General features: G+C 62.0%; 54 protein-coding genes, 1 tRNA gene and 2 pseudogenes (1 of these 57 running past the window's edge). 30 read left to right on the forward strand and 27 right to left on the reverse strand.

What is annotated here, in order from left to right:
- Positions 1-173 precede the first annotated feature (173 nt).
- Positions 174-272: pseudogene (locus tag BW967_RS17280) on the reverse strand (multicopper oxidase domain-containing protein); the annotation flags it as partial.
- A 97-nt stretch (positions 273-369) separates the two neighbouring features.
- The gene (locus tag BW967_RS17285; RefSeq protein WP_108188661.1) at positions 370-684 is read right to left on the reverse strand and encodes a hypothetical protein; all 315 of its coding nucleotides are present in this window, start codon (positions 682-684) and stop codon (positions 370-372) included.
- 15 nt (positions 685-699) lie between these two features.
- On the opposite strand from BW967_RS17285, the gene BW967_RS17290 reads away from it, so the two are divergent.
- From BW967_RS17290 to BW967_RS17315, 5 genes are all read left to right on the forward strand, one after another.
- Complete coding sequence (locus BW967_RS17290; protein ID WP_076486351.1) at positions 700-897, forward strand: hypothetical protein; 198 nt, start codon at positions 700-702, stop codon at positions 895-897.
- A complete protein-coding gene (locus BW967_RS17295) occupies positions 894-1,244 on the forward strand; it encodes a hypothetical protein (RefSeq protein WP_076486352.1) in 351 nt (116 codons plus the stop codon). Before BW967_RS17290 ends, BW967_RS17295 begins: the two co-directional genes overlap by 4 nt.
- Entirely contained in the window at positions 1,241-1,438 is a 198-nt protein-coding gene (locus tag BW967_RS17300) for a hypothetical protein (RefSeq protein ID WP_076486353.1), read from the forward strand. The genes BW967_RS17295 and BW967_RS17300 overlap by 4 nt, the downstream gene beginning before the upstream one ends.
- A gap of 12 nt (positions 1,439-1,450) precedes the next feature.
- The gene (locus BW967_RS17305; RefSeq protein WP_076486354.1) at positions 1,451-2,185 is read left to right on the forward strand and encodes a hypothetical protein; all 735 of its coding nucleotides are present in this window, start codon (positions 1,451-1,453) and stop codon (positions 2,183-2,185) included.
- 561 nt (positions 2,186-2,746) lie between these two features.
- A complete protein-coding gene (locus BW967_RS17315; protein ID WP_245826610.1) occupies positions 2,747-3,433 on the forward strand; it encodes a tyrosine-type recombinase/integrase in 687 nt (228 codons plus the stop codon).
- Between the two features lie 26 nt (positions 3,434-3,459).
- Here the strand turns inward: BW967_RS17315 and BW967_RS17320 are convergent.
- Together BW967_RS17320 and BW967_RS17325 are read right to left on the reverse strand one after the other, a co-directional pair.
- A tRNA-Ile gene (locus tag BW967_RS17320) sits at positions 3,460-3,535 on the reverse strand.
- An 87-nt stretch (positions 3,536-3,622) separates the two neighbouring features.
- Positions 3,623-3,958 carry a cysteine-rich small domain-containing protein gene (locus BW967_RS17325; protein WP_076486356.1) on the reverse strand — a complete coding sequence of 112 codons (336 nt, stop codon included), beginning with the start codon at positions 3,956-3,958 and terminating at the stop codon, positions 3,623-3,625.
- A 143-nt stretch (positions 3,959-4,101) separates the two neighbouring features.
- Between BW967_RS17325 and BW967_RS17330 the strand changes: the two genes are divergently transcribed.
- From BW967_RS17330 to BW967_RS17350, 5 genes are all read left to right on the forward strand, one after another.
- Entirely contained in the window at positions 4,102-5,067 is a 966-nt protein-coding gene (locus BW967_RS17330; RefSeq protein WP_076486357.1) for an NAD(P)H-binding protein, read from the forward strand.
- Positions 5,068-5,168: 101 nt separating this feature from the next.
- Positions 5,169-5,645: a peptide-methionine (R)-S-oxide reductase MsrB gene (msrB, locus tag BW967_RS17335; protein ID WP_076486358.1), complete on the forward strand. Its 477-nt coding sequence runs from the start codon at positions 5,169-5,171 to the stop codon at positions 5,643-5,645.
- 3 nt (positions 5,646-5,648) lie between these two features.
- Entirely contained in the window at positions 5,649-7,517 is a 1,869-nt protein-coding gene (locus BW967_RS17340) for a redoxin domain-containing protein (protein WP_076486359.1), read from the forward strand.
- Positions 7,518-7,528: 11 nt separating this feature from the next.
- Positions 7,529-8,200, forward strand: a complete 672-nt coding sequence (msrA, locus tag BW967_RS17345) for a peptide-methionine (S)-S-oxide reductase MsrA (RefSeq protein WP_076486360.1) — start codon at positions 7,529-7,531, stop codon at positions 8,198-8,200.
- A gap of 93 nt (positions 8,201-8,293) precedes the next feature.
- The gene (locus BW967_RS17350; protein ID WP_076486361.1) at positions 8,294-9,760 is read left to right on the forward strand and encodes a cytochrome P450; all 1,467 of its coding nucleotides are present in this window, start codon (positions 8,294-8,296) and stop codon (positions 9,758-9,760) included.
- 6 nt (positions 9,761-9,766) lie between these two features.
- Here the strand turns inward: BW967_RS17350 and BW967_RS17355 are convergent, their stop codons facing one another.
- From BW967_RS17355 to BW967_RS17400, 10 genes are all read right to left on the reverse strand, one after another.
- Positions 9,767-11,530 (reverse strand): hypothetical protein, encoded by a 1,764-nt coding sequence (locus BW967_RS17355; RefSeq protein WP_076486362.1) that lies wholly within the window; start codon positions 11,528-11,530, stop codon positions 9,767-9,769.
- On the reverse strand, positions 11,527-12,630 hold the full coding sequence (locus BW967_RS18800; protein WP_076486363.1) for a protein-glutamate methylesterase/protein-glutamine glutaminase: 1,104 nt from the start codon (positions 12,628-12,630) through the stop codon (positions 11,527-11,529). Before BW967_RS18800 ends, BW967_RS17355 begins: the two co-directional genes overlap by 4 nt.
- 3 nt (positions 12,631-12,633) lie before the next feature.
- Positions 12,634-13,467, reverse strand: a complete 834-nt coding sequence (locus BW967_RS18805; protein ID WP_245826612.1) for a CheR family methyltransferase — start codon at positions 13,465-13,467, stop codon at positions 12,634-12,636.
- Entirely contained in the window at positions 13,464-13,937 is a 474-nt protein-coding gene (locus BW967_RS17370) for a chemotaxis protein CheW (protein ID WP_076486364.1), read from the reverse strand. Before BW967_RS17370 ends, BW967_RS18805 begins: the two co-directional genes overlap by 4 nt.
- The gene (locus BW967_RS17375; RefSeq protein WP_076486365.1) at positions 13,934-15,646 is read right to left on the reverse strand and encodes a methyl-accepting chemotaxis protein; all 1,713 of its coding nucleotides are present in this window, start codon (positions 15,644-15,646) and stop codon (positions 13,934-13,936) included. Before BW967_RS17375 ends, BW967_RS17370 begins: the two co-directional genes overlap by 4 nt.
- Positions 15,643-16,125 (reverse strand): chemotaxis protein CheW, encoded by a 483-nt coding sequence (locus BW967_RS17380; RefSeq protein WP_076486366.1) that lies wholly within the window; start codon positions 16,123-16,125, stop codon positions 15,643-15,645. Before BW967_RS17380 ends, BW967_RS17375 begins: the two co-directional genes overlap by 4 nt.
- Positions 16,122-18,101: a chemotaxis protein CheA gene (locus BW967_RS17385; protein ID WP_076486367.1), complete on the reverse strand. Its 1,980-nt coding sequence runs from the start codon at positions 18,099-18,101 to the stop codon at positions 16,122-16,124. The genes BW967_RS17380 and BW967_RS17385 overlap by 4 nt, the downstream gene beginning before the upstream one ends.
- A complete protein-coding gene (locus BW967_RS17390) occupies positions 18,098-18,466 on the reverse strand; it encodes a response regulator (RefSeq protein WP_076486368.1) in 369 nt (122 codons plus the stop codon). Before BW967_RS17390 ends, BW967_RS17385 begins: the two co-directional genes overlap by 4 nt.
- A 9-nt stretch (positions 18,467-18,475) precedes the next feature.
- Positions 18,476-18,781: an STAS domain-containing protein gene (locus BW967_RS17395; protein ID WP_076486369.1), complete on the reverse strand. Its 306-nt coding sequence runs from the start codon at positions 18,779-18,781 to the stop codon at positions 18,476-18,478.
- Between the two features lie 128 nt (positions 18,782-18,909).
- Complete coding sequence (locus BW967_RS17400; RefSeq protein WP_245826614.1) at positions 18,910-19,575, reverse strand: Crp/Fnr family transcriptional regulator; 666 nt, start codon at positions 19,573-19,575, stop codon at positions 18,910-18,912.
- Between the two features lie 262 nt (positions 19,576-19,837).
- On the opposite strand from BW967_RS17400, the gene BW967_RS17405 reads away from it, so the two are divergent.
- Positions 19,838-21,235: a cytochrome P450 gene (locus BW967_RS17405; protein WP_083952307.1), complete on the forward strand. Its 1,398-nt coding sequence runs from the start codon at positions 19,838-19,840 to the stop codon at positions 21,233-21,235.
- Positions 21,236-21,238: 3 nt separating this feature from the next.
- Here BW967_RS17405 and cydC read toward each other — a convergent pair whose 3' ends face one another.
- Together cydC and BW967_RS17415 are read right to left on the reverse strand one after the other, a co-directional pair.
- Positions 21,239-22,903: a thiol reductant ABC exporter subunit CydC gene (cydC, locus tag BW967_RS17410; RefSeq protein ID WP_076486371.1), complete on the reverse strand. Its 1,665-nt coding sequence runs from the start codon at positions 22,901-22,903 to the stop codon at positions 21,239-21,241.
- Positions 22,900-24,588, reverse strand: a complete 1,689-nt coding sequence (locus BW967_RS17415) for an ABC transporter ATP-binding protein/permease (protein WP_076486372.1) — start codon at positions 24,586-24,588, stop codon at positions 22,900-22,902. Before BW967_RS17415 ends, cydC begins: the two co-directional genes overlap by 4 nt.
- 130 nt (positions 24,589-24,718) lie before the next feature.
- Here BW967_RS17415 and BW967_RS17420 point away from each other — a divergent pair, with 130 nt between their 5' ends.
- The 6 genes from BW967_RS17420 to BW967_RS17445 all read left to right on the forward strand — a co-directional run bounded on the left by BW967_RS17420 (position 24,719) and on the right by BW967_RS17445 (position 29,398).
- On the forward strand, positions 24,719-25,426 hold the full coding sequence (locus BW967_RS17420) for an energy-coupling factor ABC transporter ATP-binding protein (protein ID WP_076486373.1): 708 nt from the start codon (positions 24,719-24,721) through the stop codon (positions 25,424-25,426).
- Complete coding sequence (locus tag BW967_RS17425) at positions 25,420-26,052, forward strand: energy-coupling factor transporter transmembrane component T family protein (RefSeq protein WP_076486374.1); 633 nt, start codon at positions 25,420-25,422, stop codon at positions 26,050-26,052. The genes BW967_RS17420 and BW967_RS17425 overlap by 7 nt, the downstream gene beginning before the upstream one ends.
- Positions 26,042-26,614 (forward strand): biotin transporter BioY, encoded by a 573-nt coding sequence (locus BW967_RS17430; protein WP_076486375.1) that lies wholly within the window; start codon positions 26,042-26,044, stop codon positions 26,612-26,614. Before BW967_RS17425 ends, BW967_RS17430 begins: the two co-directional genes overlap by 11 nt.
- 185 nt (positions 26,615-26,799) lie before the next feature.
- Positions 26,800-27,597 carry a UDP-2,3-diacylglucosamine diphosphatase gene (locus tag BW967_RS17435; protein WP_076486376.1) on the forward strand — a complete coding sequence of 266 codons (798 nt, stop codon included), beginning with the start codon at positions 26,800-26,802 and terminating at the stop codon, positions 27,595-27,597.
- Positions 27,594-28,715 carry a ceramide glucosyltransferase gene (locus tag BW967_RS17440; RefSeq protein ID WP_076486377.1) on the forward strand — a complete coding sequence of 374 codons (1,122 nt, stop codon included), beginning with the start codon at positions 27,594-27,596 and terminating at the stop codon, positions 28,713-28,715. Before BW967_RS17435 ends, BW967_RS17440 begins: the two co-directional genes overlap by 4 nt.
- Positions 28,712-29,398 carry a glycosyltransferase gene (locus BW967_RS17445; RefSeq protein WP_219907874.1) on the forward strand — a complete coding sequence of 229 codons (687 nt, stop codon included), beginning with the start codon at positions 28,712-28,714 and terminating at the stop codon, positions 29,396-29,398. The genes BW967_RS17440 and BW967_RS17445 overlap by 4 nt, the downstream gene beginning before the upstream one ends.
- Here the strand turns inward: BW967_RS17445 and BW967_RS17450 are convergent.
- From BW967_RS17450 to BW967_RS17460, 3 genes are all read right to left on the reverse strand, one after another.
- Positions 29,392-30,630: an ROK family transcriptional regulator gene (locus tag BW967_RS17450; RefSeq protein WP_076486378.1), complete on the reverse strand. Its 1,239-nt coding sequence runs from the start codon at positions 30,628-30,630 to the stop codon at positions 29,392-29,394. The genes BW967_RS17445 and BW967_RS17450 overlap by 7 nt on opposite strands.
- A 160-nt stretch (positions 30,631-30,790) precedes the next feature.
- Positions 30,791-32,083 (reverse strand): crotonyl-CoA carboxylase/reductase, encoded by a 1,293-nt coding sequence (gene ccrA / locus BW967_RS17455; protein ID WP_076486379.1) that lies wholly within the window; start codon positions 32,081-32,083, stop codon positions 30,791-30,793.
- A 175-nt stretch (positions 32,084-32,258) separates the two neighbouring features.
- Positions 32,259-32,591 (reverse strand): hypothetical protein, encoded by a 333-nt coding sequence (locus tag BW967_RS17460; protein ID WP_076486380.1) that lies wholly within the window; start codon positions 32,589-32,591, stop codon positions 32,259-32,261.
- Between the two features lie 227 nt (positions 32,592-32,818).
- Here BW967_RS17460 and BW967_RS17470 point away from each other — a divergent pair, with 227 nt between their 5' ends.
- Complete coding sequence (locus BW967_RS17470) at positions 32,819-34,801, forward strand: protein meaA (RefSeq protein ID WP_076486382.1); 1,983 nt, start codon at positions 32,819-32,821, stop codon at positions 34,799-34,801.
- An 80-nt stretch (positions 34,802-34,881) separates the two neighbouring features.
- Here BW967_RS17470 and BW967_RS17475 read toward each other — a convergent pair whose 3' ends face one another.
- The 3 genes from BW967_RS17475 to BW967_RS17485 all read right to left on the reverse strand — a co-directional run bounded on the left by BW967_RS17475 (position 34,882) and on the right by BW967_RS17485 (position 37,957).
- The gene (locus tag BW967_RS17475; RefSeq protein ID WP_076486383.1) at positions 34,882-36,204 is read right to left on the reverse strand and encodes a TRAP transporter large permease; all 1,323 of its coding nucleotides are present in this window, start codon (positions 36,202-36,204) and stop codon (positions 34,882-34,884) included.
- Position 36,205: 1 nt separating this feature from the next.
- Complete coding sequence (locus BW967_RS17480) at positions 36,206-36,889, reverse strand: TRAP transporter small permease (RefSeq protein WP_076486384.1); 684 nt, start codon at positions 36,887-36,889, stop codon at positions 36,206-36,208.
- A 66-nt stretch (positions 36,890-36,955) separates the two neighbouring features.
- Positions 36,956-37,957, reverse strand: coding sequence for a TRAP transporter substrate-binding protein (locus BW967_RS17485; RefSeq protein WP_076486385.1), 1,002 nt, complete (start codon positions 37,955-37,957; stop codon positions 36,956-36,958).
- Positions 37,958-38,083: 126 nt separating this feature from the next.
- On the opposite strand from BW967_RS17485, the gene BW967_RS17490 reads away from it, so the two are divergent.
- Both BW967_RS17490 and BW967_RS17495 read left to right on the forward strand, forming a co-directional pair.
- On the forward strand, positions 38,084-40,072 hold the full coding sequence (locus tag BW967_RS17490) for a sensor histidine kinase (RefSeq protein WP_245826616.1): 1,989 nt from the start codon (positions 38,084-38,086) through the stop codon (positions 40,070-40,072).
- Positions 40,069-40,668: a response regulator transcription factor gene (locus BW967_RS17495; protein ID WP_076486387.1), complete on the forward strand. Its 600-nt coding sequence runs from the start codon at positions 40,069-40,071 to the stop codon at positions 40,666-40,668. Before BW967_RS17490 ends, BW967_RS17495 begins: the two co-directional genes overlap by 4 nt.
- A gap of 31 nt (positions 40,669-40,699) precedes the next feature.
- Here the strand turns inward: BW967_RS17495 and BW967_RS17500 are convergent, their stop codons facing one another.
- On the reverse strand, positions 40,700-41,443 hold the full coding sequence (locus BW967_RS17500) for a TIM barrel protein (protein WP_076486388.1): 744 nt from the start codon (positions 41,441-41,443) through the stop codon (positions 40,700-40,702).
- Positions 41,444-42,031, reverse strand: coding sequence for a DUF1285 domain-containing protein (locus tag BW967_RS17505; protein ID WP_076486389.1), 588 nt, complete (start codon positions 42,029-42,031; stop codon positions 41,444-41,446).
- Positions 42,032-42,101: 70 nt separating this feature from the next.
- Between BW967_RS17505 and BW967_RS17510 the strand changes: the two genes are divergently transcribed.
- Genes BW967_RS17510 through BW967_RS17525 form a run of 4 tightly spaced genes read left to right on the forward strand, consistent with a single transcriptional unit; the run spans position 42,102 to position 48,845 of the window.
- A complete protein-coding gene (locus BW967_RS17510; RefSeq protein ID WP_076486390.1) occupies positions 42,102-43,115 on the forward strand; it encodes an AAA family ATPase in 1,014 nt (337 codons plus the stop codon).
- Positions 43,112-44,020 carry a DUF58 domain-containing protein gene (locus BW967_RS17515; RefSeq protein ID WP_083952308.1) on the forward strand — a complete coding sequence of 303 codons (909 nt, stop codon included), beginning with the start codon at positions 43,112-43,114 and terminating at the stop codon, positions 44,018-44,020. Before BW967_RS17510 ends, BW967_RS17515 begins: the two co-directional genes overlap by 4 nt.
- Positions 44,017-46,752 carry a DUF4159 domain-containing protein gene (locus BW967_RS17520; protein WP_076486391.1) on the forward strand — a complete coding sequence of 912 codons (2,736 nt, stop codon included), beginning with the start codon at positions 44,017-44,019 and terminating at the stop codon, positions 46,750-46,752. The genes BW967_RS17515 and BW967_RS17520 overlap by 4 nt, the downstream gene beginning before the upstream one ends.
- On the forward strand, positions 46,752-48,845 hold the full coding sequence (locus tag BW967_RS17525; protein WP_076486403.1) for a hypothetical protein: 2,094 nt from the start codon (positions 46,752-46,754) through the stop codon (positions 48,843-48,845). The genes BW967_RS17520 and BW967_RS17525 overlap by 1 nt, the downstream gene beginning before the upstream one ends.
- On the opposite strand, the gene BW967_RS17530 is transcribed toward BW967_RS17525, so the two are convergent.
- Entirely contained in the window at positions 48,842-49,276 is a 435-nt protein-coding gene (locus BW967_RS17530; RefSeq protein WP_076486392.1) for a DUF1489 family protein, read from the reverse strand. The two genes, BW967_RS17525 and BW967_RS17530, sit on opposite strands and share 4 nt — an antisense overlap.
- Before the next feature lie 120 nt (positions 49,277-49,396).
- On the opposite strand from BW967_RS17530, the gene BW967_RS17535 reads away from it, so the two are divergent.
- The 4 genes and pseudogenes from BW967_RS17535 to BW967_RS17550 all read left to right on the forward strand — a co-directional run bounded on the left by BW967_RS17535 (position 49,397) and on the right by BW967_RS17550 (position 53,423).
- Entirely contained in the window at positions 49,397-51,661 is a 2,265-nt protein-coding gene (locus BW967_RS17535; protein ID WP_076486393.1) for an adenosylcobalamin-dependent ribonucleoside-diphosphate reductase, read from the forward strand.
- A gap of 316 nt (positions 51,662-51,977) precedes the next feature.
- Entirely contained in the window at positions 51,978-52,226 is a 249-nt protein-coding gene (locus BW967_RS17540; protein WP_076486394.1) for a hypothetical protein, read from the forward strand.
- 34 nt (positions 52,227-52,260) lie between these two features.
- Positions 52,261-52,677: pseudogene (locus BW967_RS17545) on the forward strand (RNA ligase family protein); the annotation flags it as partial.
- Positions 52,678-52,688: 11 nt separating this feature from the next.
- Positions 52,689-53,423 (forward strand): hypothetical protein, encoded by a 735-nt coding sequence (locus BW967_RS17550; protein ID WP_245826617.1) that lies wholly within the window; start codon positions 52,689-52,691, stop codon positions 53,421-53,423.
- Positions 53,424-53,434: 11 nt separating this feature from the next.
- Here BW967_RS17550 and BW967_RS17555 read toward each other — a convergent pair whose 3' ends face one another.
- Together BW967_RS17555 and BW967_RS17560 are read right to left on the reverse strand one after the other, a co-directional pair.
- Positions 53,435-53,782 (reverse strand): hypothetical protein, encoded by a 348-nt coding sequence (locus tag BW967_RS17555; RefSeq protein ID WP_245826618.1) that lies wholly within the window; start codon positions 53,780-53,782, stop codon positions 53,435-53,437.
- Between the two features lie 127 nt (positions 53,783-53,909).
- The gene (locus tag BW967_RS17560; protein ID WP_076486396.1) at positions 53,910-54,719 is read right to left on the reverse strand and encodes an ATP-grasp domain-containing protein; all 810 of its coding nucleotides are present in this window, start codon (positions 54,717-54,719) and stop codon (positions 53,910-53,912) included.
- 111 nt (positions 54,720-54,830) lie between these two features.
- On the opposite strand from BW967_RS17560, the gene BW967_RS19110 reads away from it, so the two are divergent.
- Both BW967_RS19110 and BW967_RS17570 read left to right on the forward strand, forming a co-directional pair.
- Positions 54,831-55,196 carry a DUF3732 domain-containing protein gene (locus tag BW967_RS19110; protein ID WP_076486397.1) on the forward strand — a complete coding sequence of 122 codons (366 nt, stop codon included), beginning with the start codon at positions 54,831-54,833 and terminating at the stop codon, positions 55,194-55,196.
- Positions 55,166-55,265: the beginning of a hypothetical protein gene (locus tag BW967_RS17570; protein ID WP_139327860.1), read on the forward strand. 224 nt of this gene lie beyond the right edge of the window; the window shows 100 of its 324 coding nt (coding positions 1-100); it begins with the start codon at positions 55,166-55,168; its stop codon lies off the right edge, out of view. The genes BW967_RS19110 and BW967_RS17570 overlap by 31 nt, the downstream gene beginning before the upstream one ends.

Consider the following 55,265-nt stretch of genomic DNA (forward strand, 5'->3'; position numbering starts at 1 on the left):
CTGGTGACGATGAACGCGCTGCGGCTTTTGCTGTTCCGCCCGGGCGCGCAGACGCAACGCCCCTGAATGGACCGCAGCTGCCTCATCGCCGCGGTATGGGCGGGCAACGGTTCAGGCAGCAAGGGCGAGACGCGCGCGGCGCGACCGGGTTTGTCGGGGCATCGCGGCGCCTGTCACCCGCGCACGGCGAATTCGGTCATCATGCCCGAGGCCAGATGCCTCATGTGGTGACAATGCAGCATCCAGGGCGCGGCCTCGCCGGCATCAAGCGCAAAACCTTCACCAGAGCTGACGTTCACGCGTTGGGCAACGAAGGTCCGGGTTTCAACGGTCCCGTCGCAGCAGGTCAAGATCGCGCGCCCGAAACCACTAGGGGATCCGGCCAAGGCGCTCGCGCGGGCGGGCAAGGCCGCACGTCAGCGCACGCAATTCGCGCCGGGTAAGGCCGAACACCGCCTCGACCGACACCCGACCGTGTAGCGCGAGGGGCAGTTCGGGGCAGGCGCGGCCGATCTCGGCGCAGGTCTCGGGGCCAAGCGCGGCGGCGGTGATCGGCCCGGACCAGAGGCTCTCCACCACCGCACCCTCGGCCACAAGCAGTTTGCCTTGCCGTGCCAAAGTCCGCCACGACAACAGATGGTTGCCCGCCGAGATCCGCAGCAGCTGGCCGCATCTGAATGCCAAAGCGGAGGCCGCCGAATGAGCCGCAATCCGATCACCGCAAAGATCAGCGAAACCCCCACCGCCCAGGTACAGCGCGAACTAGCCTTTGCCAAACTGCACTCGCCCTTTGACCTGCTGCTCAAAGTGCGCGCGGCCATCTTGCAGCGTTGCGCCGAGCAACACGGGCGAACCCTCGCCGTGCTCGAGAAAGCACTGGAAGGCGGTGCGGCATGAGCGGGAAGTGGCACTGCCGGTTATTTTGGGGCAATCCCTACACATCCCCGCCCCATAATATGCCGCGCATAGCCCTGTCTGTGCTGTGCGATCTACCTTATCCGATCCCGGATGAGATCGTGCGGATGTCGGCCCCGGGAACCAAATACGCGCCGGGCACTGGCTGGACCATCGGCTGGGAGTGTATCGAGCAGCGCCCAGTTCGCCGATGGAGCACCGAGGCCAAGGGGCGGGTCAGACACCAAAACCTACGCCGCCGGATCGAGAAACGGTTTCCGCTCTTTGCGGAAATGTTCATCGCGGACGAGCTGGCGCGCCGTCCCCAGTATTTCAGAGGTGAAGCATGACCCTCGCCATTGGCATTGCCCTTATCACGCTTGGCGCCCTCGGGCTCGCCTTCATCTTCCACTTAGCCGAAGCCGCCAAAGAAGAGGAAACCAACGGCCTCGGCCTCGCCATCGCCGCCACGATCCTGCCGATCCTCTACGCCTCAAGCGCGATCATCTGCGTTGGCGTGGCGCTGGCGTTCAACCTGATCTGAGGGGGGCGCGCTATGGCTGACAAACAGATCCCCTTTTCTGCGCCAATGGTGCGGGCGCTGCTTGAGGGGCACAAGACGCAGACGCGGCGCCTTCTTAGGCCACAGCCATCGAAACCATGGGGCTCGGCTTGCATGGACGGGCCACGCTGGTGGACCTGCGACAGCCTCACCCTCGAGGTGATCGAAGAATGGCGGCTGCCTTGGTCGAAGGGCGACCGCCTCTATGTGCGCGAGGCGTGGCGGACAATGGACGGCTTAGATCCTCTCAGCGGCAAACAGATTGCCGAGAAATGCGCCGAGGCTGGCTATCGTCGGGCGTGGGCGCCGATCCAGTATGAAGCTGACGGCGGTCGCGACAACTGGATTAGGGAGCCGCATGGCTGGGGCACAGAGCCGGGCCGCTATCGTCACGCTCGGTTTATGCCCCGCTGGGCCTTACGCCTCACCCTGATCGTGACCGATGTGCGGGTGCAACAGCTGCAGGAGATCAGCGAGGCGGATGCTATGGCAGAGGGCGGCACTTCTGAAAACGGTGAAGTCCCTTTCGGAGAGGGTTACGCCGATGCATATTGGTTCAATCACGGGCAAAATCACGGAAACAGCTTCGACACGCCGCGCGAAAGTTTCCGCGACCTCTGGAACAGCTTGCACGGCCGCGACGCATGGGGTGCCAACCCGTTGGTGGTGGCAATCAGCTTTGACGTGATCCGGGCGAATATCGACAGCGTGGGCTCTCGCAATGGGTAAACACGATCCCCACTTTACCCCCCGACTGATGCCAGCCCCGGAGGCCGCGCACTATTTGGGCGTGTCCGAATCCATGCTGCGGCAGCTCGATCTGCCCCGGCGCATGCTGGGCGCGAAACGCCTTTACGATCGCTTTGATCTTGACGCCTATGCTTCCTCCTTGCCCATTGAAGGCGAGAGCTAGGGGGAATCGGCATGCGATCACCTGTTTGGGGTGTCCAGTTGAAGGGGATCAGGCGCCAGCGTCGTGGTGACCGCGTGGTGAAATATCATCGCGCCACGGGCATCCGCTTGCCGGATTTGCCCGAAACGCACCCGGATTTTGTGGCCGCATGGGCAACAGCCGAGGCGAGCCTGAAAGACCCAATCGCCATTGCGCGCCGAAAAGGCCAGCCGCGCCTTTGCCGAGCTGTCAAAGCTCTATCAATCCATCTTGCGCCGCGACTTTGATGCGATTGAAACCGCTTACGGTACCGCCCCCCTCAAAGGGCTCAAGCCGCGCCATATCGAGGCGGACCTCGACAAGCTCAGCGCCGATGCCGCCAACAAGCGCCTAAAAGCATGGCGGCGCGTGCTTGGCGGGCCAAGCGCCGGGGCGAGATCGAAGTCGACCCATCACTTGGCGTCAAGCGCTCCAAGCCGAAAACAGATGGCTATCCAGCGTGGACCCATGCCGAGGTCGCAGCCTTTCGCGCGCACTGGCCCATCGGAACAGTGGCCCGCGCCTGCTTTGAACTCGTTTGCTGGACCGGCGCGCGCACCAAAGACGCGATAACCCTTGGCCCGCGCAATATCGACCACGATGGCGTACTGACATATCGGCAGACAAAAACCGGCAACCCGGCACTTGTGCCATGGTCCAGCCCGCTGCCACCCTATGCGATTGGCTGGGCCGATGAGCGCGAAACCGTCAAGGCCGCACTCTCTTGCCTCGCCGGGGGCTTTACCTTTCTTGAAGCGCAAGGCCGAGTGCGATCGGTCAAAGGGCTGGGCAATGTGATCCGCGATGCCGCAGCGGCTGCCGGCATCGAGAAGTCAGCGCACGGCCTGCGCAAATACCGGCTCACCGCCATCGCGGAATCGGGCTGGCAGGCGTATGCGATCATGGCGTGGGGCGGCCACCAGACGCTTGCAGAGGCCGAGCATTACACGCGCTCAGCGGACCGAAAACGCCTTGTGATGGGGCAGGGACAAACGGGGAACGTTGTGTCACCCGCACGCCTTGATACAAAAACGGCGAAAAACTAAGCATTCTCAATGCCATTTCGCCGCTCTGGTAGGCCCGGAGGGACTCGAACCCCCAACCAAGGCGTTATGAGCGCCCTGCTCTAACCATTGAGCTACAGGCCCCCAGAGTGCGCAAAGGCTTACGGATGGCAGCCGCCTCGGTCAAGACGACATGCACGCCAAAATCCGTCAAAACGCCTCAGCCGGCGATCAGGCTTTGCTGGGCGGTTGCGGGCGGCGGGTGGGGGGCTCGGTTTGCGGCGCACCCGACCAGACGACCGGATATTCCAGCCAGCGCTGCACAAAGTTCCACGAATGCGAAAACCCGTCATGCGGCAAGGTGCAGGCGGAGCAATCCTTGCGCTTCACGCCATTGGCGCTGTCGAGCACCTTATAGGGGCCGGGGCATTCATAGGCGATGAGCGGGCAGTAGCAAAACAGGCAGTTGAACTCGCGCTGCACGCCCTCGTGGCACGGCAAAAAGGGGCAATTGGTATTGGTGAAGCCTTTGAACCCTTCGTTCGTCGTGCTGTCTTTGGGTTGCATGATCTGGCCCTCTCTCCCGCTTGGCGGCTTTATGAAGGGCGCGGCCTGCGCAGGTCAAGCATTGCGCTGCAAGCTGCGCGCAATTGCGCGTGGTGGGGCGCGCCAAGGCTGTTAGGATGGCGGCGAAACGGAAGGACCCTGCCATGACATCTTTGCGCTATCGCACCCTGCTTTTGGGCGGAACCGGCACGATTGGCCGCGCCACAGCACAGGCTTTGCTTGAAGCCGGGCACGGGGTGACGGCGCTGGTGCGGCCGGGGACCGACCCTGCACTTTTGCCCGGCTGCACGCTGGTCGAAGGCGATGTGACCGCGCCCGATACTGTGGAAAACCTGCTCAAAGCGCAGCCCCATGCCGCGATTGTGTCCTGCCTTGCCAGCCGTACTGGCGCACCCGAGGATGCTTGGGAGATTGACCACCGCGCGCATTCTTTGGCGTTGGAGGCGGCGCTCGAAACGCGGGTGCAGCGCTTCGTGCTGTTGTCTGCGATTTGTGTGCAAAAACCGCATCTTGCGTTTCAAAAAGCCAAGATCGCCTTTGAATCGCAACTGCGCGCCTCGCCGCTCATCTGGTCAATCGTGCGGCCCACGGCGTTTTTCAAATCGCTTTCCGGCCAAGTGCCGCGGGTGCAAGCGGGCAAGCCGTTTTTGGTGTTTGGCGATGGCACCCGCACGGCCTGTAAACCGATTTCGGATGCCGATCTGGGGCGGTTCATCGCCTCTTGCCTGACCGATGCGGATAAAGAGCGTAAGATCCTGCCGATTGGTGGCCCCGGCCCGGCGATCACCCCGCTGGATCAAGCGGCAATGCTTGAACGGCTCACCGGCCAACCGGTCAAAATCAAGCATGTCCCCTTTGCGCTGATGGATGTGATCGTCGGTGTGCTTGGTGCGCTCGGGAAGGTGGCCCCCAAGTTCAAAGCCAAAGCAGAATTGGCCAAAATCGGGCGCTATTATGCGACTGAGAGCATGTTGTTGTGGAACCCGCAAACCGGGTGCTACGACCCCGAGGCCACACCCGAATATGGCACCGACCGGTTGGAGGACCATTACGCCGCGATGTTGCGCGGCGAGGTGGGCGATGATCGCGGCGCGCATGCAATCTTTTGACTTCACGCATTGGTGCGCGGAAGTGACGTGACAGCTTGCCGCACCGTGCTACCTTCGCAAAACCGCCCCCCCAATTGGGGTGGTGCGCAGCGGAGGACCCTATGCAACGACGCCAATTCCTGATGACGTCCTGCCTTGCCGCCCTGTTTGGGGGCGTGCGTTTGGCACAGGCCGAGGAAAGCTTTCCCGTCAGCTATAGTGATGCGGAATGGCAAGAGCGGTTGAGCCCGGATCAATATGCGATTTTGCGCAAGCATGGGACGGAATACCCCTTCACCAGCCCGCTCTTGAAAGAGCATCGCAAGGGCGTTTTTGCCTGTGCGGGCTGCGAACAGGAGCTGTTTTCTTCGGACACGAAATATGAAAGCGGCACTGGCTGGCCTAGCTTTTGGCAACCGATTGAAACCGGGGCCGTGGGCGAAACGGTGGACCGCAGCATGGGGATGGTCCGGACCGAGGTGCATTGCGCGCGCTGTGGCGGGCATTTGGGTCATGTGTTCAACGATGGCCCTCGGCCTACGGGATTGCGCTATTGCATGAACGGGGTGGCGATGACCTTTCAACCCGCTGAGGCCTAAGCCATGACGCTGGCCTTGCTCGCTTATCTTGGGGGCGTTCTAACCATTCTGAGCCCCTGCATTTTGCCGGTTCTGCCTTTTGTCTTTGCCCGCGCCGGGCTTTCCTTCTGGCGCGGTCCTGCGCCGATGCTCGTCGGGATGGCTTTGGCTTTCGCGGCGGTGGCAACGCTCGCCGCCGTGGGCGGTGGTTGGGCCGTGGCGGCAAACCAATGGGGCCGTTGGATTGCGCTTGCACTCTTGGCCGCCTTTGGGCTGATGCTGCTTCTTCCGGGGCTGTCGGATCGGCTCTCGCGCCCCGTGGTTGCGCTTGGCAACCGTCTTTCCACGCAGGCAGAGGCACAACCCTCGATTGGTGGCTCTGTGCTTTTGGGCATTGCCACCGGGCTGTTGTGGGCGCCCTGCGCGGGGCCAATTTTGGGGCTAATCCTTACAGGGGCGGCGCTGAATGGTGCCAGCCTTGGCACCACCGCGCTGCTTTTGGCCTATGCGCTGGGTGCAGCGACGGCGCTGGGGGTGGCCGCTTTTGCAGGCGGGCGGCTCTTTGCGGCTTTGAAGCGCAGCCTTGGCTTTGGCGAAGGGCTGCGACGGGTGCTAGGCGTCGCCGTTTTGGCAGGCGTGGCCGGGATTGCGCTTGGCCTAGATACGGGCATTTTGACGAAACTCTCCACCGCTTCCACCAATCGGCTGGAAGCGGGCCTGATCGAGAAACTTGGACCGCAGGAAACCGCCTCTGTCGTGATGCCGGAAGCGGGCGGCGCAATGATGATGCAGGGCGGTCCGGCGATGATGGCAGGCGGGGCGGCGATGACTGGCCCTGCGATGACTGGCGGCCCCGCCATGACGGGCAACCCAGCATTGATGATGGCGGCCGATCCGGCCATGGTCGGCACGGGCGCGGCCGCTTTGCCGATTGAAGGGCAAATGCCGCCGCTTGAGGGCGCGGTGCAATGGCTGAACTCCGATCCGCTCACGGCAGAAGAATTGCGCGGCAAGGTCGTGCTGATCGACTTTTGGACCTATTCCTGCATCAACTGCCTGCGTGCGATCCCCTATGTCAAAGCTTGGGCCGAGACTTATGGCCCGCAGGGGCTCGTGGTGATTGGTGTTCATGCGCCGGAATTCGCCTTTGAGAAAGACCCGCGCAATGTCACCCGTGCAGCCAATGACCTTGGCATCACCTACCCTGTCGCGCTTGATAATGACTATGCAATTTGGCGCGCCTTCCAAAACCGCTTTTGGCCCGCGCATTACTTTATCGATGCCGAGGGGCGCATTCGTCACCACCACTTTGGTGAGGGTGGCTATGAAGAATCAGAACAGGTGATCCAGCAGCTTTTGGCCGAAGCGGGGCTAAGCAAAGTTGCCCTGCCGCCAACCGAGGTGACCGGGAGCGGGGTATCCGCCGCAGCAAATATGGCTGAGGTTCTCTCGCCCGAGACCTATTTGGGCCATGCCCGCGCCGCCAATAACTTCAATGCCGAAGGTTTGGTGGCTAATGAGGCGCATGATTATGCCGCGGCCACGGACCTTCGGCTGAATGAATGGAGCTTTGATGGTCGTTGGGCCGTGGGGGAAGAGGCCGCGCGGTTGGCTGGCCCAGAGGGTGCGATCAACTTCCGTTTCCATGCGCGAGATGTGCATTTGGTGCTTTCGCCCGGCGTTGCGGCAAAGCCCGTGCCTTTCACCGTCACCATTGATGGCCAGCCCCCCGGCGCAGATGCGGGGCTTGATGTCGATGCCGAGGGGCGCGGCACTGTCACCACTGACCGGCTTTATCAGCTTTACCGCGCCAAGGGGGCGGTGGGCGAGCACCTGTTCGAAATCCGCTTTGACCACCCCGGTGTCGAAGCTTTTGCCTTCACCTTCGGATAAAGGAGTGCGTGATGAAACGCCCGATCCTCGCCCTTGCTTTGATCCTGTCGCTTGGCCAGCCGGTGCTGGCAAAAGAGGGGGTAGCAATCCCCGCCCCCACCGCCAGCATTGCGGAAGCTGGGCCGCAAACCGCCGTGTTCGCAGGTGGATGCTTTTGGGGTGTGCAGGGAGTGTTCCAACACACCAAGGGGGTGATTTCCGCGACCTCAGGTTATGCGGGCGGGGCGGCGGGCACGGCCAATTACAAACAGGTAAGCCGGGGCACCACCGCCCATGCCGAGGCGGTGCAGGTGGTCTATGACCCCGCGCAGGTCAGCTATGGCGATTTGTTGCAAATCTTCTTTTCCGTTGCCCATGACCCAACGCAGTTGAACCGCCAAGGGCCGGATTGGGGCACGCAATATCGCTCTGCCCTGTTCCCGATGACCGAGGAACAAGAGCAACTGGCAAAAGACTATATCGGCCAGCTCAATCGCGCCCGCGTTTATGACGCGGCGATTGTGACCAAGCTCGAAGGTGCGCAGCCGTTTTACCCGGCGGAGGATTATCATCAAAACTTCCTCGCCCGAAACCCGATGCATCCTTACATCGTGCAAGAAGACCTACCCAAGATTGAGGCACTCAAACGTCTGTTCCCGCAAGAGTTTCAGGCCACGCCCGTGCTTTTGGATCTGACCAACTAAGCGGGTTCGAATTGCGTGGCGGGTTTGACTATGGTCAACCTCGTTCCTGTCGGTTCATGCGAGTAAGGGCCGAAAGACAGACCGAGAGGACCGATGGAACCCGCTGCCAAGACCGATGCTGCCCAATGCCCCTTCGCGCACCGCCGCCCGGTCAAGCCGCCGCCACGCCCCGAAAAAGTGGGTGTCCGTGATTTCTTCCGGTTGGTGCGGCAAGACATTCTGGCGGTGCAACCAAAGCGGCTGTTTCATGCGTGGATGGCAGAGTTCCGCTCGCCCTTCTTCACCTCTTATCTGTGCAATGATCCCGACCTTGTGGATTTGGTGCTGACCCGGCGGCCCAATGATTTTCCCAAATCTTTGCGGTTGTTTGAGGGGCTGACACCGCTTTTGGGGCATTCGATCTTCATCACCAATGGGCCGGAATGGGAACGCCAGCGCCGGATCATTGACCCCGCTTTTGATGGGGGTCGCACCAAAGAAGTGCTGCCCGCAATGTGGGATGCGGCGGTGTCTTGCGTGGAGCGGCTGCGCCCGCTGGCCGACGGTCGCCCGGTCGATGTGGAAGGCCAAGCAAGCCATGTGGCTTTGGACGTGATCTTCCGCACCATGTTCTCGATCCCGGTGGAACATGCCACCGCGAATGCGGTCTTTGATGCCTTCCGCGCGCACCAAGCCTCGCGCCCGATGGTGAACACGGGCACCCTGTTCAGCCTGCCGCGCTGGTTGCCGAAACTGCGCTTTGGCGCGACCAACCGCACCGCCAAGCAAATCCGGGGTTTCATTTCGAGCCTTGTCGAGACGCGAGCGGCAGAAATTGCGGCAGGCACCGCGCCCGATGATTTGGCGACGCGGATCATGACCACGCCCGACCCGGAAGATGGCAAATGCTTCACGCCGGGTGAGATGGTGGATCAGGTTGGGATCTTCTTGCTGGCAGGCCATGAAACGGGGGCGGCGGCGCTTGCTTGGTCGCTTTACCTGATGGCGCTTTATCCTGAATGGCAGGAGCAACTTGCCGCCGAGGCGCAAGAGGTGATCGACCCTGAAAAGATCTATGCCTCTTCCGTCTCGCGCCTGAAGCTAAGCCGCGCGGTATTCCGGGAATCGATGCGGCTTTACCCGCCGGTGCCGATGTATCTGCGCGAAACCGTACAGGAAGAAGAATTCCGGGGCCGCAAGGTGGAGAAAGGCTCGCTTGTCGTGGTCAGCCCGTGGCACCTGCACCGCCATGAACGGATTTGGAAGAACCCGGATGATTTCGACCCAACCCGGTGGGACACGCCCGAGGGGCGCGAAAGCTCGCGGCTGTCTTACATCCCGTTCTCGGCGGGGCCGCGGGTCTGCCCCGGCGCGGGCTTTGCAATGGCGGAAGGCCCGCTGCTGCTGGGTATGATCTTGCGCAACTACAAGGTGCATATGATCGAGGGGCGCGAGCCGATGCCGGTCGCGCAGCTGACCGTGCGGGGCCGCGATGGGATATGGCTGGGCCTCACCCTGCGGGAAGCCCCCAAGGTTGCCGAAAAGACAACCGAAAAAGCCCCGATGGCTGAGCCGGTTTAACCCGGCTCAGATCGCCTCATCGAAGAAGAGGAAATCGTCATCCGACCCGGAACTGGGGGGCGGGCTGTCGAAATCATCGAACAAGGTCACCTCATCATCGCTGGTGCCCGTCGGCGTGCCGATGATCGTTTCCGGATCGACCCCGATCGTGCCGAGCCAAGTATCAAGCACATTGCGTTCGATTTCGATCGACAGAATATCACGCAGATGCGCGATCAGCGCGACCTCGTCTTTGGTCAGGATAAACTTGCGGGTGCGCGGCTCACGCGAAATAGCCATCGCCACCTCATCCACCAATTGGCGCAATTCTTTTTGATGGTCTTCCATCGCCTTCACGCCCGCAGCAATGCCGCCCGATAGCTGCGATTGGTTTGCATTGATCGCATCTCGCGCATCCGCCAAGGCGGAGCGCAGCTTTTCAAGCCCCTGCGTGACTTCCAATTCCAGCCCGCCACGGATTTTCTGCGTTTCTTGTGCTTGCTGATCCAGCATCTCGGCCACGGTGCTTGCCGATTTGCGCATCGCATCCAGATCACGATGCATATGCACAACGCAGGTGCTGCTTTGCTCGACAAGATCACGCAATTGATGCGCGATCACTTTGAGCGGCAAGCCATCCTGCCCAAGGCTTGAACAGGCGATCACCGCATTGATGCCAATCAGGTTCATGCGCGCCTCAAGCGCGCCGATTTCCTGCACCAAGCCTTGAACCCGCTCGACGCCAGCGCTGAGTCGCAAAGCGTCATCGCCAAGGTCTTGTTGCAGGGCCGAAACATCGGCCAGAACGGTCTCGATCTGGGTGAAAGATCGCAAAAGCTCCACCACCCCGGTTCGCCCGGGGCTGAACAGATCATCGACTTCCGCCAAGAAAGTGGTGGTTTGGTTGGTGGCGAGCCGTAGCTGGCGTTCCAGCAAGGAAACCTGCGGTGCGTGGCGCTCGGTCGCGTCAAACATCTGCCGTTGCACCAGCGCCAAAAGCGCCGCTTGCAAGCCAAGCCCCGGCGCGCGGTCACAGACCGCCTCAAACATTTCTTCGATATGCTCAAGCCGCTGCCGCATCGCATCGCCCGATTGCAGCGCAAAAACGGATTTGGACACGGCATCGCGGATCGTCAGCGCCCCGCGCGACAGCTTGCCGCCCTGTGTGGTCAGTGCGCCGATATGGTCTTCCAACTGACCAAGCCCGGTGAAGATGTCGCCCAGCACCACGGCGGCACGTTCGTCCAATTGCCGCCCCAAATCGGCGGAACGGCCGCGGGCCACCTCGACCGCCTCATCCAGATGCGCCAGGGCATCGTTGATTTCCACCAACTTGCCAAAGGCTTGTTGCACCAATTCGGCGGCATCGCGGGTAAAGACTGTCATCGAGTCTTTCACATCGACCATCGGCGCCACGGTCACGCGCGCATTCAACGCGACAATGTTCATGGTGCGGATCGTGCGCGACAATTGCGCCACGGCCGAATGCATGGTGCGCGCTGTTTCCAGCGTGTTCGAAAGCGGCGTGCGCGCCTCCTGTACGCTTGCCAAAAGCGCATGCAGCATCGTTTCAAAGCGGCGGATCGTGGCGGCCAGCCCCTGCACTTCGCCCGCAGAGGCAAGCTCAGAAATAGCACCGATGGGCCGTTCCACGGTTTCAAAACGGTCACAGACCGACATGAGTGCGCTGCCAGTGGTCAAAAAATGCGCCTCGGTGCGTTCGCGCACCTCACGCACCTTTTCACGCCCGGTTTCGGCGGTCCGGCAGAGGGAGGATTTGGCTGAGGTCATGCGGCTCCATCCCGGTGTTTCGGGCGCGTGGCCCCCGTGAAGCTGGTGATTTGGTTCGGGATCGCGTGAAGCGGCAACTCACGCTCTGCCCCGCCCATTTCGACGGCCTCGCGCGGCATGCCGTAGACGACGCAGGTTGCTTCATCTTGGGCAATCGTGCGGGCACCGTTTTGGTACATCTCCAGCATCCCCGCAGCGCCATCCGAGCCCATGCCGGTGAGGATGATCCCGAGCGCATTGGCCCCCGCTTGCTGCGCGGTGGAGCGGAACAGCACGTCGACCGAAGGACGGTGGCGGGTGACATAAGGCCCATCCAGAAGGCTCACCTGATAACCGCGCCCGACGCGCCGCAACACCATATGGCGGTTGCCCGGTGCGATCAGTGCCAGCCCGGGGGCGACGGTATCGCCCGTTTCAGCTTCCTTCACGGTGATTTGGCACAGCCCATCAAGGCGGCGCGCAAAGGCCCCGGTAAAGGCTTCGGGCATATGCTGCACAATCACGATACCCGGCGCATCCGCTGGCAAGGCGGTCAGCACCTCGCGCAAAGCCTCGGTGCCACCGGTCGAGGCACCAATCGCGATGAGCGGGGCGGTTTGCGGCACAGCCACCGGTTCACGATAGGGCAAGATCACATCGGCGGTGAATTTCTCTCCGGGGCTTAGCGCATCGGGGCGCATCTTGCGGCCCTTGCGCGCGGCCACAGCGGCGCGCAAGGCATCGCCCAGACGGATCGCGGCTTCGCGCCGCGCCTCGGGGCTGTCAAAGCGCGGCTTTGCCAGAACCTCGGCGGCACCGCTTTCAAGCGCCTTGATCATCGCCTGCGAGCCGCTTTCGGTATGGCTCGAGCAGACGACGACCGGCAGCGGACGCTGCGACATGATTTTGCGCAGGAAGGTCAGCCCATCCATTTTCGGCAATTCAAGATCCAGCAGCATCACGTCAGGCAGCGTGTCGCGCATCATTTTCGCGGCTTCATAAGGGTCGGCGGCCGCGCCCATCAGGCTCAGCCCCGGATCTTCGCGCACGATCGAGGCGAAGGCCGAACGGATCGCGGCGGAATCATCAACAATCAGAACATTTAACGGCGCTGCGCTCATGGGTCAGATCCTGTTGTAAACGGCGGGTGCAATCTGTTCGAGCGCGGGATGGCGCACGACCATCGATTCCGAATGGCCAACGAACAGGCTGCCGGTTGGGGCAAGATGGTGGACAAGCCGATCAATCAACGCGGCCTGATCTTCCGGCGTGAAATAGATCAGGACGTTGCGCAGAAAGATCACATCGACATCGCGGTCGATCGGAAAGCTCTGATCCATCAGATTGAGCCGGGTAAAGTTCACACGGGCCCGCAATTCGGGCACAACCCGAAAGGCTTTTGCATAGTTGCCCGTGCCTTGCAGGAAATAGCGATTACGCTCGGCCGGTGTGAGCGGGCGAAGCTGGTCTTCGGGATAGATCGCGAGGCGCGCGGTCTCAAGCACCCGGTTGTTGATATCCGTGCCAAGGATCACCCAATCAAAGGGCGACACCCGCGCCTGTTCGGCGAGCACCATCGCCAGCGTATAGGCCTCTGCCCCGGTGGACGCTGCGGCACTCCACGCTTTGAAGCGGTTGCGCCCGGTTTCGCGGAAACGCGGAATGCAGACCTCTTGCAAGATATCGAAATGCTCGGATTCACGAAAGAAATCCGTCTTGTTGGTCGTCACCGCATCAAAGATGTGGTGACGTTCCGAGTCGAAGGATTTCGTTTCATAAAGCCACGTCAGGTAGCCGTCGAAATCCTTCAGACCAAGCGCAACGATGCGTTTGTGAAACCGCCCGGAGATCATAACCCGTTTTGCCGACGACAGGTTCACACCGATCTCGTCGCGAATAAAATCGGTGAACTGCGTGAACAGGTCAGGGCCTTGGTTTCGGGCGGTGTTGGGCATCATGCAGCCTTTGCGCCTTGGGCCTGATCTAGGGTTTCGGCATCGAACATGCCGTCCAGATCAAGCATTGCCACCAGTTTTCCATCCCGTCGGCCGAGCCCGGCCACGAAGCGGCTGACACCGTCGGCCATGCCGGTTTCGGGCAGCGGGTCTTGCTTCGGGCCATCAAGTTCGGTCACTTCGAGCACGCGTTCGGTCTTGAGCGCGATCCCAAGAGGGCCCCGCGGCGTATCGAGCCGCAAGACCACCAGCCGGGTGGCCGCATCATCGGGCTTGGGCGCAAGGCCCAAGAGCAGCCGCAGGTCAACCACGGCCACCCCGGTGCCGCGCACATCGATCACACCCAGAAGATGGGTGGGCCAATGCGGCACCTTGAGGAAAGGCGCCAGATCGAGGATCTCTTGGACCCGCGCAACAGGCAGGGCAAAGAGATCACTGTCGATCTGTAGCGTGAGGACCTGAGGACCAATCATGCCACGCGGCCCCGCTTCGCCCCACCAGAGCTGAGGAAGCTGGCGTCGAGATCGTCTTCCGAACTATCAAGCTGGAAGTCGAAGCCACCGCCGTTCGATTGCGCAGCCGGTTTCGGCGCAGACCGGACCGGGGCCGGGGCTTTGCGCGCGGGCGCGGCTTTGCTGGGGGTGCGGCGCGAGCCGGTTTCGCTGTCGCTCAGGCGGAAGAAGCCAATCGCCGCTTGCAGTTGGTCGGCCTGACCCGAAAGCTCTTCGGCAGTGGACGACATTTGCTCGGCGGCCGAGGTGTTTTGCTGGGTCACCTGATCCAGCTGCTGGATCGCGGTATTGACCTGCGAGGCACCGGCGGCTTGTTCGCTTGAGGCACGCGAGATGTTCTCGACCAGTTTCGAGGTGCGCTCGATATCGGGCACGAGGCCGGCCAGCATATCGCCCGCTTCTTGCGCCGCACGCACGGTGTTGCTCGACAGCGAGGAGATTTCGCCAGCCGCCGCTTGCGAACGTTCGGCAAGCTTACGCACTTCCGAGGCAACAACCGCGAAACCACGGCCATGTTCGCCAGCACGGGCCGCCTCGACCGCGGCGTTCAGCGCCAGAAGATCGGTTTGACGGGCGATTTCCTGCACCACCATGATCTTTTCGGCGATGGTTTGCATCGCATCGACGGCACGGGTCACCGCGCTGCCCGACAGACGCGCATCTTCGGCAGATTTCCGCGCCATCGCCTCGGTTTCACCCGCGTTTTGGGCGTTTTGCTTGATCGAGGCGGCCATCTCTTCCATCGAAGAAGAGGCTTCTTCGGTCGCGGTCGCTTGTTCCGTGGCGCCGTGGTTGAGTTCTTGCGCCGTCGAAGACAGCTGCTCGGCCCCGGTGGCCACATCGCGCGAGGCGGTCGAGACATCGTTCACGATAACACGCAGACGCTCCACCATATCATTGAGCGCGATCGAGAGATCACCGATTTCGTCACGCGAGGTCACGTCCATGGTGTGGCGCAGATCGCCTTTCGCCACATCTTCGGCCAGACCGACGGCTGCACCAAGCGCTTTGCGCAGACGCGCGCCGAACATCAGCACCAGCGTCAACGCGAGCAAGATTGCCCCCAAGGCGACGCCGCCAATCAAAAGCGCGATCATGTCCGAACGGGCGAGGCCAACTTCGGTGAGCACATCTGCTTCATGCTGTTGAAAAGCTTCGAGCTTCTCCACCAATTCGGTGAAGGGTGCAACGGCTTCGAGATAGGCGCCAACAGCCTCATTCTGACCTTCGCTGTTGCGAGCACGGGCAACGGCCTCAAGCCGGGAGAATGCGGCCTCTGCCGTCACTTTCGCGGCGACGGCTTCTTCAAGCATCACTTCTTCATCGGCAGAATGCTCGGTCGAGAGATAGGCTTCCCATTCCTGCGCACTCGTTTGGCGCATCGTCGCCAGTTCTTCTTGCGCTTCGGTCCAGCTAATCTTGCCATCGGCTGCGTGGCGCAACACACGGGGCGCCTCGACGACATAGGCGGCATCGACTTGGCGCAGGTGCATCAACGACATAACGCTGTTGTCATGCACCGAATGCAGGGCTTTCGCCCCTTGGGTGTCCCCCCAGATCCCGATCGCGGCAATCCCCACCATGGCGGAGATGGTCACCATCTGGAGCAGGAACATTTTCGCGGCAACGCTTTGCAAGCGCCCGCGCGAGGTCTTGGTTTTGGCAGTCATCTATGGATGTCCTTCCTAGGTTCAGCGCTGCGGGCGCAGTGCGATTTGAAGATCGCCGGCAGGTCCGGCAAAATAACGAATTCCCCGTCGCGCTGGCCGATGCCGCGCACGATTTCTGTTGGCCAACGGCTGCCTACGGGCGGCGCGGCATCGACGCTTTCAAGATCAAGAGCCGAGACATCGAGCACCTTGTCGGCCAAAATGGCGACGGTGGTAGCCCCGCCTTCCAGTTCGACATCCAGCACCACCATTCGGGTGTCATGCGTCGTTTCTTCGGCCTCCATGCCAAAGATCGCGCGCAGATCGGCGAGCGGCACCACGGCGCCGCGCACATTGATCAAGCCAGACACGAAAGACCCGGCATTTGGCACGCGCGTGACCGGCACGGGCTCAAGGATTTCATGCAGGTTCGAAGCGGCCACAGCGAGCATCTCTTTGCCCAAGCGCATCGTCACCACGTCGATCTGATTGCCGTTCATGCTGCACTCTCCCGGCGAATATGCTCTTCGGCCTCGCGCCCAAGCGCCACGATCTGGCCCACATCCAGCACCAACGCGACGCGGCCATCGCCCAAGATCGTCGCGCCAGAGAAGCCGCGCAGATGTGCGTGCAATTGGCTGAGTTGCTTGATCACGGTTTGCGTGTTGGAGACGATCCGGTCGACCACGAGGCCGATCCGGTGCCCACCGGCCTGAACGATCACCACTTTCGGGTGCAGGCTCAGCGGTGCATCGACATGGAAGAGTTCGCGCAGCCGCAAGAACGGCACCAGCGCGCCGCGGATATTCAGGAACGCGGCAGAGCCGTTTTCTTGCGCTTGGGCCAGCGGCAGTTCCACGCATTCTTCCACCGCCGCAAGCGGGATCGTGTAATGCTCGCCGCCCACTTCGATCAGCAACCCGTCGATAATGGCGAGCGTAAGCGGCAGGCGCAGGGTCACGGTGGTGCCGTGGCCCGGTTCGGAATCGAGCTCAATCTGGCCGCGCAATTGTTCAATCGTGCGGCGCACCACATCCATGCCGACGCCCCGCCCCGAAACCTCGGTCACAGCAGCGGCGGTGGAGAAGCCCGGCTCAAAGATCAGGTTGTACAGATCGCGCTCCGACAGTTGCGCATCGGGGCTGATCAGGCCATTGGCCTCGGCGCGGGCGCGGATTTTGCCCGGATCAAGGCCACGGCCATCATCGGTTAGCGTGATCAGCACCTCGGCGCCCGCATAGGCCGCCGAAAGCCGCACCGTGCCCCCCTCCGGCTTGCCGGCAGCGCGGCGTGCCTCTGCACTTTCCAGACCGTGATCGGCCGAGTTGCGCAACAGGTGCACAAGCGGATCGGCGATCAGGTCAATCATCGTTTTGTCGAGTTCGGTTTCTTCGCCCGACACTTCGAAATGAATGGGCTTTTCAAGCATCGCCGAAAGGTCGCGCACCAAACGGCGGAACCGCCCGGTGATCGAGCCAATCGGCACCATCCGCATCGACATGGTCGCGCTGCGCAGGCCCGCAGCAAGGCGCTCGATATCTTCAGCAACGGCCAACAGCGCGGGGTCGCGGCTTTGCGCGGCCAAGGCTTGCAAGCGCGCCTCGACAATGACCAATTCGCCGACGCGATCCATCAACTCATCAAGCCGTTCCGTCGCCACGCGCATCGTTTCGCCCGCAGCGGGGGCGACCTTCGCCGGAGCGCCAGAGGCCGGATTGCTTGGCGCCGCCTCCGGGGTTGCCGTGCCTTTCGCCTCAACCGGGGCCGAGGGCGCGGCGGGGGCGGCATGGCCACCCTCTAAGGTCAGTTCCAGGTCATCGCCATGGAACATGAACACATCTTCGATCGCCTCTCGCAGCACGGGCGTTTCAAAAGCTACGCGCCAGCCAACAAGAAAATCGAGCGGGTCCAGCGTTTCGAGCGGCGCGATCCGGTCTGTGATCGCCTGCACCTGCGCGGGCGCGAGTTCGCGCAGCTCATCCAGCAGCATGCTCGGGTCATGGCCCAGCTTCACCACATCGGGCGGCAGGCGGAAGCGCAGAGCCTCGGCCACCGGCGCGGCGTTTTCTGGCGCGGCCTCGGCCTGCGCTGCGGGGGCAGCCCCCTCCCCGCCCGGCATCGCGCGGGCCAAAGTTTCAAGCACGGCTTGCGCGGCAGCAGATTCCGAATCGGGATCGGAGATCATCGGCAAAACCCGATCACAAGCCGCAAGGGCCGCCGCCACAATCGCCGGGCTCAGCGCCACATCGCCTTGCCGAACGCGGTCAAAAGCGGTTTCAAACTCATGCAAAAAGGCGCTCATCGCCGTGTAGCCGAACATCGCCCCGGAGCCTTTGAGCGTATGCAGGCTGCGGAACGCGGCGTTCACCAGCTCGGAATCATCCGGGGATGTTTCGAGCGCAAGCAGGTCGCGCTCAAGCGCGGCCACCAGTTCGGTGGCTTCCTGCAAAAAGATCTGACCAGCCTCGTCGATCATGCGCGCACGACCTTGCGAACAACATCAAGCAGCTTTTCTTGATCGAAGGGTTTGGTCAGCCAACCGGTCGCGCCTGCGGCACGGGCTGCGGCCTTCAGGTCATCGCGCGATTCGGTAGAAAGGAAGACCACCGGCACGCCAACCGCACCCGGCGTGGCGCGGAATTTCTTGATGAAGCCAAGCCCGTCAAGGCGCGGCATATTTTGGTCGGTGAAGACGGCATCGACCTTGGTCGCCGCAAGCTTTTGCAGCGCGTCTTCGCCATCCACCGCTTCCATCACGGAAAACCCTGCGCTGCGCAGGGTCATCATCATCATTTGCCGGACCGAGGGGCTGTCATCGATGGTCATAATGGTTTTTGTCATGGGTCTTCCTCAGGCTGCGGTCAGGCCGGACCAAGTTCCGTTTTCAAGACGCGGGCGGGTATCGACGGCCTCCAGAAAGCCAAACCCCTCCAGCGCGCGGGCCAGCGCGCCCCCTTCAGGGCAAGAGATTTCGAGCCGCTTTCCGAGGCTACGTGCGGAAAGATGCGCCGAGAAAAGCAATTGAACCAATGCCAAGGAGGCATCGTTCAAGGCCCCGGTTTCGATCCGGGGGGCACTGGTCTCGGACAGCAAACGCTGCAATTCACCGTGCAGCACGGGAAGGTCGGCAAGGGAGTAGTCGGATGAAAGGTCCATCGGGTGCGCATCTCCGAAGTTGTGCGCATCACGCTACGTTGATCGGCTTACCGAAACGCTAAATTGGAGCCTGAAATATAGAATTGTAGGAAGGGGGTTAACGAGGTCTTGCCCCTCAGTTTGACAGATCAGCGCAGGCGCTGAACCAGAAGCCGGACTTCTTCGCGCTCGGCCTCGGTTTCGCCTTGATAGTCCTCAAGCACGCCCTGCATCCAAACCTCACGACCCGAGAAGCGGTAAACCCCATCTTCCTCGAGCCTTTTTACCAGCCGCGACATCGTCTCGCGCTGCACGCCGATCAAATCGGCAAGGTCAGACCGGGTCATCGGCAATTGCATATGCATCTCGTCGCCCTCGGGGGCACCATGCCGAGCCATCAGCCAAGCGAGGAGCTTCGCCAGACGCTCTTTGTTTGAGGTGGTTGCTGCCGCAATGATCCGCGCATGAGAGCGGTCAATCTCTGCCACTGCGCGCACCATGAGCCGCTCAAGAATCGCGGGATGGTGGCGGATCAGGCGTTCGGCGCTCATGCGTGCGACGGTGCAAACCCGCGAGGGCATCAACGCGCGCGCTTCGGTTTGGTGTTCGCCTTGGCCAAGGAAAGACCGAAACCCGATGATCTCACCGGGATAGGCCAGCCGCATCAGTGTCGAAGACCCATCGGCATTGTGGCTGCGCAGCGCAAACAGACCTTTGGAGACGCAAAACACACCCCGGTTCGGCGCGCCCTGTTCAAAGAGCACCTCACCTTGGGCGATTTCGCGGCGCGAAAACCCACCTGTCAGTTGCGACACCGACCCAAGCCCCACGGGATGCCAGAGGCTCTTTTCGTAAAAAATGCACCGTCCGCAAGGATGATGGGGCGGATCGAACACGTCAGCCATGGGCGCAGGCCTTTCGAAAACCTCTTAAATCTTCATACCGCTATCGGCAGGTGCGTGCGAGTGCGGCACATGGTATCACCTCCTAAAGAGGCATTTACGATGTGAGCGCTGTCACTGACAGAGGCGAAAAGCGCCTCGATATCGGCGCGATACTGGCCAAACGGAGCATGAAATGACCGATGAAACCGCCAATGCTCCGGAAATGACCCTGCCCCCGAAGCCGCCCGCACGGCAAGGAAAGGTGTCGCTTTGGCAGTATTTGAAGCTGTTTCAGCGGGACATTCTTTCGGCCCAGCCCGCGCATCTTTACCGCGCTTGGATGGCGGAAATGCGCACACCGTTCTTCCGCTCGTTCCTGTGCAACGAGCCTGACTTGGTGCACCGCGTCTTACGCGGCTCGGCGCATGATTTCCCCAAATCGGAACGCATCCGCATGGGGCTGAAGCCGCTTTTGCGTGACAGTGTTTTCATCACCAATGGCGCAATTTGGGAACACCAGCGCCGCATCATTGACCCCGCGTTCGAGGGCGGGCGGCTGCGCGAAGTCTTCCCTGCAATGTGGCACAGCGGGGTTGCGGCGGTGGAGCGCCTACGGGGCCTGACCGACGGCGCACCACATGACATTGAAGCCGAAACCAGCCATGTGGCGATGGATGTGATCTTCCGCACTATGTTCTCGATGCCGATTGAACATGAGATTGCCCAAGCCGCATTTGAGGGGTTCCGCGCCCACCAAGCGGCGCATCCGGTCGCAAACCTTGCGGCGATTTTGCCGTTCCCGAAATGGTTCCCCTCGGTCCATTCCAAGAAAACAGTGGAAACGGCAAAGGCGATCCGGGCGTTGATTGGACAATTGGCGGAAATGCGCGCGGTAGAGATTGCGGCGGGCACCGCGCCCGATGATCTGGCGACGAAAATCATGACCACGCCAGACCCGCAAACCGGGAAGGTGTTCGATACTGGCGAGATGGTCGATCAGGTGGCGATCTTCTTCTTGGCCGGGCATGAAACCTCCGCCGCTGCGCTAGCGTGGTCGCTTTACCTGCTTGCCACGCATCCTGAATGGCAAGAAAAGCTCGCCGCCGAGGCGACAGAGGTTTTGGGCGATGACACGCCCTATTTCTCGGTCCTGAGCAAACTCAAACTCTCCCGTGCGGTGTTCCGCGAGGCAATGCGCCTTTACCCGCCGGTGCCGATGTTCGTGCGCGAAGCCGCCTGCCCGATGCATTTCAGGGGTCGCAAGGTGAAGAAGGGCGCGCAGATCATTGTCAGCCCGTGGCACCTTCACCGCCATGAGCGTATTTGGGACAATCCCGATGCCTTTGATCCGGGTCGTTGGGAGACCGAGAACGGCAAAACCGGCCTGCGCGATGCGTATGTGCCGTTCTCCGAAGGGCCGCGCGTGTGCCCCGGTGCGGCCTTTGCCATGGCGGAGGGGCCGCTTTTGCTTTCTATGTTCTTGCGTGCCTTCCGGTTTGAGCCGGTTGCGGGCGAAGTGCCGATGCCGGTTGCGCATCTTACCGTGCGCTCGGATCACGGGATCAAGTTGAAGCTAACGCCGCGGGCGTAGAGCTCAGACCGTAATCGTCAGCACCCGGTCAGCCATTGCCGCATCGGGCGCGCGGTGGCTGACAAAGATGATCCCGGCTTCGGGCAGAAGCTGGCGCAGTCCCAAAAGCGTGCCATGCGCGGTGGCGGCGTCCAACCCCTCGGTCGGCTCATCCAGCATCAGCACCTGCGGACGGCGCAGCGCGGCGCGCGCAAGCGCCAGCCGTTTGGCCTGACCACCAGAGAGCCCCGAGCCTTGCGGGCCAAGCAGGGTTTGAAGCCCTTCGCGGGCATGCAGCACACCGGCCAAATGCACCGCTTCCAGCGCTTGCCACATCCGATCCTCATCCTGCGCGCGTTCTTCCGGCAGCGCGAGGGCAAGGTTTTCCGCAATCGTGCCGCCGATCAGCGCGGAACGCTGCGGCACGAGCGTGAGCCGTTCCCGCAGCCGCGCTTCGGACCAATCGCCAAGCGGCGCGCCGGAAAGAAGGATCTCGCCCGAACTGGGGGCAATCAGGCCAGAGAGCGTGGCGAGCAACGTGGATTTCCCCGCGCCCGACGGCCCTGTGACCAAAAGCGTTTCACCCGCGGCGAGCGTGAAAGAGAGCGGGCCAAAACTTGCCCGTTCTGCACCGGGGCGGCGATGCACCAGCGCTTTGGCTTCCAGCACCGGGGCGCCGCTGCGCGGTGCGGGCGCGGTTTGGGTCGTTGCGCGCGCCGGCGTATCGACCAGAGCCAAGACCCGGCCTGCCGCGCCTTGCATCCGACCCCATTCGGCCAAGCCGCGGCGCAGGGTGGTGAGCGTTTCGGCCAGCGCCAGCGCCACAAAGAAGCCAATCGCGCTTTCCGCAGGCGAGATGATCCCGGCTTCCGCCGCGCGTCCGCCCAAGAAGATTGCAGCCGTTGCGGCAAGCCCGGCGGTGAGCGCAAGCGCCGCGCCAGACCAAAGGTCAATATCGTCCAGACGTTGGCGGGCAGCTTCTTCGGCGCGCACAGCCTCCAAGGCGGCATCGGTTTGCCGCTCCAGCGCACCGGCCACGGCCAAATCGGCTCGGTTGCGCATCAGATCCAGACTTTGGGCGCGGATCTGTTGCAGGCTCGCCTCGGCTGCGGTGGCCGGCGCATGGGCCCGCAAAGCAGCCAAGGTCAGAATCGAAATGCCGCCCAGCGAATAGATCGCCATCACCGCAATGGCTGTCGCCGGGGTCACAAGGAACCAAAGCGCCACAAAGGCCACGGCTTGGGTCGCACAAGCGGCAAAGAACGGCAGCACAAGGCGCAGCATCAGCCCGTCTAGCGCATCAATATCCGCCGTGAGGCGGTTCAGCGCCTCGGCCCCGCGCAGCCGCGCTTGCACCTCATGCGGCAGCCGCGTGATCCCGGAATGCACCGCGCCGCGCAGGCGGGCCAAGGCGCGCAAGGTGGCGTCGTGGCTCAGCATCCGCTCGCCATAGCGCGCCGCCGCACGCCCAAGCGCGAGGAAACGCACGCCCGCCGAGGGGCGGAAGAAGTCAAAAGCTATGCCGATCCCGCCAATGCCCGCCGCTGCCGCCGCCGTAACGAACCAGCCCGAGAGACCCAAAAGCGCCGCGCCCATGATCAGCACGAGGATCGACAAGATCAGCCCACGCAAAAAGGCTTGGCGTTCGTTTTCAGAGATCAGCCGGGCGACCAGAAGAAGCGATTTCATTGCAGCCCCCCCGCTTCAAGCGTGATGACCCGATCACAAGCGGCCAGAACGGCAGGGTCATGGCTGGAAATCAAAAGCGCCGCGCCTTTGGCTTTGAGCCCCATCAGACCCGCCATCACCGCTTGGGCGGTGTCGGCGTCCAAATCGGCCGTTGGTTCATCGGCCAAGATCATCGCCGCTTGTGCATGGTGGGCGCGCGCCAGCATCAGCCGTCGCGCCTCGCCCCCCGAGACACCGCCACCAATGTCGCCCAAGGGTGTGGCAAGGCCTTCGGGCAAGGCGGCAATAATGTCTTCCGCCTGCGCGGCTTTCAGCGCCGCATTTAAATCGCCCTCGCGCCCCAAAGTGATGGCCTCGGCCAGCGGCGCGGCGATGAATTGTGGCGCTTGCGGCAGCCAACCCATCGCGGCGCGAATGTCATCGGCATTGGCATCGTTCAATTCGGTCTCGCCCCACAAGATGGCGCCCTCATCGGGCCGGATCAGCCCGGCAAGCGCCGCCAAAAGCGTGGTTTTGCCCGCGCCGGAGGGGCCAGAAAGCGCGACCGCCTCACCCGGCGCAATGGCGCCATCGGCAAAGCGAATGGGCGCGGCATTGGGGGCGGGCCGCAAGGCCAGCCCCGCCCAACGCAGCGTTGCTGGCGGCAGGGGCTTTTCGGGCGTGCCATAGCCCAGAAGCGTGCCTTCGCGGGCGAGCGTTTCTTTCGCCGCAGCCAGATCTGTGGCGACGGCAAGCGCCGAGGCGCGATCATGCCACGCGGCAGACAAATCACGCATCGGCTGGAACACCGTCGGCGCAATCATCAAAAGGAAGATCCCGGCCTCAGGGCTGAGCGGCGCACCCCATGACCCCCAAGGGATTTCACCCAATAGGTTGAAGCCAACGTAGATGGCGACCAACGCCACGCCGAGCGCGGAGAAAAGCTCCAGCACAGTGGAGGAAAGGAAGGCGACGGCCAGCACTTTCATGGTGCGGGCGCGCAGCCGCTCAAACACATTGGCCAAGTCATTGCCGGCCCGCGTTTCTGCTCCGATCAGGCGTAGGTCGGTGACAGCGGCAATCCGGTCCACCAAAGCGCCATTGAGCGTGCCCATCTGCGCCATTTGCTTTTCCGAGGCTTCCTGTGCAGCAATGCCAACCAGCGCCATAAAAATGGGAATGAGCGGCAGCGCGATCAGGAAGATCAGCACCGCAATCCAGCTAAAGGGCAGGGTCATCAAAATCAGCGCCAACGGCACGATGCGCGAGCGCATCTCGGCGGGCGTGTAGCGCGCGGCAAACGGGCCCAGCAGGGCGAGCTTTTCGCCGGCAAGCGAGGCAAGTTCGGCAGGAGTGAGGCCAGAGGCGCGGGCATCAAGCCGCGCGGCGGCCGAGATCAGTGCTTGCCGCTCGGTCGAGACAAGCCGTGTTGCGCCCCGACTGGCCAGCGCTTGTGCCGCAGCATCGAGCGCGGCGCGCAGCCCCATGAGCGCCATGAAGCCAAGCGCGGCCTCCCAGATCGGCAGCAACACCGGGGGGGCGAGAAGCCCGCCAATCGCCAAGGCGACGAGCGCGGATTGGGCGGCCCAAAGCAATTCAGAAACAGCGGCCAGAAGCCCGGCAAGGCGCAAACGACCCGCGACCGGGGCGATGAGTCTGGCCAGTTCGGCCTTCGCGGTAGAGGTGGATTTATCGCGTTTCTTCATTAGGAGTGGTGATCAATCAAAGTGGCACGGGCGTATTGGCAGCTTCCCGGCGCGTCCTGCCTAGCACTCTCGTCGAGATTTCACCAGTCGCTCGGTTGACGAGGGCGATCACAAAGGGCAATGCGGCGCCATGACACATGGAATCGACATCCAAAGCATCAGCCTGACCCGCGAAGGGGCAGAGGTTTTTCGCGATTTCAGCTTGCAGTTGCGCGAGCGGCGCATCGGTATTGTGGGGCGCAATGGGGCGGGGAAATCATCGTTGATCCGCCTGATTTCAGGATTGGTCGCGCCGCAATCGGGCATGGTGAAGGTTGAAGGCGTGGATGTCTTGAAAGACCGGGCTGGGGCTTTGGAGACGGTGGGCTTGCTCTTTCAAAACCCCGATCACCAGATCATCTTCCCCGCTGTGGTCGAAGAGATTGCCTTTGGGCTGGAGCAACAAGGCCTCAGCCGGGCCGAGGCACGGGCCCGTGCCCGCAGTGTTTTGGCCCATCATGGCCGCGCCGATTGGGAAGACCGTCTGAGCCACGCGCTTTCACAAGGGCAGCGCCAGCTTCTGTGCCTGATGGCGGTTTTGGCGATGGAGCCGCGCTGGATTTTGTTCGACGAGCCCTTTGCCAGCCTTGATATGCCGACGGGGCTCGCCATTGAGGCGCGGATCAAAGCGCTCAAGCAAAACGTCGTCATTGTCACCCATGACCCGTCGCGGGTCGAAGGGTTTGACCGGATCTTGTGGCTTGAGGCAGGCAAGATTGCTGCAGATGGCTCCCCCGATGAGGTGCTGCCCCGCTACCGCGCGGCGATGGAAGACTTGGCGCGGAGCATGGCATGCTAAGCTTGGCCCTGCCCAAGCGCAGCTGGGCGCATAAACTGCCCGCAAGCGTCAAATTTGGCGTGTTGGCCGTGCTGATGGTGGGGCTCATGCAATTTGGCACGCTGACGGGGCAGCTGATTGGACTTGCCCTCGCCGCGGGGCTGACGTTGTCCTTGGGGCTCACCGCCAGCAAAATCGCGCTACAGGCTTTGCGCCCTGTGCTGTGGATCGTTGCGGTGATCGTGATTTGGCACTTTTGGCAACGCGAGTTCAGCCAGGGCGCCGTTTTCGGCATCCGGGTTGTGGCGATGGTGGGCCTTGCCAATTTTGTCACGCTGACAACGCCGCTGCCGGAAATTATTGCCCTTGTCGAACGGCTCGCGCAGCCGATCCGGCACTTTGGCCTATCGCCGCGCTTGCCTGCGCTGGCCGTTGGGCTGGTGCTGCGCTTCATACCTGAACTACGTGCCCGTTATGCGGCGATGACCGATGCATGGCGTGCCCGGTCCCCGCGCCGTCCGCGCACAAAACTCGTCGCCCCGCTCGCATTCTCTCTGCTTGACGATGCGGATCATTTGGCCGAAGCCCTGCGCGCGCGGGGCGGAATTGCCCCTTTGCCGACAAGGAGAGACCAGCATGGAACGTAATCTGACCCTTATCACCGTCTTTGCCGCGCTGATCGTGGTTCTGGGCCTTGTCCCGGCCATTCCGCTTGGCTTTGGCGTCCCGATCACGCTGCAATCGCTGGGCGTCATGCTCGCGGGCGCGGTGCTGGGTAGCTGGCGCGGTGCGCTGGCGGTGCTTTTGGTGCAAGGCCTTGTGGCGCTTGGCCTGCCTGTGCTGGCGGGTGGCCGTGGCGGTCTTGGCATTTTTGTTGGCCCGACCGCAGGCTTCTTGATTGGCTGGCTGCCCGCAGCCTTTGTGACGGGCTTCATTGTGGAGCGCATCCGCGCGCTGCCCGTGGCTGTGGCCGCCGGGATCGGCTCGGTTCTTGGCGGGATCGGCGTGCTCTACGCGCTTGGTATCGTCGGTTTTTGGCTTTTCAAAAATGCCGGAATGGGCCCGGAAGACACCCCGATGAGCCTTTGGACCGCGACGCTGATCATGGCGCCCTTTATCCCCGGCGACCTTGTGAAAGCGGTTTTGGCCGGGATGATCGCGCGTACCATCGCCCGCTATCGCCCCTCGGCGCTGATTGCCCGCGCCTAAGGCTGCAGCTGCGGCAATCTGACGATATCTGCCCCGAAATCTCGCAAATCACTGATTTGTGGCTGTGTTTCGGGGCATTTTCATCTGCGGCATAAAGCTGTGTCACGAAAGTTTCGTCACGCTGCAACGGAACCGTCTTCCCCGAGGTTCATGGCCTAGATGTGCCATCACCCCGGGGGGCCTACATGTTCGATACATCACGTCAACTGCCGCGCCGACGCTTCCGCACACTCTTTTTGTCCGACCTCCATCTGGGGGCGCGCGGGTGCCGCGCAGACGATATTCTTGAGTTTCTGAAAACTGTAGAAGCCGATACAATCTATTTGGTCGGCGATATCCTTGATATCTGGCACCCCGGCAAAGTGCATTGGGGCGCCAAACAGGATGCGATCTGGGAAGATTTGACCCGCCGCCAGACCGAGGGCGCCCGTGTGGTCTATTTGCCGGGCAACCATGATGCGGCTTTGCGACCGGGCGGTGGTGGGCGGCTTGATCGGTTTGAATGCGCTGATAGCCTGACGCATATCGCCGCTGATGGTGCCCGCTACCTTGTGCTGCATGGTGACCAATGCGATGCGCGGATCTTCCGCTTCCACCTAATGACCCGGATCGGCTCGCGTGCCGATGCCGCTTTGCGTGCTGTTGATGCATGGTTGCGCCATCTGCGCCCGTCGATGGAGCGGGGCGTTTTTGAATTGCTGATCTCGGGCGTGAACCAGTTGATGATGGTCGGCAACGGGTTTGAGCAGCGTTTGGCCGCGCTCGCAAAAGCGGGCAACCACGATGGCGTGGTGTGCGGCCACTTCCACAAGGCGGCGCTGCGGGAAAGCGACGGCATCACTTACGCCAATTGCGGCGATTGGGTCGATAGCCGCACCGCGCTGGTGGAGACCTTTGATGGCTCTTTGCAACTGATTGAATGGCAGGCCGCCCCCGAAGCCGTGCCCACATCCGGCCCGATGGCCGAAGGGATTACCCAATGATTTTTGCCTACCTCGCCCTTGGCTTTGCTGTTTTGGCCTTGGGGCTGCATCTCGCTTCGGCTGTCTTGACGATGCTTCGTTACCGCAAGCCCTCGCCGCGGAATTTGCCGGCTGATGCGCCGCTCATCACCTTGTTGCGCCCGGTTTGCGGGCTGGACAATCATGATGAGGAAACGCTCGGCTCAACCTTTCATCTAAGCTATCCGAACTTGGAGATCATCTTCTGCGCGGCGCGGGAAGAAGACCCGGCGGTGGCGCTCTTGCAAAAGCTGATCGCGCAGCACCCGCAGGTGAATGCACGCGTGATGGTGGGCGAAGACCGGATCACCGCGAACCCGAAGCTCAACAACCTTGAAAAAGGCTGGCAGGCGGCACGGGGTGACTTTGTCGCGATGACAGATTCTAACCTGCTTTTGCCGACCGATTACATCGAACAGCTTTTGGCCGCCTTCCGCCCCGACACCGGGCTGGTGACCTCTCCCCCGATTGGCGTGCGCGGCGAGGGCATGGCGGCGGCGCTGGAATGTGCCTTCCTCAATGGGTTCCAAGGGCGCTGGCAACTGGCGGCGGATAGCGTGGGGCTTGGCTATGCGCAGGGGAAAACGCTGATGTGGCGCCGCGACGTGCTGGAACGTGCCGGCGGGTTGGTGAGCCTTGGGCGCGATTTGGCAGAAGATGTCGCCTCCACCAAGCGCGTGCGCGATCAAGGGTTGAAGGTGCGCCTGACCCGGCAAGCTTTCACCCAACCGATTGGGCCGCGCAACTTTGGTGCTGTTTGGGCGCGGCAACTGCGTTGGGCCCGGGTGCGGCGCGATGGGTTTGTCGGGCTCTTTGCCGCTGAAATTCTGCTTGGACCGTTTGTGCCTTTGGCTGCGCTGGTGCCTCTGTTTGGCTGGGCGACCCTTCCCACCGCGCTGCCGTTCCTTGGCCTTTGGTATGGGGCAGAACTGGCGATGATGCGCTTTGCCGGTTGGCCCTCCAAACGCGAAGACATCACCGCAATGGTCCTTCGCGATCTGCTTTTGGCACCGCTTTGGCTGCAAACTTGGCGCAGTCGCGGTTTTGAATGGCGCGGCAGCGCGATGGCGCCGGGCGTCGTATCGGAGGTGAAGGTATGAAAGGTCTAAGCTGCATCATTCCCGCCTATAACGAGGCGCCCCGGATTGAGGCCGTTCTGAACTCGGTGATCGACCATCCGCTGATCGACGAGGTGATCGTGGTCGACGATGGTTCGCGCGATGGCACGGCAGAGATCGCCGCCCGCGTGCCCGGTATTCGGCTAATCCGCTTGCCGCAAAACCGGGGCAAAAGCTGGGCCGTGGCCGAAGGTGTGGCCGCAGCAGAGCATGAGTTGATCTTACTCTTGGATAGTGACCTTCTTGGGCTTGCACCGGAATCGCTTGCTTCGCTGATTTTTCCGGTGCGGGACGGTCGCGCCGACGTGACGATTTCCCTTCGGGGCAACGCGCCACTTTTGTGGCGGTTGATCGGGCTCGATTACATCTCGGGGGAACGTGTACTGCCCAAAGCACTGATCGGCGCACCTGAGGCCCTGCGCGCGCTGCCGCGTTTTGGGCTGGAAATGCACTTGAACCGGCGCATGATCGCGGCCCGCGCCCGGATCATGGTGGTGGAATGGCCCAAGGTCGCCAGCCCTTGGAAGGGTTCGAAGCGCGGCGCTTGGGAGGGGATCAAGGCCGACGCCAAGATGCTCGCCGATATGTTCCGCACGGTGCCGCTGCACAGCGCGATGGCGCAGATCTGGGCGATGATCGGGCTGCGCGCCCCGACGCTTTATTGATCGCGGGCGGGCGCGTCCGGTAGCCCGCCGAACTCGACCAAGAACTTCGCCGAAAGCGGCAGACTTGCCGCGCCAAGCGCACGCGCGAGTGGCCCTGCCGTGCCCGCCAAAATCTTCGGCGGGGTCATGCCAGAGAGGTCGATCTTTTCAAGCTCTTCCTCAATCGCGGCAATCAAACGGGAACGCAGCGCTTCCGGCAACCAGCCGTCAATCACCATCGCCTGCAGATCACACAAGCCCCCCGCAGAGGCTGCCACATGCGCCAGCGCCTTGGCGGCTTGGGCAATCCACGGGCCGACGATCTCTTCTTCCAATTCCCATTCCGGGGCAGATTCCCACAAAAACGCCCCGTCGCGACCACGCTCGACCAGCGCTTGCTCCAACGCACAAAGCGAGGCGAGTTCGACCAATTGCCGGGAACCGCCCGCACCATCTGGCACCGGCATCGATGCCAAGGCACCAGCATTGCCGCTGTGCCCCGCGAACATCGAGCCACCAAGAACCAACCCGCCGCCTACGAAAAAGCCCAAGAAGGCATAAACAAAATCGCGCGGCAGTTTATCTTTGCCAAAGATCAGTTCGGCATTGCAGGCCGCTGAAGCGTCATTTTCCAAAAGCACCGGCCAAGGCAGGTTTGCGCCCAGTTCCGTTCCAATATCGCGCTGGCGCCAATCATCCATCGCCCCAGCGGGCAGGCCAAGCCGTTCAGCCCAATCCCAAAGCTGAAACGGCAACCCAATCCCCAAACCTTGAATGCGGCTTTTCAGCGAGGCGGGAAGCGGTTCTGTCAGTTCCGCAATAGACTCGCGCGCAAACAGCAACACACCGTCCGGGCTTGGGTAGTCGTGGCGCATCACAGTGGAGGCACGCACCTCTCCCAAAAAGTCGATGAGCACCATTTCTGTGCGCCGCCGACCCACTTTGAGCCCCAAAAACAAAGCCCCATCGGGGGCAAGAGACATCGGCACCGTGGGTTGGCCCACCTTACCGCGCACCGGGGATTCGCGTTTCAGAAAACCGCCCGCTTCCAAGGCGCGCATGATCACGGAAACCGTCTGCGCCGAAAGCCCGGTGAGCCGTGCAATTTCAGATTTTGCGAGCGCGCCATGACGGCGAATCAAAGACAAAACAAGACGTTCATTGCGGGCACGCATCGCCGAGTGATCGGTGCCGATCTTGTTGGCGGGAGCCGCGCTCTCGCGCCCCGTTTCTTCTTTTGCCGAACCTTGCAAAATGGCCTCCTCCGCGCGACGCGGACAGAATGCTCCTGCGGCGTGATGCGGTCAAGAAATAAATAAATAACGCTGATTTATGCGCGCTTCTACTAAATGCATGCCATAAAAGCAAAAACCCGCGCCTACAAGGCGCGGGTTAGAGCCAAAGACCAGGCGATTACGCCTTGGGGCCAGCCTCCAGCGCATCTTCAAAGGTACGCAGCCCCGTCGTGGGCGCTTGCACCAAAACCGCCATATTGCCGGGTTTGTGCTTGTTGCGCAGCATCTTGGTATGCGCTTGCGGGATCTCCGCCCACGGGAACACTTCGGACATGCAGGGGTCGATCCGACGTTCCAGCATCATCCGGTTCGCCGCCGCCGCTTGTTTGAGGTGCGCGAAGTGCGAACCTTGCAGGCGCTTTTGGTGCATCCACATGTAGCGCACGTCAAAGGTGCAGTTAAAGCCCGAGGTGCCGGCGCAAATCACCACCATGCCGCCCTTTTTCACCACAAGGGTGGAAACGGGGAAGGTCGCTTCGCCGGGGTGCTCAAACACCATATCGACATTGACGCCTTTGCCGGTGATCTCCCAGATCGCCTTGCCGAATTTGCGCGCCTCGCCGAGCCATTCTTTATATTCGGGGCTGTTCACCGTGGGCAGTTGCCCCCAGCATTTGAAGTCTTTGCGGTTGATCACGCCTTTGGCGCCAAGGCCCATAACGAAATCGCGCTTATCTTCATCCGAGATGACGCCAATGGCATTGGCGCCCGCCGCGTTGATCAACTGAATGGCGAAACTGCCAAGACCGCCCGAGGCCCCCCAAACGAGCACATTTTGCCCCGGTTGCAGATCATGCGGCGCGTGGCCAAACAGCATCCGGTAGGCGGTGGCGAGCGTCAGGGTGTAGCAGGCGCTTTCTTCCCAGGTCAGGTGCTGCGGACGGCGCAGAAGTTGCTGCGCCTGCACACGGGTGAATTGCGAAAACGAGCCGTCATGCGTCTCATAGCCCCAAATCCGCTGGCTCGGCGAGAACATCGGGTCGCCGCCGTTGCACTCTTCATCGTCGCCATCGTCTTGGTTGCAGTGGATCACGACCTCGTCGCCCACTTTCCAGTTCTTCACCTTGTCGCCGACCTTCCAGACGATCCCAGACGCATCCGAACCAGCGATATGATAGGGCTGTTTGTGGCCATCGAACGGACTCACCGGCACGCCAAGACCGGCCCAAATCCCGTTGTAGTTCACGCCTGCGGCCATCACCAGAACCAGCACTTCGTGGCTGTCGATCTCCCAAGTGGGGACGACCTCAACTTGGAAGCTTTGCTCCGGCTCGCCGTGGCGGTCACGACGGATCGCCCATGCGTACATGTTCTTCGGAACATACCCGAGCGGCGGCATCTCGCCGATCTCGTAGAGGTCTTTCTCGGGGGCTTCGTAAGGCGCAATGCCGGTATTCTGATCGAGGGCCATCAGCGTCTCCTGGGTTTCGCCGCGCCGCAGAATCGAGGCGCTGTCCGGAAGGAGTTAACTGCGCATGCGCAACAATGCAATGCCTGACGTTGTGTTTTTGTAATTTTATGACCGCGCGACCGCAGCGTTTGTGAGACAGGCGGCCACTTCGGGCGAAGTTGGCCGCCTATTTGAGCTATCGATAGGTGAAAGTGCCAATTTCGCAGACGTTCACACCTTCCTTGATCAGCTCATCGCCATCCTCGAAAACGGCCTTAAAGTCGAACTTACAATAGCCCGATGCATCATCGAAATTGATGACCACAGAGTCACCCGAGGGCAGGACGTCCCGGCCAAGGATATCTTCTTCCCAACTATCCGACCCGGTATTCGAGCCATAAAACCGGACCATCGTGTAGCCCGTGACGTTGACAATCTTTACGCGCCGATCCAGCGCCGCAGCCGGTACCGCGATAGAAGCAAGCATGCCCGCAAGAGCGGCCATCGTCACAAATCGTCTGGACACCATGTTTTCCCCCTCTGGGATAGACCCATGCTGACTCGGCGTAATTGCCGATGCGCTAGCGTTACACAGCCACGTGATCAGTCAATTGATTGCGGCCAATAACTTTAAAGAATTTCGCTGTTTCAAACTTTGCCGCACCGCAGCGAATTGACAGCGACACATTGTTACGCGTATCAGCTTCATTGAATAACAATCTTGCGAACAAAGAATCGCCCGCGCCGGAGGCCGCCATGACCGACACGACGACACCCGCACCGCCCGCCAAGGACAAGCCTTGGCTGTTTCGCACCTATGCTGGCCATTCCACGGCAGAAAAATCGAATGCGCTTTATCGGATGAACCTTGCCAAGGGGCAGACGGGGCTTTCGGTTGCGTTCGATCTACCGACGCAGACGGGCTATGACAGCGATCACGTGCTGAGCCGGGGCGAAGTGGGCAAAGTCGGTGTGCCGGTGTGCCATTTGGGCGATATGCGCGCGCTCTTTGACCAAATCCCGCTTGAGCAGATGAACACCTCGATGACGATCAATGCCACCGCGCCGTGGCTGTTGTCGCTCTATATCGCGGTGGCCGAAGAGCAAGGGGCCGATGTCTCCAAGCTGCAAGGCACGGTGCAAAACGATCTGGTGAAAGAATATCTCTCGCGCGGCACCTATATTTGCCCGCCCAAACCCAGCCTCGCGATGATCACCGATGTGGCGGCCTATACCCGCGAAAATCTGCCCAAATGGAACCCGATGAACGTCTGTTCTTACCATTTGCAAGAAGCGGGCGCGACGCCGGAGCAGGAACTGGCCTTCGCGCTTGCCACGGGCATTGCGGTGCTCGATGATCTCAAGACCAAAGTCCCGGCGGACGGCTTCCCGGCGATGGTCGGACGGATTTCCTTCTTTGTGAATGCGGGCATCCGGTTCGTGACCGAGATGTGCAAGATGCGCGCCTTCACTGAGTTGTGGGATGAGATTTGCCGCGAGCGTTACGGGATTGAAGAAGAGAAATACCGCCGCTTCCGCTATGGCGTGCAGGTGAACAGCCTTGGGCTGACCGAGCAGCAGCCGGAAAACAACGTCTACCGGATCTTGATCGAGATGCTGGCGGTGACGCTTTCCAAGAACGCCCGCGCGCGTGCGGTGCAATTGCCCGCGTGGAACGAGGCTTTGGGCCTGCCGCGCCCGTGGGATCAGCAATGGTCACTGCGGATGCAGCAGATCATGGCCTATGAGACCGATTTGCTTGAATATGGCGATCTGTTCGATGGCAACCCGGCGGTGACCGCGAAGGTCGAAGACCTCAAAGCCGGGGCGCGGCAAGAGCTTGAAACGCTCGACGCGATGGGCGGGGCGATTGCCGCCATCGAATATATGAAAGGCCGCTTGGTCGAAAGTAACGCCGCGCGCCTTGGCCGGATTGAAGCCAATGAAACCGTGGTTGTGGGCGTGAACCGCTGGACCGAGGGCGAACCCTCGCCGCTTACCGCAGGCGATGGTGGCATCATGGTCGTCGACCCGGCGGTAGAAGCCGACCAAATCTCCCGGTTGGAAGCATGGCGCGCGGCCCGAGATACAGCCGCTGTTGAGGCCGCTCTTGCGCAACTGCGTGCCGATGCGGCGGCGGGCAAAAACGTCATGCCCGCCTCGATTGCAGCCGCCAAAGCGGGTGTGACCACGGGCGAATGGGCGGGCGTGATGCGCGCAGTCCATGGCGAATACCGTGGGCCAACGGGCGTGTCGCGCAGCCCCTCGAACCGCACGGAAGGGTTGGAAGACATTCGCGCCGCCGTCGACGCCGTTTCCACGCAACTGGGCCGGCGGCTCAAGTTCTTGGTCGGCAAGCCGGGGCTTGATGGGCACTCCAACGGGGCCGAGCAAATTGCCTTCCGCGCGCGCGATTGCGGGATGGACATTTCCTATGAAGGCATCCGCCTGACACCCGAACAAATCGTGGCGCAAGCGCTGGACGAAGGCGCGCATGTGGTCGGCCTGTCGATCTTGTCGGGCTCTCACCTGCCGCTGATTGAGGAGTTGATGGATCGGATGCGTGCCGCTGGCCTGACCCATGTTCCGGTGGTTGTGGGCGGCATCATCCCCGATGAGGATGCGGTGAAACTTAAAGCCTTCGGCGTCGCGCGGATCTACACGCCCAAGGATTTTGAGCTGAACCGGATCATGATGGATATCGTCGCACTCGCCACCCCCAGCGAAGCGGCAGCCTAAAAACCAAATCCCTTTGAGATCGAAAGGCCGCGCCCGGGCGAACCGGACGCGGCCTTTTTCGTCGGCAAAACCTCTTGCGCTTACATCCCCAAAAGTCCGGGTAGCGTCAGCGTGATCGCCGGCACATAGGTGATCAGAACGAGGAAGATCAGCATCGTCAGCAGCCACGGCCAAACGGCCACGGTCAGTTCTGTGATACCCATCTTGGTGATACCGCTCGCCACATAGAGGTTGAGCCCTACCGGCGGGTGACACATGCCGACTTCCATGTTCACAACGATCATGATGCCGAAATGCACCGGGTCAATGCCAAGCCGCACCGCCACCGGGAACAGGATCGGAGCCATGATCAACACGATCGACGAGGGCTCCATGAAGTTGCCCGCTGCCAACAGCAGCACGTTCACGATGATCAGGAACATCCACCAGTTCAGCCCGGCGTCCACCATCCAGTTGCCCAGCGCTTGGGGAATGCCCTCATGCGTCATCAAGAAGGAGAAGAGCACCGCATTGGTGATGATATAAAGCAGCATCGCCGACATGTTGGCCGAGGCCAAAAGCACACGCGGCACATCGCGCAGCGTCAGGTCTTTATAGACGAAGACCGAAATCACGAAAGCATAGACCGCGCTCATCGCCGCTGCTTCGGTGGGGGTAAAGATGCCTGCATAAATCCCGCCGATCACGACGATGATCAGCAACAACCCCCACATGGCTTCGCGAAACGCCGTCCAACGCTCGCGGAAGCTGGCCTTGGGCAGGCGCGGATAGTTGTTCTTGCGCGCCCGATACCAGGTGGTGAAGGCCAGAAAACCGGCCAGCATCATCCCCGGCACCACACCCGCGATGAAGAGCTCACCAACCGAGGCGGCATCGACCACCTCGCCGTCCGGCCCTTCGACCAGCATGCCAGAGGTTGCAACCGCATACATCACCATCACGATCGAAGGCGGGATCAAGATGCCCAGCGCACCCGAGGTGGTGATCACGCCCGCACCAAATTGCTTCGGGAAGCCCTGCGCCACCATAGCGGGCAAGATCACTGAGCCGATGGCGACCACGGTCGCGGGCGACGAACCAGACACCGCCGCAAAGAGCGCACAGGCAAACACGCCCGCCAGCGCCAGACCGCCATGCCAATGCCCAACCGAGGCGGTGGCGAAATTGATCATCCGCTTTGCCACGCCGCCATGGGTGAGGAAGTTGCCCGCCAGAATGAAGAACGGGATCGCCATGATCTCGAACTTCTCAATCCCGGTGAAAAGCTTCAGCGCCACGGTATCAATCGGCACTTCGGTCATGGTGAAAAGGAAGGTCAGCACCGTCAGGCCAAGCGAGATCGAGATTGGCATGCCGGTCAGCATCAGGGCGATCAGCAGCCCGAAAATGATCAAAGCGCTCATCTCACTTGTCCTTTTCTTTTTCGACAAGGTCGCGGGGCGTCAGCGGCGAATGCAGATAGGCATCGCCCAGCTCGTCAATCCCCTCGTCTTCGGTATCCACCCCATCGACATGGCCATGGTCGTGATGCGGCAATTCCCCGGTGCGGGCAAAGCTGACGGCCACTTGCAAGAAGCGGAAGCACATCAGCGAGGAGCCAAGCGGAATGGCGAGATAGACAATCCACATCGGCACTTCGAGATCGGGTGAGATCGAGGAGGCGTAATACATGTGATGGACGAAATTGCCGCCCAGCACCGCGATAATCCCGGTGAACAGCGCGCCAGCCGAGAGCCCAAACAGAATGAAGAACTTCCGTTTCGCTGCATCAAGCCGGTTGATCAGCACGTCAATGCCGACATGGATGCCGGTGCGCACCCCATAAGCCGCACCAAATTTCGCCATCCAAACGAACAGAATGATCGTCAGTTCTTGCGCCCAAACGAGGTTGATATTGCGCAGGCTCAGATAGGCGCTTTTGGCCATGGCTGAGGCCTCGGGCATATCATGCACCCGGAAATAACGAACAAAATCGGCAACGAAGCCAAGAGCGAAACGATGAGTGACCGAGGCAAAGATCAGAACCGTCGCCGTGGCAATCAGCACGGCGATCAGCACTTCTTCGGCCCGGTCGAGGATGCGCAGCATGGCGGCCCCCGTCAGGCAAAGTCATGGGAAAAGGCGGCCCGCGTGGGGCCGCCCGGTGAGTGATGGTTATTCCGCGGTGGCGGCTTTGACGGCGGCGATCGTCTCCGCGCCGATCCGATCCGCCATTTCTTCGTGAACCGGAGCCAAAGCCGCGATCCATTCGGCGCGCTCTTCTTCGGTCAGTTCGTGGAAGGTGGTGGTGCCGGTTTCCATCATCGCGGCCAGCGCCTTGTCGTTTTCTTCTTTGGCGATACCGTTGGCATATTCGGTCGCTTCGGCCATCGCTTTTTCAAGACCAGCGCGCACATCTTCGGGCAGGCCATCCCAGAATTGCTTGTTCACGATCACCGCATAGCCAAGGTAGCCGTGATACGAGAGCGTCGCATCCGACTGCACCTCGTTCATTTTCTGGGTGTACATGTTCGACGGCGGGTTTTCGGTGCCATCCACAACGCCGGTTTGCAGCGCTTGATACACTTCCGAGAACGCCATGACTTGCGGCACCGCGCCCAGCGCGTTCATTTCCGCTTCCAGCACTTTCGAGGATTGAATGCGCATTTTCAGGCCGAGGAAGTCATCCGGCACATGCAGCGGGCTGTTGGCCGACATGACTTTGAAGCCGTTATCCCAATAGGCCAGACCCGCAATGCCTTTATCGGCCAGCTTGTCGAACAGCATTTTGCCAACGTCACCTTGGGTGACTTTGTGCAGCGCGTCATAGCTCGGGAAGATGAAGGGCAGATCGAAGACTTCGAAATCTTGCACGCCGAGCGGGCCGAATTTGGCCAACGAGGGGGCGAGCATTTGCACCGCACCCAGTTGCAGCGCTTCAAGCTCTTCTTTGTCTTTGTAAAGTTGGCTGTTGGGGTAGACCTCCACATCCACCGCACCATCCGTGTAAAGCTCGGCCAGTTCCTCAAACTTCGCCGCGCCTTTGCCTTTGGGCGTGTCGGGCGAGACAACGTGGCTGAACTTGAGCACGATCGGCTCGGCCACAGCCGGGGCGGCAATGGCAAGGGTCAGGGCGGTGGCGCCCGCGAGGGCCCCAAGAATACGACGCGTCAACATATGATTCTCCTCCGTCTCCGCTCTCCTTGGCGGAACGCGCGCCTTATTGCGCAATAATCTTGCGCGGCGCTATTGCGGCTTTCCGCAATCGTTATCCGTGCTATGGGTCGGAAGAAAGGAACGACCGTGGGATTGTTTGGCAAACGCAAGGCCGCCGCCCAGCCTCAGGAGGCCGAGGTTTGGAGTGCGTCTGAGGTGCTGGGGGCACAGCGCGTGGACCTGTTGGCGCTGATCCCGCTGGTGGCAATTGTTGCGCTGGTCGGGCTTGTGGGCACGCTGGTTTTCCTTGTGGCGCAAGCCGATGCCACCCGCGCACGGGCAAAACTGGCAACCGATGCGCTGTGGGTAGAACAGACGCTCAGCTTTCAAATGTCGGTCGATGAAGATCAGCTAGTCCGGCTGGCCTTGGATGCGGCAGGTGGCACGGCGCAAAACCTCCTGAATGCGCGGGCACGGCTTCATATCACCTCAAACCCAGAAACTTTGGGTATTCGCTGGTATGGCGTTGATGGACGGCTTGTGGCCGCGCAGCCCGAAAGCCCTGATCACGGTGAAGGGGCGTTGGCCGCGCAACTTTTGGCCTCTGGCGCGGTTACGGCGCGCCCGGTTTATAGCTCTGTGCGCAATGGGGTCGTGTCGCTCGCGCAGCGCATCTCGGCCAATGGCGGAGTAGTCGTCGCCTCCGTCTCTTTGCCGATGATGCTGGAGCGCCATATCCCTTGGTGGATTGCCGAACAATATGGCGTCCGGGTGACGGATGCCTCTGGCACTTTGGCGGAGCGCGCGCGCCGCCCTGTGGCTGAGGGCGCGCCGTATCATGGGATCAGTTTCGATCCGCCGCTTGCAGGCACCACGCTGGAGATCATGGCCTATGATGCGCCACCAGTGATTGGCCCCTCGGCGCTGATTGCCGCGATTGGGGCGCTTTCCGTCTTTGCCATTTTAGCTCTGGCCGCCCTACATCGCAGCGCCACCCGCCGTCGCAGTGCGGAAGAACGGCTCCATGCCGAAATGGCCTTTCGTCGGGCGATGGAAGAAAGCCTGACGGTGGGCATGCGTGCCAAGGATTTGCAGGGCCGCATTCTTTATGTGAACGCCGCTTTTTGCAAATTGGTGGGCTACACGGCCGAGGAGTTGGTGGGCCGCGCCTCTCCGATGCCCTATTGGGCCTTTGACACAATGGAAGAAACGCTCGCTCGGCAGCGGCAGTTGACCGAAGGGCCAGCCGTGCCGCAAGCCTTTGAAACGCGTTTTCGGCGTGCCGACGGGGTTGAGATAGAGGTGCAGGTCTATGAAGCCCCGCTGATTGATGCGGGGGGCAAGCATCGCGGTTGGATGGGCTCCATCATCGACATCACCGAGGCAAAGGGCGCCGCGCGGCGCGCCCGCGCCCAAGATGAAAGCCTGGCCCGCACCGGGCGCTTGGTGACGTTGGGCGAGATGGCCTCGACCCTGGCGCATGAGTTGAACCAGCCGCTTGCGGCCATTGCCTCTTATGCGGCGGGAGGGCTGAACCTTTTTGAACAGCCCGAGCCCGATATGGGGATGCTGCGCCAAGCGTTTGAAAAGATGGCGACCCAAGCGCGCCGCGCGGGGGAGATTATTCGCAGGGTGCAAGATTTTGTGCGCAAGCGCGCGCCGCAACTTGGCCCGCTTGATTTGCCCGAGGTGGTGGCCGATGCCATTGCGATGATGGCGCCTTTGGCGCGCGAAAACCGGGTGAAGCTATCAAGCGTGATTGCGGGGCAGATCCCGCCCGTCAGCGCGGATCGGATCTTGATCGAACAGGTGTTGGTGAACCTGATCCGCAATGGCATTGAGGCAATGGCGGAGGGGCCGCGCACCGGCCCAGAACTTGAGGTGCGGCTCACCCATGGCGAGAGCATGGTGTTCTTGGAGGTGGTGGACGCTGGGCCGGGGATTTCTGATACTGTGGCCGCCAGCCTGTTTGACCCCTTCACCTCCACCAAATCCGAGGGCATGGGGATGGGGCTGAACATCTGTCGGTCGATTGTGGAATTGCACCACGGGCGGCTCGTCTATCACCCCCGCCCCGAAGGCGGCACAAGCTTCACCTTCACCTTGCCGGTGCACAGCGAAGGAGGCCCTGCATGAGCGACACCGTCCATATCGTCGATGACGAGGAAGGTCTGCGCGACAGCCTGAGCTTTCTTTTTGCCTCGCGCGGGATTGCGGCGCAGGGCTGGCCCTCGGGGGAGGCGGCGCTGGCGGCATGGCCCCTGCCCGATTGTGGCTGCCTCATTCTTGATGTGCGGATGGAGGGGATCTCTGGTCCGCAACTGCTTGATGCGCTGCAAGCGCTGCCCGGCCAGCCGCTCATTCCCCCGGTGATCTTTTTGACCGGCCATGCCGATGTGCCGCTTGCGGTCGAGGCGCTGAAATCGGGTGCTTTTGACTTTGTCGAAAAGCCGTTCAACGACAACCACATCGTCGATATCGCGCTGTCTGCGATGGCGGCCCACGCCGGGCGCTTGGCTGAAGCGCAGGCCCGCGAAGCGGTCGAGGCGCGGCGGGCGAGCCTTTCCGCGCGGGAGGCCGAGGTGATGGAATTGATGCTGGAAGGGCTGATGAACAAGCAAATCGCCGACAGCCTTGGCATTGCCATGCGCACCGTTGAAGTGCACCGCTCGCGCGTGCTCGCCAAGATGGGCGCCCGCAACATTGCCGATCTTGCCCGAATGATTTCTTAATTTCGGAAAGTTGCAAAGCTGCTGTTAAAACTCATTTCTTTGCCGCCGAAAGCCAGCCCAATTCTGCCGAGGTCGTCAGTTTCGGCACATAATCGGCGCTGATCCAGCCTTTGAATTTGTCTTTCGACACCTGCTTGAAGAGCGCCTTAAGGTCCAGCCCATCGCTACCGGGCGTTGACCTGTCTGGGGCCGCAGCAAGGCGGATCAGTTTTACCTGCGGCGCAAAGCGCTCCCAAAGCGCCAACGGCGCTGCGCCCAAGGCCACCGCTTCGCAAGTATCGAGCAAAAGGCCAAGGTTGGGCTGCGAGACGGCGTCAAGCACCTCGGCCAGCTGATCATAACCCGTCAGAAAGTCGCCGCTCGCATAGGGGGCTATCGCGAACACGCGTTTGGGCGCGGCATCGCAGGCCCAGCGCAGATTTTCGACCAAGGTTGCGAAATCGCCCTCCGGCCCCGCGCGCAACTCGACCACGGCCGGTTTAAGCACATCAGCATAGCGCGCCATGCGTTTGAAATCGCGCTGAAACCGATCTTGCCCATCACGTGCCGCTGCAAAGCCGGGCAATGCGCCAGTATAATTGGGGGGCGGCGCCTGCATGGAGGTGAATACAAGCCCGTTCATCACCAGACGGTCGCGCAAATCCTGCACTGGCCCATCATAGGGGGCGGGCAAGCTGATACCACTAAACCCCGCCGCCTGCGCCGCGCCAAACCGCGCCGGTTCGGGCAGTTCCAAAAACAGCGTGGACAAATCCGCCGCCAAGCGCAGCCGCATTTACAAATCCGCCATCCGGGTGATCGGGAAGAACACACCGCCCGAGGTGAGGCCGAGCCAATCTTCGCCCTCATGCGGCACGGGCTCGGCGATATCTACCAACCTATAGAAGGTTTTGCGGTCAATCCGCGCCTCAAGCCCACGGCGCACATGCACATAGGGGCGCGGCTCGCCATCGCTTGCAAATTGGACCCGGATCGGGTTTTCCGGCCCCGCGGTGACCGTATCGCCCACATTGGTGGTAAAGGTCAGATCGCTGCCCTCGGCCACGCAATCCACCGCGATAAAGGGCGCATCCTCGACCCGGATACCCACCTTTTCCACCGGGGTGACAAGGAAATACTTGCCCTCTTCCAGCTTCAGGATCGAAGCGAAAAGCTTCACCAAAGCCTCGCGCCCCATCGGCGTGCCTTGGTAAAACCACGTTCCATCGGTGCGGATTTCCATATCGAGATCGCCACAAAAGGGCGGGTTCCACAAATGCACGGGCGGCGGGCCTTTTTTGCTAGCGGCACGGGCGGCTGCGGCCAGCCCATCGGCATTTGGCGCGGGCTTCACGGTGTTTTGTGTCTCAGATCTATCCGTCATCGGCTCTTTGCGGTTGGGGAAAGGGCAGTTACATGTTTTCCTGATCCTATCGCGCAATCGGAGCCCTGTCATGAGTGAGACCGAAACCCTCGTCGCCGACATTGACCACCTCGGCACGAAGCTGGCCATGGCCCGTGCCTCGGTCAACCGCCGTTTTATTGGGCAGGAACGGGTGGTTGAGCTGACGCTCGCCGCGATGCTGTCGGGCGGGCATGCGCTGCTGGTGGGCCTGCCGGGTCTGGGCAAAACCATGCTGGTGGATACGCTTGCCACCGTTATGGGCCTTGCGCCAAGCCGCATCCAATTCACGCCCGACCTGATGCCCGCCGATATTTTGGGCTCTGAAGTGCTTGAAACCGCCGCCGATGGCAGCCGCGCGTTTCGCTTTTTGGAAGGGCCGATCTTTTGTCAGCTTTTGATGGCGGATGAGATCAACCGTGCTAGCCCCCGCACGCAATCAGCCCTTTTGCAGGCGATGCAAGAACGCGAGGTGACGGTAGCCGGGGTGCATCGCCCGCTGGGCCCGCCCTTCCATGTGCTCGCGACGCAAAACCCGATTGAACAAGAAGGCACCTATCCGCTGCCCGAGGCGCAGCTGGACCGGTTCTTGGTGCAGGTGGATGTCGAATATCCGACCCGCGCCACCGAGCGTGATATTTTGCTCGCCACCACAGGCGTGGAAAGCGCCGAAGCCGTGCAGGTGTTTACCGCCGAGGAATTGATCGCCGCACAAGCTTTGGTGCGGCGGATGCCGGTGGGCGATACCGTTGTGGAAGCGATCCTTGATCTGGTGCGCGCTTGTCGCCCCGGCGAGCCAGAGGCCCGCACCATCGCCCGCGATGCCTTGGCTTGGGGGCCGGGGCCGCGCGCGGCGCAGGCGCTGATGCTCACCGTGCGGGCGCGCGCGCTCCTGAATGGCCGTTTGGCCCCCTCGGTTGCCGATGTGGCGGCGCTGGCGCGGCCCGTGCTCAGCCACCGCATGGCGTTGACCTTCGCGGCCCGGGCACGCGGCGAAACGCTGTCTGCCATCATCGCGCGGATCGTCACCGAAGTGCTCGGCGATGCCGCCGAGGATGCTGCGTGAGCGACCCGGTGCAGGACGCGGCGGCGCGCGATCTGCGCCGTGCCGCCGAGACAGAGGCCGCCGCGCTGCCCGCCTTGCTGATCGCGGCAGAGCATTTGGCCAATACGGTGCAGATGGGCGGGCATGGCCGCCGCCGCGCGGGTGCGGGCGAGGAATTCTGGCAATACCGCCCCGCCCATTCGGGCGACGCCGCGCGGTTTGTGGATTGGCGCCGCTCGGCCCGGTCAGACACGCAATTCATCCGCGAGCGCGAGATGCAAAACGCGCAATCGCTGCATCTTTGGGTCGATCCGGCCAATTCGATGCGCTTCACCGGTGCAGCCACGGGCCGTGCTGCCCGGCCCGAAAAACGCGACCGGGCGCAGGTGTTGGCACTGGCACTCGGCATCTCGGCCTTGCGAGCTGGCGAACGCGTAGGGCTTGCAAGCCCGCTTGCCCCGCCGCGCCCCGGCAAGGCGCATTTGCTGACCTTGGCGCAAGCACTCACCGCGCAGTCGAGTGAGGCGGATTACGGCACGCCCGATCTGAGCGCCGTCGCGCCGCAGTCTGAGGTGGTGCTGATTTCCGATTTTCTAGGTGATCCAGCCGCGATTGAAGCGGCGCTCACGGGTGTGGCCGAGCATGGGGTAAAAGGCGCACTCTTGCAGGTTTTGGACCCGGCAGAGGAAGACTTCCCCTTTGACGGGCGCACGATCTTCACCTCGATGGCCGGCGCAGTGCGGTTTGAAACCCGCGAGGCGGCGGGGCTGCGCGCGCGCTACCGCGAACGCTTGGCCGAACGGCGCGACAGATTAGAAACGCTTGCCGCCCGCGCGGGCTGGGCCTTTTCCACCCATCACACCGGCGCCCCCGCGCAATCGGCGCTTTTGTGGCTGCATGGCGCGCTTGGGGGGGCTTGGCGATGATGGCGCTTGGCCCCTTGGGCTTCACCGCCCCTTGGTTGCTTTTGGGCTTGGCCGCGCTGCCCGCGCTATGGTGGCTGTTGCGCGCGGTGCCGCCTGCGCCTATCAAGCGCCGCTTTCCCGGCGTTGTTCTGCTTTTGGGCCTGCCCGATGAAGAGACACAGGCCGAACGCACGCCGTGGTGGCTTTTGGCCTTGCGGATGCTTGCCTTAGCGGCGGCAATCATTGGCTTTGCGGGTCCGGTGCTCAACCCCGAGCCCGTGCAAACCGCCCGCGGCCCGCTTTTGATCTTGGTGGATGGCAGTTGGGCCTCGGCGCGCGATTGGCCGCGCCGGGTGGAGCGGATGACCCGCGCCTTGGATGAGGCGGCCGCAGCCGGGCGTCCGGTGGCTTTGGTGAACCTTTCCGACCCACCGCCCGCGCCGCCCCCCTTTGCTGAGGCAGCAGATCTGCGCCGCAGCTTGGCCGGGGTGAAACCGCAGCCTTGGGAACCCGCGATTGAGACCGCGCCGGAAAGCTTTTTGCCTGAGGGAAACTTTGACACGCTGTGGCTTTCCGACGGGCTGAACCGCATGGGCCGGGGCGCGTTGTTGCGCGCGGTTACGCAGCGCGGCATGGTCAAGGTCTGGCAACCCGGCACGCCGGTTTTGGCACTGGGCGCGGCGGCGGTGGAGGGCACGCAATTGCGCGTGCCGCTTTTGGCCAGCACGCCAATCACCCAACCGCTGGAAGTGGTGGCCTATGGCACCGACCCATCGGGGGCAGAGCGCGAGCTGGCGCGGGTTGACGTGGGTGTTCAGGCCGACGGCACAGGCGAGGCGCTCGTTGCTTTGCCGCCCGAATTGCGCAACCGCATCAGCCGGTTTGAGATTGCGGGCCAACGCAGCGCCGGGGCGGTAAGCCTTACCGACGATGCGCAAAAGCGCCGCAAGGTCGCGCTGATTTCCGGCTCTACCGCGCGCGAAGGGCTCGAACTGCTCGCCCCCACCCATTACCTGCGCCAAGCCCTCGCCCCGAGCGCGGATTTGATCGAGGCGACGCTGTCAGACGCGCTTTTGACGAAACCCGATGTGATCATTCTCGCCGATATCGGCGATGTGGCCGAGGCGGATCGTGTCGCCGAATGGTTGGAAGAGGGGGGGCTCTTGATCCGCTTTGCCGGGCCGCGCCTTGCAGCCTCGGATATCACCAATAACTCTCTCTTGCCTGTCTCTCTGCGTCAGGGCGGGCGCTCCATCGGCGGCACCATGAGTTGGGGTGAGCCGCGCCGAATTGCCCCTTTTGCCGAGGGCTCCCCCTTTTCGGGGTTGGTTGTCCCCGAAGAGGTCACGGTGCGCGAACAGGTAATGGCAGAGCCCGGCCCCGACCTTGGCGCGCATACGATTGCCGCGCTCGCCGATGGCACGCCGCTGGTGACGCGTTCGGCCTTTGGGCAGGGCGAGATTGTTTTGTTCCACGTTACGGCCAATGCCGAATGGTCGAACCTCCCGCTTTCGGGCCTTTTTCCGCAAATGCTGGAGCGGCTTTCGGTGTTGGCGCGTCCGGTCGCCCCATCGGCAGAAGATTTGGCCGGGCAGATATTCACGCCGCTCAAACGGCTTGATGGGTTTGGGGCGCTCTCCACCACCGAGGCGGCGGCGGGCGTGAAGGGGGAGGATTTGGCCGAGGGGCCACCCGGCCCCGACCTGCCGCCGGGGCTTTATGGGGCCGAGGGGCGGGTTTTGGCGCTAAACGCTTTGCCGCCGGGGCGCCAGCTTGCGCCCGCCACTTGGCCCGCAAATGTGGTGCTGGAGGCCGAGGGCAGCGCACGCCAAACCGCGCTGCAAGCACCGCTTCTTCTGGCCGCGCTGCTCGCCCTGTTGCTTGATGCGCTCGCCACGCTCTCCCTGTCTGGACGGTTGCGCGGTGCGCGGGTGGCGGTGCTTGTTGCGCTGGCGCTTGGCCTTGCGCCGATAGATAGTCCCGCGCAGGAAGCGATGGACGAGGCCCGCGCGATTGCTGCCGCTGATAATGTTGTGCTGGCCTATATGCCCTCGGGCGATGCGCAGATGGATGATATCTCAAACGCGGGGCTGCGGGGTTTGAGCCAAATTCTGACCCGGCGCACCACAGTGGAGCCTTCGGCCCCGATGGCCGTCGATTTGGAAAGTGATGATCTGGCGCTTTTCACACTGATTTATTGGCCGATCAACGCCGCCTCGCCCAGCCCCTCGCCTGCGGGATATGCCAAGCTAAATCGCTTTTTGCGTGGCGGTGGGATGATCTTATTTGATACCCGCGATGCCGATCTTTCGGGCTTTGGCACCGCGACCGAGGCAGGGCAAAGGTTGCAAGCGTTGGCCGCGCCGCTCGATATTCCGCCGCTTGCCCCTTTGCCGGCCGACCATGTGCTGACGCGGGCGTTTTATCTGCTGCAAACCATGCCGGGGCGTTACGATGGGCCGATCTGGGTGGAAGCCGCGCCGCTTGATGCCGAACAGGCGGAGGGCATGCCATTTCGAAACCTCAATGACGGGGTGACGCCCGTAGTGATTGGCGGCAATGACTGGGCCGCCGCTTGGGCCGTTGGCGAAACCGGGCAGCCGACCTTCCCGGTGGGGCGCGGCTCAGCAGGTGAGCGGCAGCGCGAGATAGCCTATCGTTTCGGGGTGAATTTGGTGATGCATGTGCTGACCGGCAATTACAAATCCGATCAGGTGCATGTGCCTGCGCTGCTAGAAAGGCTGGGGCAATGATGGGCGGCACACTCACCTTTGCGCCGCTGTTGCCTTGGCCTGTTTTGGCGGCGGTCGCCACGTGTGCAGCATTCCTACTGCTTTTCGCACTGTGGCGGGGCTTGAATGGCTGGGCCTTGCGTGGGTTGGCGGTCTTGGCGCTTTTTGGCGCACTGGCACAACCCTCGATCCAGACCGAGGAAGAGACGCCACTGTCCGATATTGTGCTGTTGGTCGATGACCGGTCAGCCTCACAAACGCTGCCGGGGCGTGAAGATCAAACCGATGCAGCCCTGCGCCGGATCGCGGCGGAAATTGCCGTACTCCCCAATACTGAACTGCGCCGCGCCACCGTGCCCGATGATCTGGGCAATGCAGGCACGCTACTGGGCGCGACGCTGACGGAAGCGCTCGCCGCAGAGCCGCGCGGGCGCGTTGCGGGGGTGGTTGTGGTTTCCGATGGGCGGCTGCACGACCCCGAAGCGCTCCCTGATGTGCCTGCACCGCTGCATTTGCTGCTTACCGGGCGCGCGCGGGATTGGGACCGGCGGTTGGTCATTCAAACTGCACCCGCCTTTGGCATTATTGGCGAGGAAACCACAATCCGGTTGCGGATCGAAGATAGTGGCGCGGTGCCTGCCTCGGTTGGGCAAATGGCAATGCTGACCATTGCCATCGATGGCGGGCAGTCGCGGCAATATACGGTTGAGGTGGGCCAAGATTTGGAACTGCCCTTGGTGTTGGAGCATGGCGGGCAGAATGTGGTGCAATTCACCTTGGCCGAAACGCCGGGCGAATTGACCACGCGCAACAATGCCGCCGTGGTGCAAATAAACGGGGTGCGGGACAGGTTGCGGGTGCTTTTGGTCTCGGGCCAGCCCCATGCGGGCGAGCGCACATGGCGCAACCTGCTGAAATCCGATGCCGGGGTGGATTTGGTGCATTTTACCATTTTGCGCCCGACCGAAAAACATGATGGCACGCCTGTCTCCGAACTTTCGCTGATCGCCTTCCCGACGCAGGAACTGTTTTTGGAAAAGATCGACCAGTTCGATCTGATCATCTTTGACCGCTATGCCGCGCGGGGCATTTTGCCAGCCGCCTATTTCGAAAATATCCGCGCTTATGTAGAGCGTGGCGGCGCGGTTCTGGTTTCTGCCGGGCCGGAATTTGCGACGGTGGAAAGCCTGTGGCAAACGCCGCTCGGCACGATTTTGCCCGCACGGCCCACGGGGCGGGTGTTCTCCGAAGGGTTCCTGCCGCGTCCGACCGAACTTGGCCTGCGCCATCCGGTGACGGCGGGGCTTGAGGCGGCGCCGCCGGTTGAAGGCGACCAAGACGCCCCGCATTGGGGCCGCTGGCTGCGCCAGATCGCGCTGGCCCAACCCACCGGCGAGGTGGTGATGAAGGGGCTCAACGACAGTCCGCTCTTGGTGCTGTCGCGCGCGGGCGAGGGGCGCGTGGCGCTTTTGGGCTCTGATCACGCATGGCTCTGGGATCGCGGTTTTGAAGGCGGAGGCCCGCAACTCGAACTTCTGCGCAGGATTGCCCATTGGGCGATGAAGGAACCCGATCTGGAGGAAGAGGCGCTACAGGCCGAGGTGGAGCCGGGCACACTGTCGCTTTCGATCACGCGCCGCACGATGCAAGACAGCATTGGCCCGCTAACGATTACGGGGCCGGATGGGGAAAGCGAAACCCTGACCTTGCCAGAGGTGGAGCCGGGTCGCTTTGCGATGCTTTGGGAGGCCCCAAGCGCCGGGCTTTATCGGCTGACCCAAGATGACCTTGAGCGCGTTGTGGCGCTTGGCCCCGCCAGCCCGAAGGAATTTGAAAACCCGGTGGCTTCGGGCGAAGACATGGCGGTGGTTCTGGCCGCCACGGGCGGTGCAGAAAAGGCGGTAGAGGATGGCATTCCAGCCTTGCGGCGCGTGAACGCGGGGCGGCCTGCCTTTGGTCGCGACTGGATCGGCATCACACCGCGCGAGGTGTATGATGTGACCGATATTCGCCGTGATGCCTTGTTGCCCGGTTGGGCGTGGCTCTTGCTTGCCGCAGGCTTCAGCGTCGCCGCATGGCTGCTGGAAGGCCGCCGTAAACGTTTAGCGGCTTAACGTAGGCCGATCTCAGACAGCATAGTTTGCAATTCGCGCGGCAGGGGCTCTTCGCGCGCGGTGCTGGTGCGCAAATCTTGCGGCGCGTCCGTGCCCGGAAAATAGCGCCAGCCTTGGAACGGGCGGCGCGGCACGGCCTCGGTGCGGATCACGTTTTTATCAAGCACAAAGGCGCAGCGCGTGACGCCATCCGCCCCGGTCACGGGTTGCAGATCCAAAATCTGCTGACGCGCCAGAATCACCCCTTTGATCACCCAGTAAAGCGAGCCCCCCGCCAGCACCTCATCGGCGCGTTTCGGCCACATCCGCGTGACATGCACCGCAGAACCCGCGCCAAAATGCGCCTTTTGCCAGTTGATCAGGTCTTCAACGCTTTCTGCCCCAACACAGAGTTTGAGGATATGCAGCGCTTCGGTATGGTTTTCGGGCATTTCGTCTTTCCCCTTCGGACGATCCACAATATAGGGGCCCCTCGCCAAGGGCAACGCGTTGACCCACTTGGCCCCAAACTCTATCTTATCCGTTCCCCAAGCCGCCCCGAGGATGCCCCGATGAGCCGTTTTTCTGCCCCTATCGCTGAACAGATCTGGGACATGAAATATCGTTTGAAAGAGGCAGATGGCGCCCCCATCGACGCCTCTGTCGAAGACAGCTGGCGGCGTGTGGCACGCGATCTGGCCTCGGTCGAAACCGATCCTTCCGCTTGGGAGCCGCGCTTCTACGCTGCGCTCGAAGATTTCAAATTCCTGCCTGCGGGGCGGATTTTGGCCGGCGCGGGCACCGGGCGCTCGGTCACGCTTTTCAACTGCTTCGTCATGGGCACGGTTCCCGACTCGATGGGCGGCATTTTTGACATGCTCAAAGAAGCCGCGCTGACGATGCAGCAAGGTGGCGGCATCGGCTATGATTTCTCTACCATCCGTCCGCGCGGGGCGGCGGTGCAGGGTGTCGCGGCGGATGCCTCTGGCCCGCTTTCGTTCATGGATGTCTGGGATGCGATGTGCCGCACCATCATGTCGGCGGGCTCGCGCCGTGGCGCGATGATGGCGACAATGCGCTGTGACCACCCCGATATTGAAAGCTTCATCACCGCCAAGCAAGATTCGGCCCGGCTGCGGATGTTCAACCTCTCGGTGCTGATCACCGATGCCTTCATGGAAGCGGTCAAAGCCGATGGCCCGTGGGAGCTGACCTTCGGCGGCAAGGTCTACCACACCATTCAGGCGCGCGATCTGTGGAACAAGATCATGCGCGCCACCTATGATTTCGCGGAACCCGGGGTGATTTTCATCGACCGGATCAACGCGATGAACAACCTCAACTATCTTGAGCAGATCTGCGCCACCAACCCCTGTGGCGAACAACCGCTGCCGCCCTATGGTGCCTGCCTTCTGGGCTCGATCAATCTTGCGCGGCTGGTGTCTGCGCCGTTCACCGAAGCCGCGGCTTTGGATGAAACCGCCCTTGATGAATTGGTCCGCACCGCTGTGCGGATGATGGACAATGTGGTGGATGCCTCGCGCTTCCCGCTGCCGCAACAAGCCGAAGAAGCGCGCAACAAGCGCCGCATTGGGCTTGGCGTGACGGGCCTTGCCGATGCGCTGCTGATGCTCGGCCTGCGTTACGGCTCCGATGAAGCTGCCGCGCAAACCGAGGCTTGGATGAAGCTGATCGCCCGCGCCTCTTACCTTGCCTCCGTCGATATGGCGAAAGAGAAGGGGGCCTTCCCGCTCTTTGACGCAGAGAAATACCTCGCCTCCGGCAATATGATGCAGATGGATGACGACGTGCGCGACGCCATCGCCACGCACGGTATTCGCAATGCGCTTTTGACCTCAATCGCGCCCACCGGCACGATCTCGCTTTACGCGGGCAATGTCTCGAGCGGCATCGAGCCAGTCTTCGCCTATGCCTACACCCGCAAGGTGCTGCAAAAAGACGGTTCGCGCACCGAAGAGGAAGTGGTCGATTACGCCGTGCAAATGTGGCGCGACCTGAAGGGCGATGCGCCGCTGCCCGATCACTTCGTCAACGCGCAGACGCTTGCGCCGATGGACCATGTGAAAATGCAGGCCGCCGCGCAGAAATGGATCGATTCGAGCATTTCGAAAACGATCAACTGCCCGGAAGACATTTCCTTTGATGCGTTCAAAGACGTTTATATGGCGGCCTTTGAAAGCGGCTGCAAAGGCTGCACCACCTACCGCCCGAATGATGTGACCGGCTCCGTTCTCACAGTTTCGGAAAACTCGGAAAAAGCGCCAGAGGCCGACAAAGGCGCCGAGGTGGTTTATCTGACCGAACCGCTGGGCCGGCCCGCCGCGCTGGAAGGCGCGACCTACAAGCTGAAATGGCCCGGCTCGGAGCATGCGATCTACATCACCGTGAACGACATTGTGCAGGGCGATCACCGTCGCCCGTTTGAAGTCTTCATCAACTCCAAAAACATGGAACATTTCGCCTGGACCGTCGCGCTGACGCGGATGATCTCGGCGGTGTTCCGGCGTGGCGGTGACGTGAGCTTTGTCGTGGAAGAGCTGAAAGCCGTGTTTGACCCGCGCGGCGGGGCGTGGATGCAGGGGCAGTATATCCCCTCGATTTTGGCGGCCATTGGCGGCGTGATTGAGCGCCACCTCATCTCGACCGGCTTCATTGCAGGCGAGGGAATGGGGCTGAAAAGCGATCCGCGTGCTGAGGTGATGACCATCGGCGAAGCCCCCCGCGGCCCCGCATGCCCCTCTTGTGGGTCCTATGCGATGCGCAAAGTCGAAGGCTGCATGACCTGCGCCGATTGCGGCCATTCGAAGTGCGGGTGAGCGGTCGATAGGCCAAAAGTCTGTAGGACCCACTAAATCTTGGCCATTTCCGGGGTAATTTGTCCATTCCGGCACAGGATTAATGACCATCGGCTGCGCTGTAGTCGGTGGTTTCTTTTTGTATCAATGGCTTGCGTATTTGGTTGTTTTGCAGCGTTCGATGCATCGTCGTTGCGCCCCGCCTTGGTGGGCGCCGTTGACGGCTAGCCCTGCTTTCGGCATCCCTCAGGGCCAATCCGGCCGGGTTCTTTCCAACTTCCCCCTCATGCAGAGCCTCTGCGCGAGGGCATGGCGCGCTGCGCCTGAAAGGACCTCCATGACGAAGATCAAGTTCATCAATGCCCGCTTCGCCGATCCAAACGAGGACGAACTCGCCATCAAGCGTCGCTTCGAATGGCACCTGCGCACGCTCCGTGCGATTCGGAACGGCGTGTCTCCGAAGGTGCCGGGAGACTTTGAAGATGAGTTGCGCTGGAACGAAGATCTCTTCGCCATACCGCTCTCAGAAAATGACCGCAGCAAGGTGATGCGCCGCGCGCGCGGGGTGCCATGCGCGCAGCCCTGACAGCCGCAACCACCCCTCGCGCGACTGGCTCAAGGCCTTTGCCGCGGGCATCGCGCCGCTACTGGCCGAAGGCGAGCGGATCGTCGGCGAGAACCTTTATGCGCGCCATTCGGTGGGCTACGACGCGCTGCTCGCGTGGTTTCTGGGCTTTGCCTGGATCCTCGACGACGCGGTGCAACCCTGGGATCTGACCCTGCTGCGCTTCGAGGAATTGGGCATCATCCCGGTGCCGACGCTCTGGCGCGGACCTTGGCGGGCGGGACTTTTTGAAACCATCGCGGCGGGGCTTGATCTAGCCCGGCAGGAGGGCTTCGTCGCGCGCGTGGCAGCGGCCTTCCCCGAAGCCGAGATGCCGCGCCGGATGGGCAAATATGTCCGCGCGGGCCATGTGCAAAGCGAAACGCACTGGATGCAGACGGCGCTGGTGCCGAACGGGCTCAAAGGCGCATGAGGATCGGACGCGTGGCCCTGCATCTGGCGCTGGCCGCTGTTCTGACGGTGCTGACGCAGCTGGGCGGGCTGGCGTGGCTGATCAGCCGTCTGTTTCGCCGCAAGTTCCTTGCCTTTGCGATTCTTTATGCCGGGCTTTGGCTGGGCGCGCTGATGATCGCGCCGCTTTTCGGGCGGGTGCCGATCACCTGCCACGGCGATGGCCCGCTGGTGATGCGCTCCTGGGTCTTTTGCCTTGCGAACCGCAATTACGTTGCCCACGATCTGCGGGACGCCGCCACGGACATGGCGGCAAAGATGGCCCGGGCCCATCCCGGCACCGTGACCCTTGCGCTGGATGGCAACTTCCCGTTTCTGAACGGATTTCCGCTGCTGCCGCATCTGTCGCACCGCGATGGTCGCAAGCTTGATCTTGCGTTTTACTATGCGGACCAAGGCCGCTACCTGCCGGGGCAGACCCGGTCGCCCCTGGGCTATTTCGCCTTCGAGCCGGGGGAAAGCACTTGCCCGCCGCGCTTTCCGACGCTGCGCTGGGATCTGCCCTGGCTGCAACCGCTCTGGCCCGATTACGCCCCTGAACCCGAACGGATGCGCCTTGCGCTGCGGCTTTTGTCGCGCGATCCGCGGATCGGCAAGATTTTCCTTGAACCGCATCTGGCGGCGAAATTCGGATCCGGCGCGCCGAAGATCCGCTTTCAGGGCTGCGCCGCCGCCCGGCATGACGACCACATCCATATCCAGTTGTAAGATCTGCGCGCTCAGCGGGCGGGTTTGGCCAGCGATGTCAGCCGCCGAGTCAGCGCCACAACGGCCAGACACAGCCCGATGACCAGACAAAGGCCCAGTTCAACCCAATCCAGCCCGGCAAAACCGCCATTGAGTTTTGCAAAGCCGAAGCCGACGCAAAGCGTGGTCAGAAAATTGACGGCCCGCTGTGACGAGGCCGATTTCGGGATCAACAGTGAAAAGGCCAGAAACCCGATCACGACAGCGGCGCTCAGGCCCCAGTCAAGACCCTCCGACAGGCTGATGCCGCCAGTGCCCACGTTCACCAGCGTGGTCCGAACACGCTCCGGGTCATTGGAAAACAGATCGCGCAGAAACACGCCCGATTGCTGATAAAGCTACCGCCGCAACGGGGCGGTGACAAGGTGAAGCCCAACCGCCAGCGCGATCGGCAGAAAGAACAGCAGCAGATGTCGAAAGACAAAACCCATCTTGCCCCCGGACCGCTCAGCCAAGCGCGTCGATCGCCGCCGCCAGCTTCATCACATCGGCCGCATAGAACCCGGCGGCATTGATGCAGTTCGTTTCCAGCAGTTTCAAGCTGGTCTCGGTGCGGCAGATATCCATGACATAGGCCGTCGCATAGCCCGGGTTCAGCCGCGCAAGATCTTGGGCAAAAGCCAATGCATTCGCGTCGATTTCGGGCCGATAGGTCACGCGGTCGCCTTCCTTGTAAAGCGAGAAGGTGACGACCTCGCCTGCGACGATCCAGATCCGCCATTCCTTCAAGATACGTACCGGTTGCGTCAGCATCATCCGCGTTTCAGGGCGCAGCGAGCCGTGCGGGATTTCATCGGGGTCGAGCGTCATCACCTTGCGGGCAATTTCGAGGATTTCGGACGCGGGGCGGACCTTGCCCGCCTGTTCCTTGCCATCCGCGACAGGGCGGATGAACCAGAGCCGCCCTTCATCGCCCAATTTTCCATCGCCCTGTGCCCCGTCGCCCACTCCCTCGGCGATCTCGCGCACGGTGCAGAATTTGGCGCCCGACCCGTTGAGCAGATAGGCGCCCCAAGCGGTTTCTTCCACGAAAGGGCGGATCGTGAACACACCCGGAGAGAGTCCCTTGGCCCGGGCATACCGCCAAAGCGTATAGGCGCCGAACAGCACCACCGCGTTCGGGTTGCGCACCTCAGGCTCGGGGATCAGATCGCCGACGAAGGGCACGACCTTGTGCCAGGAATAGGCGATCCCCAACCGGTCAAGCGCGTGAGCCAGTTTCTCCATGTCGTCGAAGTGCTGCAAGATCCACTGCATCGGTTTCGGGCCTCCGCCCTACAAAGGCAACGCGCAAGGCCCCGTTAATAGCACCCGCAGCCCGCAGCGTCACGATCCCTTGGGAAAAGACCGAATCCGATCTGCGGCGGGATGGCACAAACCCGTTCGGGCGCCCGTAGTCGGCTGAACCGCCCTTTCTGGAAAGCTCGAGAATGTCTTGTCTGGTGGTGCGGCGTCGCTGAAGATCGAGGCAACGACAAGCATATTGATGTTAGCGGCATCGGTTGCGCACTGCCCCAAACCCAACGCCCGTACCCTGCGCGGCTCAACCTGCCGCAGTTGACAATAGTCTTCGATCGACCCGAGCGTCCTGTGCCAATGGGCAGGACTGGCGGCGGCGAGAACCATTTGGCCTACCATCTGTCAAGGACGTCTATCATACCTGTGCCTGCAATCACGATGAACGCTGCAAAGAGAACAAGCCCGTGGCGGCCAAGGCGAAGAAATTCATCATGAGGGGGCGCGGTGTCGAGACCGGCCTAATCGTCGAGGCCGCGGCCCAGAAGTTCTTCGAAAGCAACGCGA

The sequence above is a fragment of the Rhodobacter aestuarii genome, from assembly GCF_900156655.1.
GTDB classification, from domain to species: Bacteria; Pseudomonadota; Alphaproteobacteria; order Rhodobacterales; family Rhodobacteraceae; genus Rhodobacter; species Rhodobacter aestuarii.

What these genes read in the sequence shown, in the direction of transcription:
- BW967_RS17395 (WP_076486369.1), bottom strand. Translation starts at nt 18,781, where the DNA reads ATGGACCTTTCATCCGACTACTCCCTTGCCGACCTTCCCGTGCTGCAC.
- BW967_RS17475 (WP_076486383.1), bottom strand. Translation starts at nt 36,204, where the DNA reads ATGAGCGCTTTGATCATTTTCGGGCTGCTGATCGCCCTGATGCTGACC.
- BW967_RS17330 (WP_076486357.1), top strand. Translation starts at nt 4,102, where the DNA reads ATGACATCTTTGCGCTATCGCACCCTGCTTTTGGGCGGAACCGGCACG.
- BW967_RS17525 (WP_076486403.1), top strand. Translation starts at nt 46,752, where the DNA reads ATGGGCGGCACACTCACCTTTGCGCCGCTGTTGCCTTGGCCTGTTTTG.
- BW967_RS17305 (WP_076486354.1), top strand. Translation starts at nt 1,451, where the DNA reads ATGGCTGACAAACAGATCCCCTTTTCTGCGCCAATGGTGCGGGCGCTG.
- BW967_RS17460 (WP_076486380.1), bottom strand. Translation starts at nt 32,591, where the DNA reads ATGGTGTCCAGACGATTTGTGACGATGGCCGCTCTTGCGGGCATGCTT.
- BW967_RS17495 (WP_076486387.1), top strand. Translation starts at nt 40,069, where the DNA reads ATGAGCGACACCGTCCATATCGTCGATGACGAGGAAGGTCTGCGCGAC.
- BW967_RS17325 (WP_076486356.1), bottom strand. Translation starts at nt 3,958, where the DNA reads ATGCAACCCAAAGACAGCACGACGAACGAAGGGTTCAAAGGCTTCACC.
- BW967_RS17420 (WP_076486373.1), top strand. Translation starts at nt 24,719, where the DNA reads ATGACACATGGAATCGACATCCAAAGCATCAGCCTGACCCGCGAAGGG.
- BW967_RS17425 (WP_076486374.1), top strand. Translation starts at nt 25,420, where the DNA reads ATGCTAAGCTTGGCCCTGCCCAAGCGCAGCTGGGCGCATAAACTGCCC.
- BW967_RS17390 (WP_076486368.1), bottom strand. Translation starts at nt 18,466, where the DNA reads ATGACAAAAACCATTATGACCATCGATGACAGCCCCTCGGTCCGGCAA.
- BW967_RS17480 (WP_076486384.1), bottom strand. Translation starts at nt 36,889, where the DNA reads ATGCTGCGCATCCTCGACCGGGCCGAAGAAGTGCTGATCGCCGTGCTG.
- BW967_RS17355 (WP_076486362.1), bottom strand. Translation starts at nt 11,530, where the DNA reads ATGACCTCAGCCAAATCCTCCCTCTGCCGGACCGCCGAAACCGGGCGT.
- BW967_RS17510 (WP_076486390.1), top strand. Translation starts at nt 42,102, where the DNA reads ATGAGTGAGACCGAAACCCTCGTCGCCGACATTGACCACCTCGGCACG.
- BW967_RS17540 (WP_076486394.1), top strand. Translation starts at nt 51,978, where the DNA reads ATGACGAAGATCAAGTTCATCAATGCCCGCTTCGCCGATCCAAACGAG.
- BW967_RS17500 (WP_076486388.1), bottom strand. Translation starts at nt 41,443, where the DNA reads ATGCGGCTGCGCTTGGCGGCGGATTTGTCCACGCTGTTTTTGGAACTG.
- BW967_RS17530 (WP_076486392.1), bottom strand. Translation starts at nt 49,276, where the DNA reads ATGCCCGAAAACCATACCGAAGCGCTGCATATCCTCAAACTCTGTGTT.
- BW967_RS17375 (WP_076486365.1), bottom strand. Translation starts at nt 15,646, where the DNA reads ATGACTGCCAAAACCAAGACCTCGCGCGGGCGCTTGCAAAGCGTTGCC.
- BW967_RS17300 (WP_076486353.1), top strand. Translation starts at nt 1,241, where the DNA reads ATGACCCTCGCCATTGGCATTGCCCTTATCACGCTTGGCGCCCTCGGG.
- cydC (WP_076486371.1), bottom strand. Translation starts at nt 22,903, where the DNA reads ATGAAATCGCTTCTTCTGGTCGCCCGGCTGATCTCTGAAAACGAACGC.
- BW967_RS17295 (WP_076486352.1), top strand. Translation starts at nt 894, where the DNA reads ATGAGCGGGAAGTGGCACTGCCGGTTATTTTGGGGCAATCCCTACACA.
- BW967_RS17415 (WP_076486372.1), bottom strand. Translation starts at nt 24,588, where the DNA reads ATGAAGAAACGCGATAAATCCACCTCTACCGCGAAGGCCGAACTGGCC.
- BW967_RS17435 (WP_076486376.1), top strand. Translation starts at nt 26,800, where the DNA reads ATGTTCGATACATCACGTCAACTGCCGCGCCGACGCTTCCGCACACTC.
- BW967_RS17380 (WP_076486366.1), bottom strand. Translation starts at nt 16,125, where the DNA reads ATGAACGGCAATCAGATCGACGTGGTGACGATGCGCTTGGGCAAAGAG.
- BW967_RS18805 (WP_245826612.1), bottom strand. Translation starts at nt 13,467, where the DNA reads ATGATGCCCAACACCGCCCGAAACCAAGGCCCTGACCTGTTCACGCAG.
- msrB (WP_076486358.1), top strand. Translation starts at nt 5,169, where the DNA reads ATGCAACGACGCCAATTCCTGATGACGTCCTGCCTTGCCGCCCTGTTT.
- BW967_RS17440 (WP_076486377.1), top strand. Translation starts at nt 27,594, where the DNA reads ATGATTTTTGCCTACCTCGCCCTTGGCTTTGCTGTTTTGGCCTTGGGG.
- BW967_RS17520 (WP_076486391.1), top strand. Translation starts at nt 44,017, where the DNA reads ATGATGGCGCTTGGCCCCTTGGGCTTCACCGCCCCTTGGTTGCTTTTG.
- msrA (WP_076486360.1), top strand. Translation starts at nt 7,529, where the DNA reads ATGAAACGCCCGATCCTCGCCCTTGCTTTGATCCTGTCGCTTGGCCAG.
- BW967_RS17505 (WP_076486389.1), bottom strand. Translation starts at nt 42,031, where the DNA reads ATGACGGATAGATCTGAGACACAAAACACCGTGAAGCCCGCGCCAAAT.
- BW967_RS17535 (WP_076486393.1), top strand. Translation starts at nt 49,397, where the DNA reads ATGAGCCGTTTTTCTGCCCCTATCGCTGAACAGATCTGGGACATGAAA.
- BW967_RS17340 (WP_076486359.1), top strand. Translation starts at nt 5,649, where the DNA reads ATGACGCTGGCCTTGCTCGCTTATCTTGGGGGCGTTCTAACCATTCTG.
- BW967_RS17470 (WP_076486382.1), top strand. Translation starts at nt 32,819, where the DNA reads ATGACCGACACGACGACACCCGCACCGCCCGCCAAGGACAAGCCTTGG.
- ccrA (WP_076486379.1), bottom strand. Translation starts at nt 32,083, where the DNA reads ATGGCCCTCGATCAGAATACCGGCATTGCGCCTTACGAAGCCCCCGAG.
- BW967_RS17370 (WP_076486364.1), bottom strand. Translation starts at nt 13,937, where the DNA reads ATGATTGGTCCTCAGGTCCTCACGCTACAGATCGACAGTGATCTCTTT.
- BW967_RS17405 (WP_083952307.1), top strand. Translation starts at nt 19,838, where the DNA reads ATGACCGATGAAACCGCCAATGCTCCGGAAATGACCCTGCCCCCGAAG.
- BW967_RS17315 (WP_245826610.1), top strand. Translation starts at nt 2,747, where the DNA reads ATGGCGGCGCGTGCTTGGCGGGCCAAGCGCCGGGGCGAGATCGAAGTC.
- BW967_RS19110 (WP_076486397.1), top strand. Translation starts at nt 54,831, where the DNA reads ATGGCACAAACCCGTTCGGGCGCCCGTAGTCGGCTGAACCGCCCTTTC.
- BW967_RS17430 (WP_076486375.1), top strand. Translation starts at nt 26,042, where the DNA reads ATGGAACGTAATCTGACCCTTATCACCGTCTTTGCCGCGCTGATCGTG.
- BW967_RS17385 (WP_076486367.1), bottom strand. Translation starts at nt 18,101, where the DNA reads ATGATCGACGAGGCTGGTCAGATCTTTTTGCAGGAAGCCACCGAACTG.
- BW967_RS18800 (WP_076486363.1), bottom strand. Translation starts at nt 12,630, where the DNA reads ATGAGCGCAGCGCCGTTAAATGTTCTGATTGTTGATGATTCCGCCGCG.
- BW967_RS17485 (WP_076486385.1), bottom strand. Translation starts at nt 37,957, where the DNA reads ATGTTGACGCGTCGTATTCTTGGGGCCCTCGCGGGCGCCACCGCCCTG.
- BW967_RS17560 (WP_076486396.1), bottom strand. Translation starts at nt 54,719, where the DNA reads ATGCAGTGGATCTTGCAGCACTTCGACGACATGGAGAAACTGGCTCAC.
- BW967_RS17445 (WP_219907874.1), top strand. Translation starts at nt 28,712, where the DNA reads ATGAAAGGTCTAAGCTGCATCATTCCCGCCTATAACGAGGCGCCCCGG.
- BW967_RS17290 (WP_076486351.1), top strand. Translation starts at nt 700, where the DNA reads ATGAGCCGCAATCCGATCACCGCAAAGATCAGCGAAACCCCCACCGCC.
- BW967_RS17350 (WP_076486361.1), top strand. Translation starts at nt 8,294, where the DNA reads ATGGAACCCGCTGCCAAGACCGATGCTGCCCAATGCCCCTTCGCGCAC.